We start from the raw sequence: 56314 nt of genomic DNA, 5'->3' as shown, positions 1-56314 counted from the left end.
GACGCCGCGGCGCACGTGCTGGGCGAGGTCGCGCAGGGTGATGTTGCACGGCGAGACGTCGCTCCAGGTGTGGACGACGGCGACCAGCGGTCTGGCGATGGCCGCGTCGTCCAGGCCGGTGGCGCGCAGCATCGCGCGCGCGGGGGCTCGGGCCGGGCCTTGCTTGATGGCGTTGCTTCTCACGAACGGCGTTCCTTGGGGGCGAATCCGTCGCCGTGTCCGCACGTCCGCGTGCGGTATTGCAAGGAACCCAGGGCCGCATAACGAAAAACCCCGCGCCTTTTCGGGCGCGGGGTTCGAGGTTCTTCGACCTTGGGTTGTGTGGTTTTGCTACACGAACCCGACTCCCGCGCTGGTAAGCGAGGTAATAAGTACGAGCGCAAGAATAATGCTGGCGATGGCCGGAGCGGCCTTGAGCAGGGTGTTGCGGAGCTGCGCGGCGCGCGCGGACTCGACCGAGGCCGCGATGGCCTTCGAAGTCGTCTGGCGGTGGTTGCTGCGCTGCGTCATGGGTCGAGAAGAACATGGCCGTTTGGGGCTTGTCAATAGTTTCCGCGGCAATCATCGCGAGCCGCTTAAACCGTCACAGGCCGGGCTTGCCGCAGGCCCGGCCCCTGTCGGCGAAGGGCTGGGCCGCGTTCATGCGAGTCCCGATCGCCGGCATGGCGGCGACGATAGAACGCGCGTTCCTTAGAGTGCGGCGACCGTGGCCCCGGCCAGCAAGCGCTCGCGCAACGCCGCATAGTCCGCCGCCATCGGCTCGGCCGAGGCCGGCCGCGCCAGCGATTCGGCCAGCGCCGGCGGCGGCGGCACCGCGTGCCCGACCAGCGGCTCGACGATGCTGTCGAACTTGGACGGATGCGCCGTCGCGACCACCGCCCACGGCCGTTCGTCGCCTTGCGCGCGCAGGGTCTCCAGCACGCGCAGGCCGGTCGCGGTGTGCGGGCAGGGGACGACGCCATGGCGCTGCGGCGCGGCGCGGATGGTCTGTTCGATGGTGGCGTCGTCCACGCCGTCGGCATGGATCGCCGCGCGCAGTTCGGCGTCGTCGCGGTGCCAGTGGCGCAGGCGTTCGAAGTTGCTCGGCGCGCCCACGTCCATGGCGTTGGCCAGGGTCGCGCGGGTCGGCTGGGCGGAATAGTCGGCGCCGGCGAAGTAGCGCGGCAGGGTGTCGTTGGCGTTGGTCGACAGGCGCAGTTCGCCGACCGGCGCGCCCATGCGCTTGGCCACCAGCGCGGCGCAGGCGTTGCCGAGGTTGCCGGTGGGGACGATGAAGTTCAGCGGCTCGCCGTGGTCGGCGTAGTAGCGCGCGGCGGTGTGGGCGTAGTACGCCGCCTGCGGCAGCAGCCGGCCCAGGCTGATGCTGTTCGCCGAGCTCAGCGGCAGTTGCGCGCGCAGGGCTTCGTCGCTGAGCGCTTGCTTGGCCAGGCGCTGGCAGGCGTCGAAGTCGCCGTCCACGCGCAGCGCCTGGACGTTGTCGCCCCAGCAGCCCAGGCCGTGGGCCTGGCGCGGCGAGACCCGGCCGTCGGGGTACAGGATCAGCACGCGGAAGCCGGGCCGGCGATGGAACGCCGCGGCGACCGCGGCGCCGGTGTCGCCGGAGGTGGCGACCACGATGGTGGTGTCGGGCGCGTCGGGCGTGCGCAGCGCCGACAGCGCGCCGCCGAGGAAGCGCGCGGCGTAGTCCTTGAACGCGGCGGTGGGGCCGTGGAACAGCTCCAGCAGCCAGCTGTCGGGCTGGGCCAGCGGCCGCAGCGGCGCGTCGAACGAGAACGCCTGCGCGCAGATCGCGCCGAGCCGGTCGCGCAGCGCGGAATCCACGAAATAAGGCGCGAGCACGGCGTGCGCGGTTTCGTGCAGGGCTCGCGCCGGCAGCGGCCGGTCGAGGGTCGGGATGGTTTCGGGAACGTAGAGGCCGCCGTCCGGCGCCAGGCCCGCGGCGAGCGCGGCGTCGAGGGCGGTGGGCGCGGTCTGGCCGCGGGTGCTGAGGAAGTTCATGCGCAATCCGGTTGAAGGCGCCGCGCCGTCGTCGCGTTCGCGAACGCGGGGCCGGCGCAGGGCAGGGGACGAGGGCGGAGCGTTGCGGCGCGGCGGCGCCGGCTCAGTCGAGCACCTCCGCGCGCGGCCCGGCCACCGGCGTGACATAGGCGCGCGAATCGAATCCGGCTTGGGCGAAGGCCTGGCGCATCGCGATCGCCGCGGCGGCCGCGTCGGCGCGCGAAGCGAACCAGGCGAAGCAGCTCGGCCCGGCGCCGGAAATGCTGGCGCCGAGCGCGGCGTGGTCGAGCGCGGCCGCCTTGACTTCGGCGAAGCCGGGAATCAGCGGCGCGCGCCGCGGTTCCACCAGCAGGTCGACCAGCCCTTCGCGCAGCAGGCCGGCGTCGCCGCGTTGCAGGCCGGTCAGGAACAGCGCCAGGTGCGCGCTCTGCTTGACCACCTGCGCCAGCGGATACGGCTCGGCCAGCACCGCGCGCGCGCGCCGGGTTTCCAGCACCTGGTCGGGGTGCACCACCACCGCGTACAGCCAGTCCGGCGCCGCCAGCGGAATCATCCGGGTCGCGGTCGCCATGACCACGCCGCCGAGCAGCATCGGCGCGACGTTGTCGCCGTGGCGGCTGCCGCTGGACACCGATTCGCCGTCCAGCGCGAACTCGTACAGCGCCTCGCGCGGCAACGGCTTGGCCAGCACCGCGTTGGCCGCGACCAGGGCGGCGACGCACGATGCCGCCGAGCCGCCGAGGCCGGAGCCGAGCGGAATGCCCTTGTCCAGTTCCAGTTCGAAACCGTGGGCGAGGCCGAGTTTTTCCCGCAGCGAAATCAGCGCCTGCCCGGCGGTGTTGCGCGCGGCTTCCAGTGGCAGCGCGTCCGCGCCGGGCACCGCGCCGCGGATCGCGCGGATGCGCACGCTGGGCTCGTCGATGCGCCGCACCGTGGCGACGTCGCGCACGCCGTCGATGGAATGGCCGAGCACGTCGAAGCCCACGCCGATGTTGCCGACGCTGCCGGGCGCGAACGCGCGCGCCTGCTGTGGCGGAGCGTGCTGCGCGGGCATCGCGTCGGCCTCGTCGGCGGAGGGAAGGGCAGCGCTCATGCGCGGGCTCCGAGGGTCTGGGCGATGGTCAACATATCGCCGAACACGCCCGCGGCGGTAACGTCCGGGCCCGCGCCTGGGCCTTGCACCACCAGCGGGTTGTCGGCGTAGCGACGGGTGCGGAACTGGATCAGGTTGTCGGTCAGCGCGCCGTGCAGCGCGGCGTGGCCCGGCTGCGGGGTGACCACGCCGACGCTGGCGCGACCGTCGCGGTCGAGGCGGGCGAGGTAGCGCAGGCTCAGGCCGGCCGCGCGCGCGGCGTCGAAGCGTTGCTGCAGCGGCGCGTCGAGTTCGTCGAGGCGGGCGAAGAATTCCTCCTTCGACACCGCGCGCAACTGCTCCGGCACCAGGCTCTCGACTTCGATCTGATCGAGCGACAGCGGCCGCCCGGCTTCGCGCGCCAGGATCACGAGCTTGCGCGCCACGTCGGTGCCGGACAGGTCGTCGCGCGGATCGGGCTCGGTGTAGCCCAGTTCGTGCGCCTCGCGCACCAGCGCCGAGAACGGGGTGCGGCCGTCGTAGCGGTTGAACAGCCACGCCAGGGTGCCCGACAGGATGCCTTCGACCTCGGTCAGTTCGTCGCCGGTGTCGAGCAGCGAGCGCAGGGTCTGGATCACCGGCAGGCCGGCGCCGACCGTGGCTTCGTAGCGGAACTGGCCGCCGTGGCGCGCGGCCTCGCGGATGGCGTCGTAACGCGCCAGCGGGCCGGCGCCGGCGTGCTTGCTCGGGGTGACCACGTGGATGCCGGCGGCGAGCCAGTCGGGATAGCGCGCGGCGACCGCGTCGGAGCCGCTGCAATCGACGATCAGCGCGTGCGGGATGTGCTCGGCGCGTACGTGCGCGGCGAAGCGGTCGAGATCCAGCGGCTCGGATTCGTGCTCCAGCGCCTGCGCGTCCTCGAACTCCAGCGCGCGCGGCGCCAGGCGCATGCGCCGGCTGTCGGCCAGCGCGCGCAGGCGCAGGTCCAGGCGGAACTGCGGGCGCGCCTCGCGCTGGAAGCGCGGCTGCGCGGCGGACAGCTGCGCGAGCAGGGCGCGGCCGACCTTGCCCGGGCCGATCACGCCGACCGAAATGCACTGCGGCGACAGCCAGAACGCCGAATGCGCGGCGCGCAAAGCGCGGGTCGCGTCGCGCGCGGCGATCGCCACCGAGATGTTGCGCTCGCCCGCGCCCTGGGCGATCGCGCGCAGGTTGACCCGCGCCTTGGCCAGTCCGTCGAACAACTGCGCGGCGACGCCGGGCAGGCCGACCATGCCGTCGCCGACCGCGGCCAGCACGCAGATGTCCGGCGTCACCAATACGTGCTGGGCCTGGCCGTCGGCCATGGCCTCGGCGAACGCGGCGACGATCGCGTTGCGTCCGCGCTGGGCCTGGTCGGCGCGCACCACGCAACAGATCGAATGTTCGGACGAACCCTGCGAGATCATCGTGACCGACACCCCGGCCGCGCGCAGCGCGCCGAACAGGCGCTCGGCCGCGCCGGGCACGCCGACCATGCCGTTGCCGACCAGTTCCAGCACCGCCAGGTCGTGGACCAGGCTGAGGCCCTTGACCGGCGCGGCGCCGGGCTGCGGGCGCAGGCTGATCAGGGTGCCGGGCGCCTGCGGGTTGCGGGTGTTGCGGATGCGCAGCGGAATGCCGCGCTGCTGCACCGGCGCCATGGTCTGCGGGTGCAGCACCTTGGCGCCGAAATACGCCAGTTCGCAGGCTTCGGCGTACGACATCGAGGGCAGGCAGACCGCGTCGGGCACCAGCCGCGGATCGGCCGAGAGCACGCCGTCGACGTCGGTCCAGATGGTCAGCGCGTCGGCGTCGAACAGGTTGGCGAAGATCGCAGCGGAGTAGTCGCTGCCGTTGCGGCCCAGGGTGGTGTCGCGGCCGTGCGGGTCGCGGGCGACGAAGCCGGTGACCACGACGTTGGCGGCGTCGTTGCGTTTTCGCCATTCGCCCAGGTTCTCGCGGCTGCGCGTCCAGTCCACCGCCACGCCCATCTCGCCCGGATGCACCACCAGCACTTCGCGCGCGTCGAGCCGCGCCCAGCCGGCCGGCGCGCCGCCGAGCGCGGCGTGGATCAGGTACGAGGACCACACCTCGCCGAGGCCCGGCAGCGCCGCGGCGAGCGTTTCGTCGTCGTCGCGGCGCAGGCCTTCGAGGGTGTCGCGCAGACGCTCGAATTCGCCTTCCAGCGCTTCGATGGTGCCGTGGCGGCGGTGCGGGTCCAGCGACAGCGCGGTGTCGAGATGGCGCTTGCGCAGCGCGCTCCACGCCGGCGCCCAGTCCTGGCCGTCGCGGACCGCGGCGACCAGCGCCAGCAGCGCGTCGGTGACGCCCTGCATGGCCGAGACCACGGCGACGCGTTCGCGCGCGCCGTCGTCGAGCAGGCCTACGGCGACGCGGTAGCGGTCGGGATCGGCGAGGCTGCTGCCGCCGAACTTGTGCGCGTGGCGCGCCGGCGACAGGGTCGCCTCGGCGTAGGCGGCGGCCTTGGCCGCGGCGTCGGCGGCAAGGTGGTCATCGGCCGCGGCCGCATCGGGCTGGGTGTCCGAGGCGTGGTGGACCGACGCGGCTTGAGGTGGGGCGGACGACATGGCAAGGCTCCTGGTGGAGCTCCGCGGTCCGTTCGAGTGGGGCCGGCAGCCCGCACCCGGGATCGGGTGCGGAGCGGCGTGGTGGTTCAGCTGGACACGCCCGTCCGCACCCGTTGGCGGGTGGTACCGGTACCGGTAGTGGTAATCGACATCGCCGCGACGGCGCCTACCCGGCCGTGCGGCAGGGTCGAGACGGAGCGGACGAGGGCGAGGGCGGCGTGCATGGGCTTAGCAATACCGTGCCGTTGTGCAGCGCGTCAAGAGGGCCGAAAAAATTTCATCGGCAAACTGTGCGCCGCGCTGGACTCCCCTGTCCGCGCGGGTCGGCGCGCGCTCGCGCGGCGGCGGCCGGCCCTGTCCGAACGGCCAGGGCCGATGGTTTCGGCGGTTACCGATCCCGGCGATGCCCGCTGCGCCGCGGCGTCGCCGCATTCGCTCGATTCACTTTTTGGCCTGGCCGTACTGCACCGTGATCGTGGCGTGGCCGAGCGCGTCGGCGCGGGCCATGGCGCCGGCGATCGCCGCCGGCGCCTTGGCGTCGAGCCGCAGCGCCTCGCTCTTGAGCGCCCACACGGTGAATTCGTAGCGGTGCGGCTTGCCCGGCGGCGGGCAGGGGCCGCTGTAGCCGGTCTTGGCGAAATCGTTGCGCAGTTGCAACGCGGGCTTGGGCGGGGCGGCGCCGCGTTCGAGCGAAGTCGTCGCGACCGGCAGGTTGACCACCGCCCAGTGCCACCAGCCGCCGCGGGTCGGCGCATCGGGATCGAACACGGTGATGGCGAAGCTGCGGGTGCCTTCGGGAACGTTCTTCCACTCCAGCGCCGGCGCTTGATTGCCGCCGCCGCAGGCGATCGACACGTGCGCGGCGGCGATGGTCTCGCCTTCGCGCAGGTCGGCGCTGCGCAGCTCCAGGCCCTGCGCCTGGGCGAGCGCGCTCAGCGGCAGGCCGGCCGCGAGCAGCAACGGCGCGGCGCGGCGGACGATGCGGGCAAGGGACGCGGAAGAACGACGCACGGTCGGGGAACCGGAAGCGGACGAATCAAGCGCGGACGAGTCAGATATGGACGAATCAGAGGCGGACGAAGCAACAGCGGACGAAGCGAAAGCGGGCATGCGCGGCTCTCCTTGGCGTGCAAGACGCCAGTGTCGCAGATGCGCGGGGCGCGCGTCGCCGATGCGGCGCGCGCAGCCAGCGCCGCGCTCGCCCACGCGGCATCGCAGCATTGTCTGCAGCGCGCGTGCGCATTGTGTGCGCCGCGCCCGATTGCGTTCATGCTCGCGGCGCCGCGCCATGGCCGCTTTGGCGACGCGCTCGCGCATCGGGTGTGAAGCGCATTGAGGAATGGCCGTGCGCCGGCGCATGTGCGGCGCCGATTTGAACTGCGTCGCACGACAGCGCCGACCGCTGCGGTCACAGTCCGGCCGCCCGCGATTTTACGGACTGCCGTCGCGGGCGTTCCGCTGGCGACGAACGGTCGTGCGCACTGGCGCGCGCATCGGCCGTCGCCCGGTTCGGCCCGCGCGGCCGCCGCGCCGTCCATTGCACGCTTCGACGTCTTTCTCGGGAGAAGAACATGAAGACGATTTCCACGGCGGGACTGGGGCTGGCGCTGTGCTGCGCGCTGGCGGCGATCGGCGGTACCGCCAATGCGCAGGGCCAGGGCCTGCAGGGCGAGGACCTGGTGTATTCCTACGACGAGATGTTCGACTTCGACATCGACGCCTACCTGGCCAAGCGCGCGCCGCACCTGCGCAAGCATTCGGAGGAGATCTCGCACTGGGCCGGCTACAGCGGCATCAGCCCGAAGGTGCTGATCGCGCTGATGGAGCAGCAGAGCGGCGCGGTCAGCGCCAAGCGCGCGCCGGCGCGTCCGTTCGGCAAGCTCGCCCGCGCCGACGGCTTCGGCGCGCAGACGCGCGAAGTGGCGCTGGCGCTGCGCGAGTCGCTGTACGAGCGCGATCCCGACGGCGCCAAGGGCCCGGTGACGCTGGCCCGCGCCAATCCGCTGCAGGCGCTGTTCGAGCGCTCCGGCGACAACGAGCCGGCCGCGGCGTTGCGCGGCGACGGCGAATTCCAGCTGGTTTACGGCCGTTTGTTCAACGAGGCGCGCCAGGCCAAGGCGCCGTCGGACCGCTTCGCCAAGGCCGGTCCGGACGTGCAACCGCTGTCGCCCAACGGCCTGTTGCAGTTCCCGTTCCCGCGCGGCGCCAGCTGGCATGTCGGCGGTGCGCACACCAACACCGGCTCGGGCAATTACCCGATGTCGTCGCTCGACATGTCGCGCGGCGGCGGCTGGGGCAGCAACCAGAACGGCAACTGGGTGTCGGCGTCGGCGGCGGGCTCGTTCAAGCGCCACTCTTCGTGCTTCGCCGAAATCGTGCATAGCGGCGGCTGGTCGACGACCTACTACCACCTGATGAACATCCAGTACAACACCGGCGCCAACGTGTCGATGAACACCGCCATCGCCAATCCGGCCAACACCCAGGCGCAGGCGCTGTGCAACGGCGGCAGCTCGACCGGCCCGCACGAGCATTGGTCGCTGAAGCAGAACGGCAGCTTCTACCACCTCAACGGCACGTATCTGTCCGGCTATCGGATCACCGCCACCGGCAGCAGCTACGACACCAACTGCAGCCGTTTCTATCTGACCAAGGGCGGGCAGAACTACTGCTACGGCTACTACACCAATCCGGGTCCGAACTGAGGCCCGCGCGGCAGGTCCGCGTGTTCGCGGCGGCGGCGGCGGCTCGCGCCGGCGCCGCTGCGGCAGGTCCGCGCCTCAGCCGCCCCAGGGCGGCGGGGGCGCGGGCACCGGCCGGGTCAGGTCGAACTCGACCCGGAACAGCCGGCCGGGGCGTGCGAGTTCGTAGACGAAGCGCTGCGCGTCGATTTCCACCGCCCACACGTTCGGCACCGAGACTTCGCGGCCGAGCCGGCGGAACAGCGCGCGGCTGTGCGGGTCGGCGGGGAATTCGTAGCGGCCCGGCGCGCCGCCGGGCTTGAGCTCGCCGCCGTACATGGTCAGCTCGTCCTCGCTGCCGTCGCGGTGGCGATGGTCGTGCTTGAGGCTCAGGCCATTGGCCAGGCGCTGGAACACCCAGGTGCGCGAGCGGTCCTCGCCGACCTGGAACGGCACCCGGATCGCGTCGTCCTCGCAGCCGCGCACGTGCATGACCAGGGTCTTGCCGATGAAGGGATCGTCGGCGCTGCGCGGGGTGTCGGCGACGATGCGGCCGGCGAAGGCCTGGCCGCACAGCGGGCGCAGGCGTTCGAGCAACTCGCCGGCGCGGGCGCGTTCGGCGGCGAGTTCGGCCTGCGGCGCGGGCCGTACGGTGTGGCCGAGGAGACAGCCGCCAAGCAATAAGGCGGCAGCGAGGGGCAGCAGGGCGAGCGGGCGCAGTGGGTTCATGCGAGCACGCTAGCGAGCTCGCGTGACGCCGGCAAGGCGGGCCGCGCCGGCTTGCGACGGAGATCGCCGCGGGCGGGATTGGCGTCGGCGCCGGTTTCCGGGTCTAATGCGCACTTGAAGCGGGGGTACCGCGGCGGGCCGGCACGGTCGCGCGGTTGAGACAGTCCCTTCGAACCTGATGCGGTTGAGACCGCCGTAGGGAAGCTTCGCAGGACGCGATCGCTGCGTCCGCGCGCCCGCTTTGCGCGAGCCTTCCGGCTCGCAGCGCCGCACCGTCAGGTGTGCGGCCGGCTTTTCCTCACAAGCCCCTCCAAAGCGGACGAATTTCCATGAACGCGGTTCCCTCCGAGCTGATCCAGCAAGCCGAGAAGTTGTCGGCCGACGTCACCCGCCCGATCCCCGGCTCGCGCAAGATCCATGTGCAAGGCTCGCGCCCGGACCTGAACGTGCCGATGCGCGAGATCGCGCTGGATCGCACGCCGACCATCTTCGGCGGCGAGGACAACGCGCCGCTGGCGGTGTACGACACCTCCGGCGCCTACACCGACCCGGACGCGAACATCGACCTGGCCGCCGGCCTGGCGCCGCTGCGCGCGAACTGGATCGCCGAGCGCGGCGACACCGAACTGCTCAAGGGCCTGTCCTCGGAATTCGGCCGCCAGCGCGAGCACGACCCCAAGCTCGCCCACGTGCGCTTCGGCAACCGTCCGCTGCCGCGCCGCGCGATCGCCGGCGCCAACGTCACCCAGATGCACTACGCGCGCCGCGGCATCGTCACGCCGGAGATGGAATACATCGCCATCCGCGAGAACCAGCGGCTGGAGTCGATCCGCGAGGCGCACCTGCTGCGCCAGCATCCGGGCCAGAGCTTCGGCGCCGACATCCAGAAGATCATCACCCCCGAGTTCGTGCGCGACGAAGTCGCGCGCGGCCGCGCGATCATCCCCAACAACATCAACCATCCCGAAAGCGAGCCGATGATCATCGGCCGCAACTTCCTGACCAAGGTCAACGCGAACATCGGCAATTCGGCGGTGTCGTCGGGCATCGCCGAGGAAGTGGAGAAGCTGGTGTGGTCGATGCGCTGGGGCGCGGACACGGTCATGGACCTGTCCACCGGCAAGCACATCCACGAAACCCGCGAGTGGATCATCCGCAATTCGCCGGTGCCGATCGGCACGGTGCCGATCTATCAGGCGCTGGAGAAGGTCGACGGCCGCGCCGAGGAGCTCAACTGGGAGATCTTCCGCGACACCCTGATCGAACAGGCCGAGCAGGGCGTCGACTACTTCACCATCCACGCCGGCGTGTTGCTGCGTTACGTGCCGCTGACCGCACGCCGCGTCACCGGCATCGTTTCGCGCGGCGGCTCGATCCTGGCCAAGTGGTGCCTGGCGCACCACAAGGAAAACTTCCTCTACACCCATTTCGAAGACATCTGCGAAATCATGAAGGCCTACGACGTGGCCTTCTCGCTCGGCGACGGCCTGCGTCCGGGCTCGATCGCCGACGCCAACGACGCGGCCCAGTTCGGCGAGCTGGAAACGCTCGGCGAGCTGACCCAGATCGCCTGGAAGCACGACGTGCAGACGATGATCGAGGGCCCCGGCCACGTGCCGATGCAGCTCATCAAGGAAAACATGGACAAGCAGCTGGAGGTGTGCGGCGAAGCGCCGTTCTACACCCTCGGCCCGCTGACCACCGACATCGCGCCGGGCTACGACCACATCACCTCGGCGATCGGCGCGGCGATGATCGGTTGGTACGGCACCGCGATGCTGTGCTACGTGACGCCGAAGGAGCACCTGGGCCTGCCCAACAAGCACGACGTGCGCGAAGGGCTGATGGCGTACAAGATCGCCGCGCACGCGGCCGACCTGGCCAAGGGCCACCCGGGCGCGCAGGCGCGCGACAACGCGATGAGCAAGGCGCGTTTCGAGTTCCGCTGGGAGGACCAGTTCAACCTCGGCCTCGACCCGGAGCGCGCACGCGAGTACCACGACGAGACCCTGCCCAAGCAGGCGCACAAGGTCGCCCACTTCTGCTCGATGTGCGGCCCGCACTTCTGCTCGATGAAGATCACCCAGGACGTGCGCGACTACGCCAAGGAGCACGGCCTGGACGAGAGCGCGGCGGTGAACGAGGGCATGGCCGAGAAGTCGGCGGAGTTCCGCGCGCAGGGGGCGGAGGTCTACCACCGCGCCTGACGGCGCGGCAGGAGTGAGCGGGGAGGAGTGAGCGAAAGCGGGGCTCCTCGCTGCTTGCGGCTCATCGCTCGTCTTCGCCGAGCGCGCCGGGTCGTGGGAGCAGCGGATGGGGCGTGAGGAACGAGCAAAAGCAGGGCATGCTGTCGCCTGCTTCTTCTCGTTCCTCACTCCTCTCCGCTCACTCCTCGCCCTAGCCCCATGCCCAGCTACGCCTCCCTCAAATGGCGCGCTCTCGCCCGCCGCCACCCCTCGGCGTTCCTGCTGGCGGCGCAGTTGCTGAGCCTGGCGGTGTATCCGCTGTTCGAACCCGCCGGCGGCGGGCGGGTGGTGTTCGGCGCGTTCGGGGTGCTGGTGTTGGCGCTGGCGGTGTGGGTGGTCAACCGCAGTCCGGCGATCAAGTGGATCGCATGGATCATCGCGATCCCCGCGTTCGCGCTGTCGGTGCTGTCGGTGCTGTTCGCCAGCCCCGGGTTGCTGGTGCTGTCCTCGGCGCTGGAGGCGGCGCTGTATTTCTATGCGGCGGGCGCGTTGATCGCTTACATGATGAGCGACCACAAGGTCACCGCCGACGAGCTGTTCGCGGCCGGGGCCACGTTCACTCTCTTGGCCTGGGGCTTCGCTTACGCCTTTCTGGTCTGCCAGGCGTGGTATCCGGACAGCTTCGTCGGCGCGCAGCGGCCGGGCGAGCCGCGCACCTGGCTGGAACTGCTGTTCCTGAGCTTCACCAACCTTTCCGCGGTCGGCCTCGGCGACATCCTGCCGATGTCGCCGGCGGCGCGCGTGCTGACCATGTTCGAGCAGTTCGCCGGGGTCGGCTACATCGCGGCGGTGGTGTCGCGGCTGATCGGGCTGACCATGCTGCGGCAGCCGCGGCCGTAGGCGCGGATCGTGCGCCTGACGGGCGCCGCGGAGCTGAACGCCTGAACGGGGGCGAAACGCTGTCACAAAGGCACGCGATTCGCAGCGTGATGACGTAATCGGTGTAGCTGCGGTGCGTTACACATGAACACGTGCCGGCGCGCGCGTTTTGGAACGATACGTTTCGGCGTTTCCGGCCCCAAAGCCGCCCCTGCGACGTTGCGGACCGGGGCGGCGCGGCTTGGCGGGGGCTAGAATAGGCGGCTAGAACAAGCAGTGTCGGCGCGCCTTTCCGATCGCGCCACCGCGCCATGCCGGATATGTCGGTTGGTCGGTCTTGTGCCTAGGCGTTCAGGCACATGACCCACCGCGGGCAAGTGCGCACCATCAGCAGGATTCATGCCGCGAACCCACGAGCCATCCACGCCGTCCTTGCCCGCCGAGCACCTGCGGGTAGGCGATTGCGTGGTCGACATCCCCTTGCGCGAGATCCGCGCGCCGGGGGCGCGTCGGCCGCGCCGGATCACGCCCAAGGCGATGGGCGTGCTGCTGGTGCTGGTCGATCACGCCGACCGGGTGGTCAGCCGCGACGCGCTGCTGGCCGAGGTCTGGCCCGACACCCTGCCGACCGACGACGTGGTCACCCAGGCGGTGACCCAGCTGCGCAAGGCCTTCGATGAGGACCGCGGCAACCCGCGCTACATCGAGACCATCGCCAAGAACGGTTACCGGCTGCTGGCCAAGGTGCGCTGGCTGGTGCCGGAGCAGGCGGCCGCGGCCGGCGAGGCCGAGCCGGCGGGCGAGGGCGCGAGCGTCGCGACGGCGGGTGCCGACGGCGCTGCGGCCGCGGTGGCCACGCCCGCCGCCGCGCGCGCCGAGCGGATCGAACCGGTCCCGCTGCCGAACCAGCCGCGTCCGCGCGGCACCTGGCGCTCGCTGGTCGCCACGGTGGCGGTGGTGCTGGCCCTGGTCGTGCTGCTGGTGTGGTGGTCGCTGGCCCGGCAGGCGCACGCGCCCGGCGCGGTGCCGGCCGCGCTCGACCCGGCCCGGGTCGCCAATGCCGCGCGCCCGTACCGGCTGATCACCTCGATGCCGGGCTTCGAAGTCCAGCCGACCCTGTCGCCGGACGCGGCCCTGGTCGCCTATGTCGCCATTCCCGACGGCCAGCGCGGTACCGCGATCCTGGTCCAGACCACCGACCAGACCCCGCCGCGCCAGCTGACCCGGCCCAGCGGGCTGGCCGAGGACAGCGCCCCGGCGTGGTCGCCGGACGGACGCTCGATCGCGTTCCTGCGGGTCGACCCGGCGCGCGCGTGCAAGGTCCTGCTGATCGCGGCCAACGGCGGCGCCGAGCGCGAGATCGGCGATTGCGACCCGCGCAACCCGCCGACCTTCGAATGGACCCCGGACGGCCGCGGCCTGATCTTCGGCAGCATGCAGACCGCCCAGGGCATCGTCGGGATGCGCGTGCTCGACCTGGCCAGCGGCGAATGGCGCGCGGTGCCGTACCGCACCGGCGCCGGCAACCTCGACCTGTCGCCGCGGTTCTCGCCCGACGGGCGCTGGATCGTGTTCCTGCGCAACAACCCCCAGGGCGACTTCTGGCGCCTGCCGGCCGAGGGCGGCACGGCCGAGCGCCTGAGCCAGCTCAGCGCCGACGTGCGCGGCTGGGACTGGCTGCCGGACAGCCGCAGCATCCTGTTCGGACGCATGATCGACGGCGACACCCGCCTGTATCGGCTGGACCTGGAAACCGGCCAGGCCCGCGACTTGGGCATCGAGTCGGCGCAGTTCCCGGCGGTGGCGGCCTCGCGCCCGGCCGCGGCCTTCGTCCAGCGCAAGCCGTACTTCGGCCTGTTCCGGGTGGTGCTGGGCGACACCTCCAAGGGCGCGGTGCACGTGGTCGACCCGCTGTTCCCGTCCTCGGCGCGCGACATGCTGCCGGCGGTGGCCCCGGACGGGCGCCAGATCGTGTTCTTCTCCGACCGCTCCGGCAGCAACCACCTGTGGTGGGCCGACCTGGACCAGCCCGATTCGCTGCGCATGCTGCCGGGGGTGACCCCGGGCACCCGCTACGGCGCCTCGTGGTCGGCCGACAGCGGCCGGGTCAGCGTGGTCGGGCCGGACGCGGACGGGCGCAACGTGATCTTCGAGGTGATCCCCGCGAGCGGCCGGGTCACCCGCCTGCCGGCGCCGGTGGACGAGCCGATCCAGGCCATGCAACTGCCCGATCCGAACCGGATGCTGGTGCTGGCCGGCGCCGGCGACGGCCGCCTGCGCCTGCACCTGTTCGACCGCAGCCGCTCGCCGTGGAAGCTGCTGGCGGCGATCGACGACGTGGTCGAAGCCAAGGCCGACCCGGCCCACAACCGCCTGCTGTTTGCCCGCCAGACCCAGTCCGGGCTGTGGCAGGCCGACCTGGGCCTGGCCGCGGCCAGCATCCGCCAGATCGACGACAGCGAACCGGTCGCCGACCGCTACCGGCTGTGGGACGTCGCGGTCGCCACCGGCGAGCTGCGCTACATGGACCAGCAGCCGACCTGCCTGTCGCTGATGCGGCGGATGGCCACCCCGGAACTGCCGCCCTCGGTGCTGTGCCTGGACCAAAGCCGGCGCTCGGCGATCAATGGATTCAGCCTGAGCCCGCGCGGCGACACCGTCTATCTGGCCCTGGCCAAGTGGGACGGCGCGGATATCGGTTACATGGACCTGCCCGAGGAACCGAAGACCTTCGTTCCCGGCTGGCTCAACTGATTGATCTGGTTGGGAAAAGACCTTTCGGAAGTTCGTCGGATGTGACATCGTTCCGAATTCGCCTAACTCTCCGTCAAATTTCCTGCGCCGGGGTTCGTTGCTCGCGCAAATAAAAACCTCATTCCCCGCAAATGAGGTGGACCAATGGAGCAAGCATTGTGGGCGGATCGCGGACAGCTGCTGCAGCTGGACGCGCAGGATCACTCCGCTCAGGCAAGTTGCGTCGGTGTCTCGCGACTGGGCAGCGCCCAGTTGTCCGGGACTCACTTCTCGATATGGGTCCAGCTGCGCGGCAGCTCGTGGGTCGAAGCCAAAGAGGGCAAGTTCCGCCTCAAGCGCGGCGACTGGATCGCGTTCGAGCGCGACTCCAAGCCGGTGCTGCAGGCCGACCGTTACGGCGTCTGCATCGGCCTGAACCTGACCCCGGACGCGATCAAGGCGATGGCCCGCCTGGCCGACAGCACCCTGTACGCCGGCCGCGGCCGCATGAACCGGCACGACGCGCGCATCGCCCTGCGCCTGTGGCGCCAGGCCCATGCCCGCAACGGCGAGGCCGACACCGGCTTCGATCTGAACGCCCTGCGTCCGATCCTGCTGCACCTGGCCGGCGTCCAGCGCGAGCTGACCGCGCGCATCCAGCGTTGCCCGGGCCGTTCGCGCAGCCGCAAGCGCCAGGTCTTCGGCCGCCTCCAGCGCGCCCGCCTGTACCTGGAAGGCAACTGCGACCGGGTCGTGCGCATCAGCGAACTGGCCGAGCTGACCAGCTTCTCGAGCTGGTACTTCTCCAAGACCTTCCACAGTCTGTACGAGGAGAGCCCCCAGGCCGCCTCCGCGCGCATGCGCCTGGAACATGCCGCGGACTTGTTGAAGAACACCTCGATGATGATCGGCGAGGTCGCCGCCGCCAGCGGCTTCGACAACTGCTGCAGCTTCGCCCGCGCCTTCCGCGCCCGTTTCGGCACCTCGGCCACGCGTTACCGCAGCGCCGCCGCGGCCGCCAAGGCCGAAGCCGCGCGTGCGGCGGTGGTCTCGGCGGTGCCGTTGCGCAAGCTGGCGATGGCGAGCTGACGCCGGCCGGCGCAGGCGACGAAAGCGTTACGAAACACCGAAGCGCGTTCCGAAACGGCCGAAACCTGGCCGGGCAACACGATCCGAAGCGACAGTTCGCAACAAACGCAGCAAACGCAGTCCTCCGAGCCCGCTGTATCCGCCGTGTCACGGCCCGCCCGATGCGAATCCGGCGCCGCCGCCAAGCCGATACCGCCAGCCGCCTCCCCCCGTAGGCCGGACTTCAGCGACACCGCAGCAACGCCCCGAGGTTTCGACTGCGCGCACCGCGCGCAGCCGGACCTCGGCGGCGGCATCGGGCCGGCGCGCTCGCGCCTTCGCGCCTTGCGGGTCGTTTCTTCTCTCTCCTTACTTATCGATCGACACGCTGCGTCGGCGCGGCGGTTTGCATCGCGCGTCGTTTGTGCGCGAATGCGGGCTCGCGGTGCGTTCGTGCTTGCATGCGTGCGTGCGTATGCAAGAGCAGCGCGGGCATGAACGAATCGTTCAGCGTCGCAGCGCGGATGCGCTGAGCATTCGTTGCGTTGCGTTGCGTTGCGTTGCGTTGCGTTCGTTGCGTCGCATCGACGTTGGTGTCCGCATCGCAAGAATGCGATCGCCACGCGTATCTCGATCCCTCCCTGATTTCTCGCCGACTGAACGATTCGTTCAGCTCGAACGCGCGAACTCGCATCCGCGCGCGTCGAGCGCGATGCGCGCAAACGGCGCAAATGCCGAGAAAATCGCTCGAATCCACTGCGTCGCGATTGCATCGACGCGACGCGCTCGCGTCGTGCGCGCATCGATGTCGATACGGATCGCAGCGCATGCGTATGCGCGCGCCGACCAACAATCAGCGGCTTCTCCGCGAGCGGACACGCAGCGCAAAGACGCGATGCAAAGATTCGCGACGGATTCGGCAAGCGATTCGCCAATGCGCGGCAAGCCGCGCCGCTACGCACGCGTCGATCGCGGCGATGCGCCGCGAACGGTCAAAAACACCGGGAATTCATCACGTTTCATGCGTGCGTCGCGTTTTCTCGAATGCGATGACAGTGGCTTCCACGCCTGACTTCGCAAAGTCTCCCGTTGGCACCCGCAAAGCAGTGCGGAGACTTCGAACGTACTTTTGCAAGGCGTTTTAACACGCCCATAACGAGATTACTGGAGAGAGATAGATGAACCATCGTAGTCTGCGCCCCACGGCGCGGTACGGCGTTCTGCCGTCCGCCATCGCCGCGGCGCTTGTGTCGGCACTGGTCCCGGCGATCGCCGGCGCTCAGGAAGCCGATGCCTCCAAGACCCCCACCACTCTCGATCGCATCGAGGTGACCGGTTCGCGCATCCGCCAAGCCAACCTGGAGACGTCGCAGCCGGTCGTCACCATGTCGCGCGCCGAAATCCAGAAGCAGGGTTTCACTTCCGTCGCCGACATCGTCCAGAACATCACCGCCACCGGTTCGCCGGCGATCTCGCGCGCCGACGCGCTCGCCTCGGGCGAGAACGTGGGCGGCCAGTACGTCGACCTGCGCAACCTCGGTCCGGAACGCACCCTGGTGCTGATCGACGGCAAGCGCATGGGCATCAGCTCCAGCGGCTATTCCGACCTGGCTTCGATCCCGACCTCGATCATCGAGCGCATCGAAGTGCTGACCGACGGCGCCTCGGCGCTGTACGGCTCCGACGCGATCGCCGGCGTGGTCAACATCATCACCCGCAAGCGCTTCGACGGCCTGGAAGGCAGCGCCTACCTCGGCCAGTACGGCCAGGGCGACGGCAACAAGGAAACCTACAACTTCGTCATCGGCCAGACCGGTGAGCGCGGTTCGGTGACCTTGGGCGCCGAGTACAGCAAGGAAGATCCGGTCATGGCCAAGGATCGTTCCTTCACCCGCTACCCGAACGGCCGCGGCCATCCCTCGCCGGTCGCCGGCGACGACAACGGCTGGAACGGCATCACCCAGTGGGGCGCGTTGATCGACAACCGCCAGACCCCGCTGAATCCGAAGGACGACATCTCGTACACCGCCAACCGCGGCAGCACGAGCACCGGCTCGCTGGGCAACTTCCACGAGACCGACATCAACGACCTGTCCAATCCGAACGAGCAGATGTATCTCTCGACCGGCCTGGAGCGTCGTTCGGTGTTCGCCAACGCCGAGTTCGACATCACCGACAACCTGCGCGCCAAGGCCGACATCCTCTACACGGATCGCGAAGCCACCCAGCAGATCGCCGGCTATCCGTTCCGCTCGGTCGGCTTCGGCCGCTACGACGGCGACCTGAGCCTGAAGGGCAGCAGCGCGTTCAACCCGCTGGGCTACGACGCCAACGTCATCCGCCGCACCTGGGAAATGCCGCGCCAGACCAAGTCCGAGCTGAGCACCTATCGCTTCAGCGGCGGCCTGGAAGGTTCCTTCGAACTGGCCGGCAAGACCTGGGACTGGGACGCGAGCTACCTCTACAACCAGAACAAGGGCAGCAAGACCGGCACCGGCAACCTGTTCCTGCCGAACGTCGAGAAGGCCCTGGGCCCGTCGTTCGTCGACGCCGGCGGCGTCGCCCGCTGCGGCACTCCGGATGCGCCGATCGCCGGCTGCCTGGCGTGGAACCCGCTGCTGGGTCCGGACTCCAACGGTCCGGGCGCGCTGAGCAATCCGGAACTGCAGAAGTACCTGTTCCTGCCGACCCACGACAGCTACACCAACAAGACCCAGGTCTACAGCCTCAACCTCAGCGGCGTGCTCGCCACGCTGCCGGCGGGCGACCTCGGCCTGGCCGCGGGTTACGAGCACCGCAAGGAAACCGCCAACTACGAGCCGGACGCCCTGCTGCAGTCGGGCCTGAGCTCGGATCTGGCCGGCAGCTCCACCCACGGCGGCTACTCGCTCGACGAGTTCTACGTCGAACTGGCCGTGCCGGTGCTGTCGGATGTGGCCTTCGCGAAGGAGCTGTCGTTCAACATCGCCGGCCGCTACTCCGACTACGACACCTTCGGCGACACCACCAACGGCAAGTTCAGCCTGAAGTGGAAGCCGATCGACGACCTGCTGGTCCGCGGCACCTACGCGACGGGCTTCCGCGCCCCGACCGTGAACGATCTGTACGGCGGCGTCGGCGAGAGTTTCGACAACTACACCGATCCGTGCGACACCCTGTTCGGCGCGGCCGTGCGCAACGGCCAGGTCGCGCAGCGTTGCGCGGGCGTGGTCCCGGCGAACTTCCGCCAGGCCGCCGCGGGCGGCAATCCGGCCACCGGCCCGAATGCCCAGTCCGACAGCGCGTTCCTGTCCGGTTCCAACCCGCTGTTGAAGCCCGAGACCTCCAAGTCGACCAACATCGGCTTCGTCTACAGCCCGAGCTGGTTCAGCGGCTTCGACATCAGCCTGGATTGGTGGAAGATCAAGATCGAGAACGTGATCGCGTCCGAGACCGTCACCTCGATCCTGAACAACTGCTACGTGCTCGGCATCGACTCGGCCTGCGACCGCTTCGTCCGCGACACCGATCCGCTGAACCAGGGCCAGGTCGTCGACGTGACCCGCACGCTGATCAACGCCGGCTACCAGGAGACCGCGGGCTACGACCTGGGCATCTCCTACCGCCTGGCCGACACCGCGTACGGCAACTTCGCCTTCACCTGGAAGACGACCTACGTCGACTACTCCGAGTACAAGCGCGACGGCGAAGCCAATACCCCGGTCGAGCAGCGCACCAGCTGGGTGGCCGACGGCGCGAGCAACTTCCGCGTGCGTTCGAACTTCAACGCCGACTGGAGCCGCGGCGACTTCGGCGCGAGCTGGGGCATCCGTTACTACGGCGGCCTGAAGGAAGAGTGCGCGTACGATCTCGACGGCGGTCCGGAGTGCAACAAGCCGAACTACCAGTCCTCGTACCGCGGCATCGTGCCGGTCCGCGAAGTGGGCGCCAACACCTTCCACGACGTGCAGGTCCGCTACAACACTCCGTGGAACGCCACCGTGGCGCTGGGCGCGAACAACGTGTTCGACCACATCGGCCAGACCATGTACAGCCAGCCGAACAGCAGCTTCGTCTACAACGGCAGCTTCGACATCGGCCGCTTCGTGTACATGAAGTACACCCAGCGCTTCTGATGCAAGCCTGAGCGGTACTTGCGACACGACTACGGCCCCGAAAGGGGCCGTAGTTTTTTTGCGTTGGCGGATCGTGCGACGAACTCGCGCCAAGCTTTTGTGGGAGGGGCTTGAGCCCCGACGCTTTCGCATCCGGTCGCCGCGGCCTGAAAGAACAGCGTCGGGGCTGAAGCCCCTCCCACAAAAGCCCGGCGCGGGCGATGCGAACGACGCGGCCGCGAGGCAACGAAAAAGGCCGCCCGGAGGCGGCCCTTTTCGCGCGTGCGTGGCGTCGCGCGCTCAGAACTTCGGCTTGTCGTCCTCGGCCGCGTAGCGCTCGATCGCCTCGACCAGGATCTTCTTGGCTTCCTCGGCGTTGCCCCAGCCGTCGAGCTTGACCCACTTGCCCTTCTCCAGGTCCTTGTAGTGCTCGAAGAAGTGGCCGATGCGCTCGAGCCAGTGCGGGCTGACCTGGTCGATGTCGTGGATGTGCGAGTAGCCGGCGAAGACCTTGTCGACCGGCACCGCCAGCAGCTTCTCGTCGCTGCCGGCTTCGTCGCTCATGCGCAGCACGCCGACCGGGCGGCAGCGGATCACCGAGCCGGGGATCAGCGGCAGCGGCAGCACCACCAGCACGTCGGCGGGGTCGCCGTCGCCGCAGACGGTGTGCGGGACGTAGCCGTAGTTGCAGGGGTAGCGCATCGGGGTCGAGAGGATGCGGTCGACGAAGATCGCGCCGGAGGCCTTGTCGACCTCGTACTTGACCGGCTCGGCATCCTTCGGGATTTCGATGATGACGTTGATCTCGTGCGGCGGGTTCTTGCCGGTGGGGACGTGGTCCAGACCCATGTGTGCTCCGACTGCTGGGGCCCGCGTCGCGCGGGCCGGATGGAATGGGGCCCGCAGGGGAACGGGCCGGAAAGGGGGCCTATTTTACGCGTCCGGCTGCTGCGATGCAGCACGCGCGGCGCCCGGCCCCTGGGGCGGGCCCGAGGTCGGGCGGCGCCGGCGTAATCGTCGAACGGCGGCGAAGCGGCCGGCTTCGGCGTCGATCGATGCGCCAGCGGCGCCCGGCGCCGGCCCGGGCCGGCGGCGCCGCGCGCCGCGTCCAAAACCCGCCAAGTGCCCGTCCAATGCCCTGCGCGTGCATTTTCCAGCCCGCGCTTGAGACCGGCCCGGCCCCTGGCTATACCGATATAGATCGATCTAAACACCCGCTCGAAGCCGGGGGAGCGCGATGGACTGGGGATCGCAGGCGCTGCACGAACTGGTCGGCTTCTTCGGCCTGGGGGCCTTGCTGGAGCTGCTGGCCGCCGACGGCTACCGCGCCCTGCTCAGCGCCGACGGGGCCAAGGCGCTGCTGTACCCGGTGATCCCGGTCCTGCTGGTGTACGAACTGTTGCGCACGCTGGCGCGGCGGAAGTTCCGGCTCGAGGACTACAAGATCCCGTTCATCACCCTGGTCGCCAACCGGCTGATCGGCGCGGTGCTGAGCTTCGGCATGATCGCGGCGTGCATCGCGTTGTTCCAGCCGTTGGCGCTGTTCCAGGTCGAGCTGAGCGGGTGGGGGCTGCTGTACGGCTACGTGGTCTGGGAGTTCGCCCATTTCGTCTACCACTACCTCGCGCACAAGGTGCGGCTGCTGTGGTGCCTGCACTCGACCCACCACGCGCCGACCGCGATGAACCTGTCGGTCAACTACGCCCACCTGTTCCTGGAAGCGCCGTACGCCGACATCGTGCGCACCATGATCTGCATCCTCGCCGGGGTCAGCCCGCCGCTGTTGCTGCTGATCATGTTCATCGACGGGTTGTGGGGACAGTTCATCCATCTGGGCGAGCACGCGCTCAAGGACGGGCGGCTCGGGCGGCTGCACCGCTGGATCCTCACGCCCGCCCATCACCGCGTGCACCACGCGCGCAATCCGCTGTACATGGACACCAACTTCTGCAATCTGCTCAATGTCTGGGACCGCGTCTTCGGCACCTATCAGGCGCAGCGCGAGGACATCCGCATCGAGTACGGCATCACCCGGCCGATGAAGCCCGGCAGTTTCCTCGATGCGTATCTCGGCGAGTTCCACGCGCTGGCGCGCGACGTCGCCGCCGCGCCGGGGCTGCGCAACAAGCTGCGCTACCTGCTGATGCCGCCGGGCTGGAGCCACGACGGGCGCTACAAGACCGCGCTGCAGAGCAAGCGCGAATGGCTGCAGCGGCAGGAGGCGGCATGAACGACGCGAACCTGGCGATCGCCCGCGCGATCGTGGTGGCGTGCGCGGCGCTGGCGGTCGCCTGGCCGCGGCCGGGCGCAGCCGGCGACGGTGGCAGCCGCGGCGAGAACTACGCGCTGAATCGTCCGGCCACCGCTTCGCCGATCTGCAAGCCCGGCGAAGAAGCGGGCAAAGCCTTCGACGGCCGGCTCAGCAGCAAGACCGAGCACAAGTACTGCACGCTGCAGCGGCCGGCATGGCTGCAGGTCGACCTGCAACAGCGCCGGCGGGTGCGCGAGTTCGTGCTCAAGCATGCCGGCGCCGGCGGCGAACGGGCGGCGATGAACACCCGCGCCTATGCGCTGTCGCTGTCCGAGGACGGCGAGCGCTGGCAACCCGTGGTGCGGGTGCGCGATAACCGCCAATCCGTGCGCCGCCACGCGATCGCGCCGACCTGGGCGCGCTACGTGCGGCTGGAGGTGAGCGAACCGGCGCAGGACCCGGCCGATCCGGCGACGCGGATCTACGAGCTGGAAGTGCGCTGAGCGTTGTGGGAAGACCTTCAGGCCCGATGCTTTTCTTTCCGCGGCGATGAAGCCCCAGGCGACCTGAGCCGAAAGCGTCGGGGCTGAAGCCCCTCCCACATGGGCTCCGTGGGAGGGCCATCAGGCCCGATGCTTTCCTTTCCGTCGCGATGAAGCCCCAGGCGACCTGAGCCGAAAGCGTCGGGGCTGAAGCCCCTCCCACATGGGCTCTTGTGGGAGGGCCTTCAGGCCCGATGCTTTCCTTTCCGTCGCGATGAAGCCCGAGGCGACCTGAGCCGAAAGCATCGGGGCTGAAGCCCCTCCCACCGCGATGCCGCCCGGCCTGGGGCCGACCCTAGCTGGGGTCGGCGCTAGCTTGGACGCAGCCATACCTGTGCGTATCTAGGAAGCCTCGTACTCCTACCGCGCAGGTCCGCCATGTCCGTACAGCTCGACGCCACCCGCCCCGCGCCGCCGCAGGCCGATGCCTACTGGGACAACCCGGCCGCCTCCGACCCGAACCGGCAGGTGACGCCCGAGCCGCTGACGCTGCTGCAGACCGCGACGATCGAACCGACCGCGCGCCTGGCCGCCGACGGCACGGTCGAGATCGACGGCAGCGCGACCAATCCGCAGCAGCGCACCCAATCCAGCACGCCCGACGGCAAGCCGGTGCAGGTCGACCCGCTGCACGACGGCGCCGAGGTCTCGATCGCGCGCGAGCGTACCCTGGCCGACGCCGGCGGCGGCCGCCAGTACGTCAGCGCCGACCAGATCGTGCTGACCACCGGCGCCAAGAACGACAAGGTCAACGTCACCCAGCGCGACGACGGCACCCTCGACGTCGGCGTCAACGGCGAAAACTACGCGCTGCGCCTGACCGAGAACCAGGAGCTGACGATCCGCAGCGGCGACGGCGACGACACCATCACCGTCGCGCCGAACGTCAAGGTCAATATCGTGGTCGATGCCGGCGCCGGAGACGATACGGTGACGACCGGCGCCGGCAACGACCGCGTCGACGGCGGCCTGGGCAACGACCGCATCGGCACCGGCGACGGCCGCGACGACGTGTTCGGCAACAGCGGCGACGACGTCATCGACGCCGGCGCCGGCGACGACGTGGTCTACGGCGGCGACGGCGCCGACCGCCTGCTCGGCGGCGCCGGCACCGACTTCCTCGAAGGCGGCAGCGGCAACGACGAACTCGACGGCGGCGGCGGCCACGACATGCTTTCCGGCGGGCTCGGCGACGACCTGCTGCGCGGCGGCGAAGGCGACGACGCGGTCTACACCGGCGACGGCCGCGACAGCGTCGACAACCAGTCCGGCAACGACACCGTCTACGCCCAGCGCGCGGTCGACCTGATCAACGCCGCCAGCGGCGCGCGCAACACCGTAGTCAACGTCGAGATCGGCGCGGCCAAGGGCGTGACCATCGAAGGCTCCGACGCGTTCAAGCAGCGCGTCGGCGCCGAAATCGAATTCCTGCGCGCCTCGCCCAACGGCCAGCGCATGCTCGCCGAGTTCGACAAGGCCGCCGCGCGCGGCAACACGGTCACCATCAAGGAACTGGCCAACGAAGAGAACGGCTACGCCCAGACCTTCAGCAACGACGCCGACATCGTCAACGGCCGTCCGGGCAAGGGCGGCGACGTGCAGATCAGCTACAACCCCTCGTTCCACATGGACGCGTTCCCGGCGCCGGTGGGCGTGCTCTACCACGAGATGTCGCACGCCTATAACGGCGTCACCGGCACTTTCCAGCCCGGCACCTACGTCGGCAGCGGTCCGGACAGCGGCCGCGTGCCCAACGCCGAGCGCCAGGCGGTGGGCCTGGAAACCAGCGCGCCGGCCTACGACTTCGACGGCGACCCGGCCACGCCCAAGACCACGGCCAACCCCGACCACCTCACCGAGAACGGGATGCGCGCCGAACTGGGCCTGCCGGACCGGCCGAACTACAGCCTGTGACCGGTTCGGGGACGAAGGCCGCCCGCATCCATCGCCGGCGGCCTTCGTATCGATCGCGGCCGGCGCTCGCATCGTGGGAGGGGCTTCAGCCCCGATGTTTTCCGCCCAGCCGCTACGATGCTTCCCGCGCCAGCACGACAGCCGCTACAGGCAGCGAATCGAACCGATGAGTACGCAACCGCCGCCGCTCCCGCGCCGCCCTCGCGCCGCCATCCTGGCGCTTTGCGGCCTGCTCTCCGCCACCGCCGCGCACGCCGCCATGCCCGTCACCGCCGCCGATATCCAGGGACAGGGCGCGACCCTGCACGCCGAGTTCGCCTACGACCCGGGACAGCGCGGGTTGCGCGTGAGCTATCGCCTGCGCAACACCGGCGATGCGCCGCTGGCGGTATTCGACCGCGGCGACCGCCACCGGGCACGGATCGGACGGCAGACGCTCGGCGCGGTCGCATCGCCGGCGCTGGTCGAACGCGACGGCGACGTGGAGCTCGTGCACGCGGCGCGGCCGCTGTCCGTGCCCGCGCCGACCTCGCCGCCGACGCCGCTGGCGATGAAGCTGGCGCCGGGCGCGACCCTGGCCGGCCGGTTCGAGATCCAACTGTGGAGCAAGGCCGAGCCCAAGCGCCTGCGCTGGTGCCTGGGCGTGATGCCGTTCGAGGCGTCGCTTTTCCATGCGCCGGCTGAGACCGCAGACGGCGAAGTGTGGAGCGCATCGTTCTCGGCCGCCGATACGCAACAGATGCTGTGCACGCCTTGGTTCGACGTGGCCAAGGGCGCGTTCGCGGCCTGAGGCTCGACGCCCGCGTCCGATACAGCGACGCGGCCTGAGCGAAAAGCGTCGGGCCTGAAGGCCCTCCCACGGGATCGACGTAGCCCGGCTTTTGTGGGAGGGGCTTCAGCCCCGATGCTTTTGTTTCCGATGCGGTGCGGCGACCTGAGCGAAGGGCATCGGGCCTGAAGGCCCTCCCACCGGCTCGGCGCGGCCCGCCCCGGCTTTTGTGGGAGGAGCTTCAGCCCCGACGCTTTTCGTCCCGCCTCAACGCACCAGGCCTTGCAGTTCGGCCGCGTCGAACGTGATCGTGGTGCGCGGCCCGGTGTCGGCCTGGATCTTGCGCGCGATCAGTTCGTTGGTCGGCGCCAGCACGCTGAAGTGGTTCGCGCGCGGCACCACGTACCAGTGCGCGAGCGGGTTGGCGCTGGCCTTGCGCATCGCCTCCAGGTCCTCGGTGTTGGCGTCGTGGTCGCCTTCGAAGACGAACACCGGGCTGCGGATCGAGGCCAGCCAGTAGCCGGGCGAACGCAAGCGGATTTCCTTGTCGTCGTCCTGCGCCACCGGCACGTAGCGCTCGCCATAGCCGGACACGTCGGCGACCGGGCCGAACGCGAACACCGCGCGGAAGCGCGCATCGCTCTGCGCGACCAGCAGCGCCAGGGTGCCGCCGGTGCTGTGGCCGCCGAGATAGATGCGCTGCGGGTCGACGTAGTCGAGCTTGGCCAGGTAATCGGCGGCGGCGAGCACGTCGTTCACTTCGCCGTAGAAGCCTTCGCGCACGCCGGGGTTGTCGTTGCCGCCGCGCAGCGAGGGGTACATGACCACCAGGCCGGCGTCGCGGAACGCGGCCGCGGTCTGGTCGTTGTCGCGCGGCTGCTCGCTCCACACGTCGCCGAGGGTGTTGCTGTCGCCGCCGGTGATCCAGACGATCGCCGGGCGCTTGCCGGCGGCGTCCGGACGCGGCGTCTGGTAGGCCGACAGTTGGCCGCCTTCGGCGCGGTACTGAACGAGTTGCAGCACCTGCAGCGGCGGCGCGAGCGCCGGGCTGCCGTCGCGCACGCGCTCGCGCAGTTGGGTGGGGTGGGCGGCGCGTGCGGCGGCGAGGTCGTCGCCGGCGTCGGCGAGCGGCGGCCGCGAACAGGCGGCGAGGGCGGCGAACAGCAACAGCGACAACAGCGGCAGCGGGCGCATCGGCGGCGGTCCTTGCACATGAGCGGGCCGCCAGTGTGCGGCAAACCGCGGCGTCGCGCCTGTCTGCGCGAGCGCGGACAGTACCGGGGCAGGGCGTCGCGCACGCGCAGGCGATGAAAGCCGGCAACGAAAACGGCGGCCGCGAGGGCCGCCGTTTTCGTGGATCTACGAGGCTCGCAGCGCGCGCTTACTCGATGCTGACCTCGACCCGCCGCGCTTCCCTGGCGTCGCCGCCGCCCTCGGTCACCGTGGGCTTGTCCAGTTCGATGCGCTCGGCCGCGATGCCCTGTTCCTGCAACCAATGCTGGACCGCCTGCGCGCGCTGCTTGGCCAGTTCGGCGTTGGTCGCGGCGCTGCCGGATTCGTCGTGGAAGCCGGAGATGCGCGCCTTGCTGTCGGCCTTGGCCTGCAGCGCGGAGAGCACGCCGCCGAGGTCGCCCGCGGCGGTGGCCGGCAACTGCGCCGAGCCGAGATCGAAGTACAGCTTGGCGCGATCGGTGGCGGCCATGGCCATGTCGGCGCCCGCAGCGGCACCCCCACCCTCGTTGCCGTCGGCCGTGCGGCTCGATCCGGAGCCGGTTTCGGAGCCGCCGGATGCGGCGCTGTCGCCGTGCGCCGACGCCATCGCCGCGGGCGGCGTGGCCTCGGCCGCCGCGCTGGTCGCATCGCCGACCGGCAACAACGGCACCAGCAACAGCGCGACGATGTTGATGATCTTGATCAGCGGATTGATCGCCGGGCCGGCGGTGTCCTTGTACGGATCGCCGACGGTGTCGCCGGTGACCGCGGCCTTGTGCGCTTCCGAACCCTTGCCGCCGTGGTGGCCGTCCTCGATGTACTTCTTGGCGTTGTCCCAGGCGCCGCCGCCGGTGGTCATCGAGATCGCCACGAAGATGCCGGTGACGATGGTGCCGATCAGCAGACCGCCCAGCGCTTTCGGTCCGAGCAGCAGGCCGACGACCACGGGCACCGCGACCGGCAGCAGCGAGGGCACGATCATTTCCTTGATCGCCGACTTGGTCAGCATGTCCACGGCCTTGTCGTACTGCGGCTTGCCGGTGCCTTCCATGATCCCGGCGATGTCGCGGAACTGCCGCCGCACTTCCTCGACCACCGCGCCGGCGGCGCGGCCGACCGCTTCCATCGCCATCGCGCCGAACAGGTACGGGATCAGGCCGCCGATCAGCAGGCCGATGATGACCATGTGGTCGGACAGGTCGAAGGCGAACACCTTGCCCGGATGCGCGGTCTGCAGGTTGTGGGTGTAGTCGGCGAACAGCACCAGCGCGGCCAGCGCGGCCGAGCCGATGGCGTAGCCCTTGGTCACCGCCTTGGTGGTGTTGCCGACCGCGTCGAGCGGATCGGTGATGTCGCGGATCTCCGACGGCAGCTCGGCCATCTCGGCGATGCCGCCGGCGTTGTCGGTGATCGGGCCGTAAGCGTCGAGCGCTACGATCATGCCGGCCATCGACAGCATTGAGGTCGCGGCGATGGCGATGCCGTATAGCCCGCCCAGCGCATGCGCGCCCCAGATCGCCAGGCACACCGCGATCACCGGCAGCGCGGTCGACTTCATCGACACGCCGAGGCCGGCGATGATGTTGGTGCCGTGGCCGGTGGTGGAGGCCTGCGCGACGTGCTTGACCGGGCTGTATTGGGTGCCGGTGTAGTACTCGGTGATCCACACGATCGCGCCGGTCAGGACTAGGCCGATCAGCGCGCACCAGTACAGGTTCATCGCGCCGACGCTGGAGTCGCGCATCAACTCGGTGGTGATCGGATAGAACGCGATCGCCGCCAGCACCGCCGAGACGATCACGCCCTTGTACAGCGCGCCCATGATCGAGCCGCCGGCCTTCACCTTGACGAAGAACGCGCCGATGATCGAGGCGATGATCGACACGCCGCCGAGCACCAGCGGATACAGCACGCCGTTGCCGCCGACCGTGCTCGCCATCAGCCCGCCGAGCAGCATCGTCGCGATCACCGTGACCGCGTAGGTTTCGAACAGGTCGGCGGCCATGCCGGCGCAGTCGCCGACGTTGTCGCCGACGTTGTCGGCGATCACCGCCGGGTTGCGCGGGTCGTCCTCGGGGATGCCGGCTTCGACCTTGCCGACCAGGTCGGCGCCGACGTCCGCGCCCTTGGTGAAGATGCCGCCGCCCAGGCGCGCGAAGATCGAGATCAGCGACGAGCCGAACGCCAGGCCGACCAGCGCGTGCAGCGCCTTCTCGCCGGCGATGCCGAGCTTGGCCAGCGCCAGCCAGTAGCCGGCCACGCCGAGCAGGCCCAGGCCGACCACCAACATGCCGGTGATCGCGCCGCCGCGGAAGGCGACGTCCATCGCCGGGCCCATGCCCTTGCGCGCGGCCTCGGCGGTGCGCACGTTGGCGCGCACCGACACGTTCATGCCGATGTAGCCGGCCGCGCCGGAGAGCACCGCGCCGAGCAGGAAGCCGATCGCGGTAGGCCAGTTGAGGAACAGTCCGATCAGCACGAACAGCACCGCGCCGGCGATGCCGATGGTGGTGTATTGGCGGTTGAGATAGGCGCGTGCGCCTTCCTGGATCGCGCCGGCGATCTGCTGCATGCGTTCGTTGCCGGCGGGTTGTGCGCTGATCCAGCGCGCGGACACGATTCCATAGAGGATCGCGATGACGGCGCAGCCTAGCGCCAGAATCAAACCGTACTGCTCCAGCATGAAACCCCTCCCCAAGTGGAAAAGTGGACATCACGGGACAACGGATTCGACTTGTGCCGCGTACGGTCGTGGACCGGTGTTCCGCGGATCGCGTTGTGCGCGGCGCGTGTTGCATCGCAGCGATGCCGAGTTGCGGACGCGGCATGCGGCGACTATCGCATAGGGGATGGGCCGGAGGAACCGCCGCGACGGCGCCGGCGGCGCGCATCGCGCGGCGTGCGGCGGGGCTGCGAACGAAGTCACGAAACCCTTGCGCCGGCGGTCCGTCCAGCCGTCACGCGCGCTTGACGGCGACGACTTTGGTGGCATTGCGCGCCGCGATCCAGTGGGCCGGCATGTTGCGCAGCCGCATCGTCTGCGCCGGATGCGGTGGCTGGGGCGGGCCTTGAGGCTCGATGTTGCGGTTTCAAATCGCGGCGACCTGAGCGGAAGGCGTCGGGCCTGAAGGCCCTCCCACAGGGGACGATGCGGTTGTGGGAGGGGCTTCAGCCCCGACGCTTTAGTTTCCGGCGCGACGCTGCGACCTGAGCGGAAGGCGTCGGGCCTGAAGGCCCTCCCACAGGAGCGCGGCGGTTGTGGGAGGGGCTTCAGTCCCGACGCTTTTGTTTCCGACGCGACGAAGCGACCTGAGCGAGAGGCGTCGGGCCTGAAGGCCCTCCCACAGGAGCGCGGCGGTTGTGGGAGGGGCTTCAGCCTCGACGCTTTTGTTTCCGATGCGACGCAGCGACCTGAGCGGAAGGCATCGGGCCTGAAGGCCCTCCCACAGGAGCGCGGCGGTTGTGGGAGGGGCTTCAGCCCCGATGCTTTTGTTTCCAATGCGACGCGGCTACCTGAGCGGAAGGCATCGGGCCTGAAGGCCCTCCCACGACAAGCGGAGCGCCTTCAGCCTCAAGGCTCTTTTGTCCGATGCGGGGTGCCCCCGGGGCTGCATTGGCTCCGCGCGGCCGGCGGGCGAGGGTGAAGTGGCGGTTCAGCCATCGCGTGCGAGGCTGCCCCGGCCCCGCAATCAGGAGCCGCCATGCGCAGACTTCTTCCCGCGTTCGGCGCCGCCATGGCGCTCGCCGCATTCGTATCCCCGGCCGCGTTCGCGGCCGATCCGGTCCCCGAGATCCAGCGTTCCGGCTCGGTGCCGGCGCAGCCGGCCGGCAGCGTCCACACCCTGCGCCAGATTCCCGAGGCCTGCGCGCGCCTGGAAGGCGCCTTCACCGGCCAGGCCGCCGAGCCCTACAAGTTCGCGGTGGTGCGCAGCAGTCCCAACTGCCAGCCGCGCGCGCGCTTCGTTGACGCGGCCAAGGCGCGGCCGTCGGAAGCGGCGGGCTGGAAGTTCAACGATGTGATCCGCGTGCCCAGCGCCGCCTGTCCGCAGCAGCAGGCGGTGGTGCGGGTGTGGCGCAAGCCGGCCGCGGTGGCGCCGCCGGAGCTCGACGCGCAGGGCCGCGCGCGACTGTATCTGCAGGACGAGAAGGCCCGCGCCGAAGCGGCCAAGCTGGCCGCGGTGCCGATGTTCGCCGCGTCGATGACGATCGAAGGCAAGGCTTGCGGCGGCTGAGCGCGTCGCCCCGCCGCAAACGACGAAAGGGCCGCTCGCGCGGCCCTTTCGCTTGTTGCCCGGCGGGCGCGGACGCGCAGGTCCGCGCCGGCCCGAGCCGCGGCTTACTTGACGCCGACGCAGTCGTTGAGTTCGACCACGAAGTCTTCGGCGTTGTACTCGCGGAAGGTGCCGGTGAGCTGGATGCGCTCGTTGGCGCGCAGGGTCAGCGCATACGCCTTCTGGCTGGGCTGCAGTTCGCAGCGCACGCGGGTGTCGAACAGCTTGCTGTCGCTCTCGACCAGGCCCGGCAGCAGCGAGCCGCCGGTCTGGAAGGTCACGTAGTAGCGGCCGCTCTTGCCGTCGCTGACGCCGGCGTTGACGCCCTTGACCGTGTACTGGCGGCCCTTGTAGCGGTCGGCGATGACCGCGGCGTTTTCCTTGGCCTGGGCGTCGATTTCCTGGGCCAGCTGCTGCGCGCTGATCTGGATCGGCAGCGGCTTGGGCGCGGCCGAGCGCGGCGGCGCGGTCTTGCCCGGCTTGAGCGAGCCGATCAGGTCGCACATCGACTTCTTGATCTCGTTGGCGTTGCCGAACGAGCCCTTGCGCAGCTTGAGCGAGATGGTGACGGTGCCGGCGTTGTCGGCGGTGACCTGGACCGGCAGCGGGCGGTGCAGGGTCGAGGACGGCTGCTCCAGCACCAGGGTGCCGGCGCTGAGGTCCTCGTCGAGCACGACCATGTTCTGGCCGATGCCGTTGTTGCGGACCTGGCCGATGGCGCTGGCGGTCGCCAGGCCGTTGACCTGCACCGAGGTGAAGTATTCCTGCCCCGAGAGCGGATTGCCCTTCTTGGTGAAATTGTCTTCGCACTGGCCGGCGACGGCCGAGACGGAAGGGACCAGCAGCATCAACGGAACCAGAAACCTGCCTTTCATGAAGGACTCCCTGTAATGGCCTAAAGCCTGTAAAGCGTTGCGTCCCTGCGCCCCGCATGAACGCTTGCGGCGGCAGATTGCCGCAATCGGGTGGGCGGTTCAACGTTTTTCGGTTGTGCGCCCGGCGCGGCACGGGACATTGGCGACGCCGCGCACAGATAAGCGCGGCGCAGGCCGCGACGCCGAGGGCCGTGGCCCGCGCGGGCGATAGGCGCCGCGGCCCGGCCCGCGGGCGAATCCGGGGCCGCGCGCCGATCCGCGGCAGGCGGGGCGGTTCGATCGGCAACGCGCAGGCGCGAGCCGGCGGGCGGGGCGGCTCAACCGCCGGTCGCGTCGCCGCAGCCGGGGTCGCGGTCGTAGCGGCGCTGCATCTCGTCGGGTTCCAGCGCCTCGATGCTGTGGCCGATGTTCCAGCGATGGCCGAACGGATCGATCACCGTGCCCGAGCGCTCGCCGTAGAAATGATCGCGCGGCGCCATCGCCAGCCGCGCGCCGGCGGCGACCGCGCGGGCGACCACGTCGTCGGCGTCGTCCACGTGCAGGTGCAGGGTGTGGCTGTGGCCGGCGCCGGCGACCGGGCGGCGGATGTCGACCTCGGGGAATTCCTCGCACAGCATCAAGGTGGTGCCGCCCAGGTCGAGCTCGACATGGCCGATGCGGCCGCCGGGTTCGACCAGGCGGAACTTCTCGGTCGCATCGAACACCTTGCAATAGAACGCCACCGCGGCCTGGGCGTCGCCGACGCAGAGATAGGAGAACAGTTCGTGCACGGCCATGGCGGGCTCCTGGAATGGGGTGGGCGCAGCCTGCGCGCGCAAGCGTTGCCGCGTATTGGACGAAATTTACCCGCAGCGCGCGCTGACGGCCTTGCCCCTGTAGGCGCAGCGCGAGCCGCGACCGCGCTGCGGCCGTTCGCGGCGCAGGCGTGGCATCGAGGTCGCTCGTGCCGGAAGGCTGAAATCGTGGTCGCTCGGGCGATCGGTGCGAGTCGCGGCGGCTTGCGCCGTAAGCGCAGTGGCGCGGTCGCGGCTTGCGCCGCTCCTACACGGGCTCCGGGCCGCCTATCGGCAGGTGATGCGGCGAGGCCGCTGCGGCGGCCAGGTAGGCGCGCGGCGACACGCCGGCGAACTCGCGGAACTCGCGGATCAGATGCGATTGGTCGAAATACCCGCCGTCCAGCGCCAGCTGCGCCCAATCCGGTCGCGGCGTCGCCGCCAGCGCGCTCAGCAGGCGCTTGAACCGCAGCACCCGCGCATAGCGTTTCGGACTCAGGCCGGCGGCGTCCCGGAAGCCGGCGATGAAACGGCGGTGGCTGCGGCCGCTGGCCGCGACCCAGCCGGCGACGCGGCGCTCGTCGGCGCCGGCGGCGCAGTCGCCGCCCGGCGCGGCGCCTTGCAGCGAACGCACCGCGCGCACGATCTGCGGATCGAGTCCGCGCACCGGCCGCAGCCGCGCGCGCAGGAACGCTTCGAACAGCCTGCGCCGCGACCGCGGGTCGGCCGCGGCGGCCAGCCGCTCGTACAACCCGTCGGCCGCGCCCGCGCCGCACAGTTCGTCCAGGCCGACGTAACCGCCTTCCAGTTCCGCCGCCGACACGCCGAACAGCGCCAGGGCCGCGCCCGGCCGCAGCATCGCGCCGACCGAGGCGGCCGGGCGCGAGGCGTCCTTGATCACGTAGCCGGCGCGCGCGCCGGCGAGCAGCGCGGGCGGATGCGAGCGGCCGAGGGCGTCGTCGGCGTCGGCGTACGTGCGCAGCGGCGGGCCGTCCAGGCGTATCGCCAGATGCAGGCTGCCGGTCGGCAGCGAATGTTCGCGCGGCCAGGCGGGCGCGCTCGCGGGCCGCGCGCTGGCCCAACTGCGCTCCACCCACGCCGCCAGCGCGGGCGGCAGCGGCGCCCCGCTGTACGGCATCGCGCGGACGGGGCGGGCGCTCATGCCGCGGCCGCTCAGTCCGGTCGACAGCCGGTGAGGATGAACTGGCCGCCTTCGTAGATGCGGAAGGTGCCGGTCAGGGTCATGTAGTCGCCGGATTCCAGCCGGTCGGCATAGCCTTCCTGGCCCCGCGCGAGTTCGCACACGATCTGCGTATGGGTGTGCGCGACCACGCCAACTTCCGCGGCCCTGATCAGGCCGCCCTTCTTGACGATGTCGAAGGTCACCTGGCGGCCGTGGCTGTTCGGGCGCGGGCCGTAGGTGTCGGTTTCCTTGGTGTAGAGCTGGCCGTCGATGCGGTAGCGGCGCCCCTTGTAGCGCTCGTTGATGATCTGCGGCGACGCGCCCGGGCCGCGCAGGCTGTTGCGGATCTGCTTCTCGATCTCGTCGGACAGCTTGCGCGGCGCGATCTGCACCACCTGCGAGGTGCCGGCGCCTTCGGCCTTGCGCACGCTCGCGGCGAGGGCGTCGCCGCGGGCGCCGGACTTGACCTGGGCGAGCAGCCCGCACAGGTGCGCGCGCGATTCGGCGTCCTTGAAATTGGTGCCGCGGCTGGTGCGCGTGTGCACGGAAAGCTCGGCACCGCCGTCGCGGGCGGTCGCGGTGAAGGCTACCGGGAACGCCTCGTAGCCCAGCGCGCGCGGATACTCCATCGTCAGCGTGCCGCTGCGCGCGTCGCCGGTTTCGTTCAAATACTTGTACTTGTTGCCCTGGGCGATCACGCGCAACTGGGCCAGCGCGCTGCCGACGCCGACGCCTTCGACGACGGTCGAGGTGCGGTACTCGGCGCCGTTGCGCGGGTCGCCCTGGCTGGTGAAGTTGTTCTCGCACGTGCCGGCGAGCGCGACGGCGGGGCACAGGGCGAGGGCGGCAAGCAGCGGCAGGGCTTTCATCGGTGACGTCTTCCTTGGACGGCGCCCGCCGGGGCAGCGGGCGCGTGGCCGCCATCTTAGCCGCGTGCCCCGGGCCTTGGTCCGCCGCCGCGGTCGCCGTGCGTCGGGCGACGACGAGCGGCGGTCGGCGTCGTCCTCAGCCCTCGAACGGCGGCAGCTTCGCCTTCACCGCCACGTTCTTGAGCGTCACGTACTGCGGCAGGCCGTCGCGCCCGTACGGCGGTGGCGCCTCGCCGCGGATCAGCGGCTCCAGGTACTTGCGCGCCGCCGCGGTGATGCCGTAACCGTCCTTGCGGATGAAGTTCGCCGGCATCTTTTTCTCGTGATTGGCGACCTTGCTCAGCGGCACCGGTTCGATCTTCCAGCGGTACGGCGTGTCGGAGCCGCGCACGATCGCCGGCATCACCGAGTTCATCCCCTTGAGCGCGTACTCCACCGCCGCCTTGCCGACCGCGCGCGCCTGCTCGACGTCGGTCTTGGAGGCCAGGTGGCGGGCCGAACGCTGCAGGTAATCGGGCAGGGCCCAATGCACCTTGTAGCCGAGCGCGTCCTTGACCCGCCCGGCCAGGTGCGAGGCGACGCCGCCGAGCTGGGTGTGGCCGAACGAGTCCTTGCCGCCGCCGGCGTCGGCGACGAAGCGCCCGTCCGCGGTCTGGATGCCTTCGCTGGCGACCACCACGCAATAGCCCACGCGCTCGACCGTCGCCTTGACCTTGGCGAAGAAGTCGGCTTCCTCGAACGGCCGCTCGGGGAACAGGATCAGGTGCGGCGCCGCGTCGGCGTCGGCGCCGGCCAGCCCGGCCGCGGCGGCCAGCCAGCCGGCGTGGCGGCCCATCGCCTCGTAGACGAACACCTTGGTCGAGGTCTCGGCCATCGCGGCCACGTCCAGCGCGGCCTCGCGCACCGACACCGCGGTGTACTTGGCGGCCGAGCCGAAGCCCGGGCAGCAGTCGGTGACGGCGAGGTCGTTGTCGACGGTCTTGGGCACGCCCACGCAGGTCAGCGGGTAGCCGTACTCGGCCGCCAACTGCGAAACCTTGAGCGCGGTGTCGGCCGAATCGTTGCCGCCGTTGTAGAGGAACCAGCGCACGTCGTGGGCCTGCAGCACCGCCAGCAGGCGCTCGTAGCGGGCGCGGTCGGCGTCCAGGGCCTTGAGCTTGAGCCGGCACGAGCCGAACGCGCCGCCCGGGGTATGGCCGAGCACGCGGATCGCCGCGGCCGACTCCTTGGACGTGTCGATCAGCTCCTCGCGCAGCGCGCCGAGGATGCCGTTGCGGGCGGCCAGGACCCGGACCTTGCGCGCCCGGGCGGCCTCGATGACCCCCGCGGCGGTGGCGTTGATGACGGCGGTCACACCGCCGGATTGCGCGTAAAGCAGGTTTCCGGCGGGTTTGCCGGCGGATTTTCTGGCGGTTTTGGCAGTCGGCATGGGGATTCCAGGATTGGCGCCGGTTTGCGGTAAGCTGGCCGCAATATTCCGCCCGGCGGGTGGCAGGCCGCTTCGAGTGTAGCGCCGCCTCTCGTTCAGGCCAGCCCGCGGCGAGGCCCGGCGGGCGGCCGCAGGGCTCCGGGACCGCCGCGATGCGACGGCCGCCAAGGTTTCATCTGTTCTAGGAGCGATGTAGATGCGATTGGTACTTCTGGGCGCGCCCGGTTCGGGCAAGGGCACGCAAGCCGCACGGCTCAAGGACCACCTGCAGGTGCCGCACATTTCCACCGGCGACCTGCTGCGCGGCGAAGTCGCCGCCGGCACCAAGCTGGGGCTGGAAGCCAAGGCGGTGATGGACGCCGGCAACCTGGTCAGCGACGAAATCCTGCTGGGCATGCTCGAGGACCGCTTCTCGCGTCCGGACACCCGCGGCGGCTTCATCCTCGACGGCTACCCGCGCAATCTCGCCCAGGCCGACGCGCTCGACGCGCTGCTGCAGAAGATCGGCCAGCCGATGGACTTCGCCGTGCAGCTGGAAGTGCCGACCGAACTGCTGGTCCAGCGCATCGCCGGCCGCGCCGCCGAGCAGGGCCGCATCGACGACAGCCCCGAAGCCGTGCGCACCCGCCTGAAGGTCTACGACGACGTCACCGCGCCGGTGATCGAGTACTACCGCCAGCACGGCCGCCTGACCGTGGTCGACGGCGTCGGCTCGCTGGACCAGGTGTTCACCCGCATCGTCGAGGCGCTGGAACCGGCGCCGACGGTGGGCTGAGCCACGGGCGTTCGCGGACGGTCGCGGGTTCTGGGGCGTTCGCTGCTCCTGCTGCTGGCGCTGGCGGGCTGTTCCGCGGCGCCGGAACGGGGCGCGACGCGCGAGTGCCCGCGCGCCGGCGCCGAGGACTACTACTTCGTGCCGGGCAGCTTCGCCACCCCATCGATACCGGACGACGCGCACTCGCGTCGCTGGTACTCCAGACATCTGGCCGCGGCCGCCGAGCCCTCGCTGTCGTGCGGCGGATCCGCGCGCGGCTACCGCTTCACCTGGCTGCGCAGCTTCCATCACCCGGTGATCGTGCGGGTCAGCGCGCAGGCCGGCGTCGAGGCGGTCGAACTCGACGGCGCCGGCGGCTACGAGCCCGGCGCGGTCTTGCGCAGGTCGCGCGCGCCGTTGACCGCCGTGCAGCTGCATGCGCTGCGGGCTGCGTTCGACGCGCTGGACGCGGCGCCGGCCACGCAGGACCGCAATACGCTCGACGGCGCCGAATGGATCCTCGAGCGCCGCGATGCCAGCGACCATCGCGTCTGGGTCCGCACCTCGCCGCGGGACGGCGCCCTGCACGCACTGGGACAGGACATGCTGCGGTTGAGCGGCTGGACCTTTCCCGATCCACAGACCTACTGACACTGAGACGTCGTCCGGGCCCACTCGAAACATGAAACTCCATATCCTCGGCATCGCCGGCACCTTCATGGGCGGCGTCGCCGCGCTCGCGCGCGAACTCGGACACGACGTGGAAGGCAGCGACCAGGCGGTGTATCCGCCGATGTCGACCCAGCTCGAACGCCTCGGCATCGCCCTGCGCCAGGGCTACACGCCCGACAACATCTCCGCCGACTGCGACGAGATCGTGGTCGGCAACGCGCTCTCGCGCGGCAATCCGGCGGTCGAGCAGGTGCTCGACGACGGCCGCCGCTACACCTCCGGCGCGCAGTGGCTCAGCGAGCGCGTGCTGCCGGGCCGCGACACCCTGGCGGTCGCCGGCACCCACGGCAAGACCACCACCACCACCATCCTGACCTGGCTGCTGGAAGCCGCCGGGCGCGCGCCGGGCTTTTTGATCGGCGGCGTGGCCGAGGACTTCGGCGCCTCCGCGCGCATCGGCGCCGGCCGCGAGTTCGTGGTCGAGGCCGACGAGTACGACACCGCGTTCTTCGACAAGCGCAGCAAGTTCGTGCATTACCGGCCGCTGGTGGCGATCCTCAACAACCTCGAATACGACCACGCCGACATCTTCCCCGACGTCGCCGCGATCCAGCGCCAGTTCCACCACCTGGTGCGCACCGTGCCGCGGCGCGGCCGGTTGATCGTCAACGGCGAAGACGCGCGCCTGGCCGAGGTATTGGCGATGGGCTGCTGGACGCCGGTGGAGCGTTTCGGCCTCGACGGCGGCGACTACGAATGGAGCGCGCGCCTGATCGAAGCCGACGGCAGCGCGTTCGCGCTGCTGCATCGCGGCGCGGAGATCGGCGAAGTGCGCTGGCCCTTGCTCGGCCGGCACAACGTGATGAACGCGCTGGCGGCGCTGGCCGCGGCGCACGCGGTCGGCGTGGACGTCGCCGCGGTGCTGCCGGCCCTGGCGAACTTCCGCAGCGTCAAGCGCCGCCTGGAAGTGATCGGCGAGGCGGCCGGCGTCACCGTCTACGACGACTTCGCCCATCACCCGACCGCGATCGAGACCACGCTGGCGGGCTTGCGCGCGCGCATCGGCGCGGCGCGGATCGTGGTGGCGATGGAACCGCGCAGCAACTCCATGCGCCTGGGCGCGCACGCCGACGCCCTGGCGCCGTCGTTGCGCGAGGCCGATACGGTGGTGTTCCTGCACCGCCCGGAACTGGCCTGGGACGCCGGCAAGGTCGTCGCCGGCCTGCGCGGCGAAGGCGTCGCGGTGGCCGACGCCGACGCGCTGATCGCGGCCTTGCGCGAACGCGCGCGCGCGGGCGACCACGTCGTGTTCATGTCCAACGGCGGCTTCGACGGCGCCCCGCGGCGGTTCTTCGCGGCGTTGCAGGGCGGTTGAGGCGCGTCCGCGGGGTACGTTCGGGTGGCGGCGGACAGGCTGCGACTACGGACCACGCTGGGAAGTTCGAGGCGACCGTGCAACAACGCGGTCGCGGCTCGCGCCGCTCCTACAGCGGCTCCGGCTAATGCGTATCCGACGGTAGGAGCGGCGTGAGCCGCGATCGCGACAAGCCAACTGCGGCGAACCACGCCCACCGTCATTCCGGCGAACGCCGGAATCCATTTTGATCTTGCCTGTGCCGTTGCTTGTGCTCGCCCTTGAGCCCGATGCAGTCGTCATTCCGGCGAACGCCGGAATCCATTTTGATCTTGTCTGTGCCGTTGCTCGTGCTCGCCCTTGAGCCCGATGCAGTCGTCCCGCAGCCCCGGAGGGCGTGCGCATGGATGCGCACGCGCGCCATGGGGCAGGATGCCCCTTATGGCGCGGCCCCGCGCCGCTGTGAGCCATAGTGGCTCTTGATCCGAAAAAGATAAGGCCTTTTCTTTGGTTACTTTCTTTGTGGCTTAAGACAAAGAAAGTGACCCGGCCGCTTGCGGACGGAAGCTATTGATCTTCGCTTGTCGTCACGCGTAAACACACGCAAAAGCGGATCCCACCGCAGCACGCCCCCTGTAGGAGCGGCGCAAGCCGCGACCGCGCGATCGCGACGATTACGAAAGTTGCGTCGTAGGTGCGTTGTCGCGGTCGCGGCTCGCGCCGCTCCTACAGTTGGATACGCGACCCCACGGCCGTCATTCCGGCGAAAGCCGGAATCCATTTTGATGTATTGCTTGCGCTCTTATTGATGTTTCATGTGACGACAAGCAGCAATCAAAAGCTTTCGTCCGCAAGCGGCCGAGCTACTTTCTTTTGTCAGCGCGACAAAAGAAAGTAGCCAAAGAAAAACGCTTGTTTAAGGTCAAAAGCCACTAGGTCCAGCACCGGACGCGGGGCTGCGCCATAAGGGACATCCTGTCCCATGGCGCACGCGCGCATCCATGCGCGCGCCCTCCGGGTCCGCCGGGCAGGGGCCTCGCGTGGGGTTGCGTCAAAGCGAAACGGCAACGGCAGTATCAACGGCAACGGCAACGGCAACGGCAACGGCAACGGCAACGGCAGTAAGGTCGAAATGGGATTCCGGCTGGCGCCGGATCGGCGTTGGATCGCAAGGCCACGGCGAATCGGAATTCGGTCACGCCCTCCGCCCCGCAGCCGCCCGACCCGGTTAGATGCTCCAACCTCCGCCGGTTACACTGCCGCCATGCCCACCTCCGACGCCGATTCGCTGGGCCTGTTCCCACTGCACACCGTGCTGCTCCCCGGCGCGAGCCTGGGCCTGCGCGTGTTCGAACGCCGCTACCTCGACTTGGTGCGCGAATGCGGCCGGCTCGGCCGCGGGTTCGGCGTCTGTCTGATCATGCAGGGCGAGGAGGTCGGCGAGCCGGCGTCGGCGGCCGCGTACGGCACCGAGGCGCTGATCGAGGATTTCGGCACCGGCGAGGACGGGCTGCTGACCCTGCGCGTGCGCGGCGCCCGCCGCTTCCGCGCCGAGCGCGCGCGGGTGCGCGACAACGGCTTGCAGGTGGCGCAGGTGCGCTGGTGCGAGCCCGACGGCGAGGAGGTGGTGCGGCCGCAGCACTCGCTGCTGGTGACCTTACTTGAGCGTCTGCTCGAACAGGCCGGCGGCGAGCATGCGCTGGCGCCGCATTCGCGCCTGGACGACGCGGCCTGGGTCGGCTGGCGCCTGGCCGAACTGCTGCCGCTGGCGTTGCAACAGCGGCAGATGCTGCTGCAACTGGACGATCCGCACGAACGCCTGGAACGGCTGCTGACCCTGTTGCCCTGAGCGGCGCGCCTGACGCCGCTTACTGCGCGGCTTGCGGCCCGGAATACTGCGAACGCAGCCGCAGCACTTCCACGCCGTTCTTCGGGTGCGCCTGCTGGACCGTGACGAAACCGACCAGCGCGCGCCGCACCTGCGCGTGCGCGGCGCCGTCGTCGGGCTGCGGCAGCCACAGCGCCGCCGCGCCGAACGGCTTGTTGAGCTTCAGCGTCTGGGTGGTGCCGATCCACAGCGGGGTGCCGTCCGACAGCACCGCCGGCGCCGGCCACAGCCGCAGCGCGTACTGCACGTCCGGGGTCGGGCCGTCGCGCAGCATCAGCAACGATTCGGCCTGCGCGTCCAGCGTCGCCGGCAGCACTACCTGGTCGCGCGGCGGGGTGTCGTCGTCGAGCAGGGCGATGGTGGCCAGCCAGCCGGCCTGCGGTTGCACCCGCCAACCGGCCGCTTCCAGGGTCGCGCGCAGCGGCGGCAGGGGACCTGCGACCTGCAGGTCCAGCGGCCAGCGCCGGCGCGCGTCGCGCTCGTTGCGCTGCGCCGGCAGCGTGGCCCAGTCGCCGCGCCACCAGCGCTGCGCGTCCAGGGTCGCGGTCGGCGTGGCCGAGGCGAACTTGGCCAGCAGCGGGTCGGCCGCGCGCGGCGCATGCCACAGCGCCGCGATCGCGAACACGGTGTAGAACAGCCACGCCAGCGGCCGCATCCAGAACGAGCGGGCGACGTGGCGGCGATACGCGATGCCCAGCGCCAGCAGCCAGAAGATGCCGAACAAGGTGCCGCCGATGAGATCGCTGGGCCAGTGCGCGCCCAGGTACAGGCGGGCGAAGCCGACCAAGGTGGTGACGACGCCGGCCAACAGGTAGGGCCACACCCGCTGCCGCCCCGGCAGCTCGCGCGCGATCAGCACGGCGAAGAAGCCGAACACGATCGTGGTCATGGTCACCGCCACCGACGGGAAGCCGAAGCCGGCCGGCGCGGTCGGCGGGCGCGGCATGTCGATCGCCCATTCCAGTAGCGACGTCAGCGCCAGCCCGAACACGATCGCCGCGACCCAGTGCGCCGCGGCCATCCAGCGCCGCCGCCAGGCCAGGTAGGCCAGCACCGCGATCGAGGCCGGCGCCAGCACCATCGGGTCGCCCAGGCAGGCCAGGGCCGCCATCAGCCGGTCGGCCAGCGGATTGCGCAGGGTCCACATGAACTCGTGCACGGTGTGGTCGATCTGCAGCGGCCCGCCGCTGGCCAGCAGCGTCGCCAGCAGGGTGAACCAGATCCAGCTGATCGCCAGCAGGCAGACCGCCAGCATCACCAGCGAGGCCGATTCGGGCCGGTTGGGGTCGATCAGCGCCGCGGCGTAGCGGCCCAGGCGCGGATGCGCGCGGGTCCAGCGCAGCGCGCGCGCGAGCATCTGGTCGGCGTGGTTGGCGAACCAGCGCCAGGTGTAAAGCACGCCGGCCCAGACCGCCGCCACCGCGATCAGCAGCGCGCCCAGCACCACCGCGAGGCGGTCGGCGACCGCGGCCACCGCGTCGTAGGACGCGCCCAGCACCCAGCCCGGGGCCAGGAACAGCGCCGACCAGGTCACGCAGGCGAACAGGCTCGGCAGCGCATAGCGGCGCATCGGCATGCGCAGCATGCCGGCGATGGCCGGTACGAACGGCCGCACCGCGCCGACGAAGCGCGCGATCACGATGCTCTTGCTGCCGTGGCGGTGGAACAGGTTTTCGCCGCGGTCGATCCATTGCGGATACTTCGAGAACGGCCAGCGCTGGCGCAGTTGCGGGCCCCAGCGATAGCCGACCCAATAGCTCAGCGCGTCGCCGGCGAAGGCGCCCAGGGTCGCGCAGACCAGCGCATAGGGACCGTTGATGTGGCCCAGCCCGACCAAGGTGCCGACCGCGAACAGCAGGGGCAGCGCGGGAACGGCGATGCCGAGGATGATCAACGCGTCGCAGAACGCGATCAGGAAGATCACGACGCCCGCGGCGATGGGGTGGGCCGCGATCCATGCGGTCGCGCTTTCGAGCCAGGCTGAATCCATCGGTCGATTATAGGCAGGGCGGGCTGTGGCGAGGATGAAGCGGCAACGTGACCGCAGGCACTTGGCGTGACCGCGGGTAACGGCCTGTAACCCCGTCGGCGGCCCGTCCGCGGGCCTTGCGGAACCGGGCCGCGCCGGCCCGAAGTACACTGCGCCGCATGTCGGAAGTGATCGAAGTGACCGCGCTGAAGGCCGATAGTTTCGGCCGCATCGCCCTGATGCGCGACAGCCGCGGCTTGTTCGTGCGCCGCGACCTGAGCCACGTGCCGTGGTGGCTGCGGCTGCCGGCATGGTGGCTGGCGCGGCGCGAGGCGCGCGCGCTGGAGCGGATCGACGGCCTGGAGGCGACCCCGCGCTTGCTGGGCTGGGACGGCCGCAAGCTCGATCGCAGCTACATGGAGGGCGCGGCCATGTACCAGCGCCCGCCGCGCGGCGACCTGGCCTATTTCCGCCGCGCCCGGCGCCTGCTGCAGCGCCTGCACCGGCGCGGGCTGGCCCACAACGACCTGGCCAAGGAGGCCAACTGGCTGGTGCTGGCCGACGGCGCCCCGGCGATCATCGATTTCCAGCTGGCCGTGCGCGGCGCCCCGCGCTCGCGCTGGATGCGCCTGCTCGCGCGCGAGGACCTGCGCCACCTGCTCAAGCACAAGCGCACGTACTGCCCGCAACACCTGACGCCGGTCGAGCGGCGCGTGCTCAAGCGCCATTCCTGGGTGCGCGAGCTGTGGTTCGTCACCGGCAAGCCGGTGTACCGCTTCGTGACCCGGCGCATCCTGCATTGGGAAGACAACGAGGGGCAGGGTCCCAAGCCCTGAACGCGCGGCGCGGACGCCGGCAGCGCGGAATTCGCGACGGATGCGCTTCGGACGATGGCGCTTCAGACGATGGCGATTCAAACGATAGCGATTCAAACACCATCGTTTGAAACGTACGGTCGGGGTGGCGCGGCCCTTGTTGCGGATCCGCGGCCAACCGAGCGCAGGCGAGCGCGATGCGGCGCCGATAACGGCGGCGCCCGCGGCTTGGTATTAGGATGAGGGCGACGCCCGCGCCGAGCGCGTTCCCTTCGATCCCATCCCTTTCGATCTCAGGCCGCCCATGTCCACACTCCAAGGCAAAACCCTCTTCATCACCGGCGCCTCGCGCGGCATCGGCCGCGAGATCGCGCTGCGCGCCGCGCGCGACGGCGCCAACATCGCCATCGCGGCCAAGTCGGCGGTGGCCAATCCCAAGCTGCCGGGCACCATCCACAGTGTCGCCGCCGAGGTCGAGGCCGCCGGCGGCCGCGCGCTCGCGCTGAAGTGCGACATCCGCGAGGAAGACGAGGTCAACGCGGCGGTGGCCGCCACCGTCGACGCGTTCGGCGGGCTCGACATCCTGGTCAACAACGCCAGCGCGATCTGGCTGCGCGGCGCGCTCGACACGCCGATGAAGCGCTTCGACCTGATGCAGCAGGTCAACGCGCGCGGCAGCTTCCTGTGCGCGCAGGCCTGCCTACCGTACCTGCGCCAGGCCGCCAACCCGCACATCCTGACCCTGGCGCCGCCGCCGAGCCTGGACCCGAAGTGGTGGGCGCCGCACACCGGCTACACCCTGGCGAAGATGGGCATGAGCTTCGTGACCCTGGGCCTGGCCGGCGAGTTCGGTCCAACCGGAGTAGCGATCAACGCCCTCTGGCCGAAGACCATCATCGCCACCGACGCTCTGAACATGATCCCCGGCGTCCCCCTCGACCGCTGCCGCAAACCGCAAATCGTCGCCGACGCGGTCCGCGAAGTGCTGGTGCGCCCGGCCCAGGACTTCTACGGCCGCTTCCTGATCGACGAAGACGTATTGAAGGAAGCCGGCGTCAGCGACTTCGCGCAATACGCGGTCGAGCCCGGCAAGCCGCTGCTGCCGGACTTGTTCCTCTGAACTGCCCGCGCCGACAAACCGGCGAATAAACCCGCGACCGACAAAAAGCCCCGCGAATGCGGGGCTTTTCGCCGATGCCGAAGCGTTTCGCCGATGCCGCTTCGCTTACGGCGAAGGCTCGGGCAACGCCGCCAGGTTCACGTTCGGCCGCTGGTGCGAACGCTGGCGGACGATGGTCGTCCCGGGCGTTTCCGCGCGGCTGAAAAAGCCGGTATTGCGCAGATAGAACGCCGGCGCGACCGCGCCGCCGGTGATGTCCAGGCGCTGGCGGTTGCTGGCGGTGGCATCGACCGTGAAGCGCGCGGAGGTGATCTCGGTCCAGGCGCCGGTGTTGCTGACCGCCCACTGGTTGCCGTACCACGCCCTGCGGTCCAGATAGCCCAGGTCGGGGTTGAAGCACTCGATGAAGGAATACACGCCCTTCTGATAAGTCGAGGCGCCGTCGTACTTCCAGGTGGCGATGAACTTCCACGGACAATCGCGGCGGCCGTTCGCGCAGGGCAGGCCGAACCACGCCGAATACAGGGTGCTGCCGTGTTCGTCCGGATGCGCGCGGGTGATGAAGCGATAGGTCTGGCCGGACTTCCAGTCGTAGCGCAGGAAGCTCTGGCCGCCGGTGCCTTCGCCGCCGAAGTCCTGCGCGATCACGTCCGCGCCTTTCTTCAGCAAGGTGGTCTTGCCGGTTGGCGAATCCCACACCGAGAACAACACCCGCCGTTCGCTGGCCGAATTGACCTGGATACCGGAATAGCCGCCGTTGAAGCCGTTGGCCATGAAGTACGAACCGATGTGGTCGTGGCCCTTGGGCACGGTGACTTCGCTGTAGAAATACTCAGTGTCGGCCGGCACCGAGAAGCCCAGGTGACCCGACGGCCCACGTCGCGACCAGTAGAAATTGGCGGGATCGTCGGCGAACACCAGGCCCGCGGACGCGGCGTTGCCGCCGACTTCCAATCCGCTGATGTCGCCGTAGTAATCGCCGTCGCTGCGCACGCCGCGCAGGTCGACCTTGACGTAGCCGGGGCGCGACACGCGGAAGCGGCCGACCGGGAACGTGCTCGCGCCGCTGGACAGCAGCGCGAACCGGCGCTGGCCCTCGACGCTGACCTCGACCGTGCTGCGGGTCGCGCCGTTCAAGGCGCCGATCAGGCCCAGGTCGAGTTGGCCGGGCTGCTTGACGTAGAAGTACACGCTGGCGACGGCCCGGTTCGAGCTCCAGTTGTGCAGGCCGGTGTCGTCCACCAGTTCCTCCCGGGCCGGGGCGGGACGGGTGATGAAGGCGTTGCCGCCCAACGGCACCACCGTCTTGGTTTGCGCGAGCGCGGCGCCGGACAGCAACGCGAGGGACAGCAGGAGCCATGAAGCGGGATGTCGCATGGTCGTTCTCCGGGAGCGGGAGTGATCGCCGCGGGGCGGCGTTGCGCGGATCGCCTGGAACCTTGTCGCCGCATCGGCGGCGCGAGCGCGGCGAAGACGGCGGCGGCGATTAATCCGTCGCTTTCTCGGCAGCGTCAATGCGCTCGCGGGCGTGTAAATCCGCGCGCCAATGCCGGCGCGGATTAGCGTCGCAAACAAACGCGCCGTGAAAGTTTCCGGGCGCGTCGGCAACAGGGAAAAAGGCCGGAAACGCGCGGTGCGGAGCTCGCGGTGCCGCGGCAAAGCGAAAGCTGCGAGGCGCGCGGGCTTTCGTTGCGGCGAACGGCGGCGCGGTTTTCGGCGGCGCGTTCGCGATGCGGTGCGTTAAAGCGAAAGCCGAAATGGATTCCGACTTTCGCTGGAATGACGCTCGCCGGCGTGGCGTCCGTCGAGGCGGTGGCGCGGCACTTCTCAGGTGTTTTGCGAAGCGATGCACGCGGACGCGTCCGGCCTTCATGTCGGCCGCCGCCGCCGCGCGCACGGCCGGCGCCTGTCGAGCCGCCGGCCGCCGCGCTTCATCGCGTTACGGCTTCGGCCGCTTCAACGCATCCGACAGCGAATACAGCAGGTCCACGTAGAACCGTTCCACCTGTTCCAGGCTGGCGACCTTCGAGCCCGCGGCCGGCTCCACCACCATGTATTCGTTCGGCGCGTGCGCGCCGCTGCCGTGGCCGAGGCCGCCGGAAATCATCGGCAGGCCCAGGGTCTGGGTGAACACGTAGTACGGCGCGCTGCCGCCGATGCGCGGCGCCACCGGCGGGGTCTGGCCGTACTTGCGGTAGACGCTCAGCGCGGCCTGGGTCAGCGGCGCGGTCACCGAGGTCTGCGCCGGCGGATAGCCCGACAGCTTGCGGATCTCGACATCCTGGAAACCCTTGTCGTCGAGCCGCTTGCGGATCAGCGCCAGCGCCTGGTCCGGGGTCTGGTCGGGCACCAGCCGCGAATCGACCTTGGCCACCGCGCGGTGCGGCAGGATGGTCTTGACCCCTTCGCCGGTGTAACCGGCGACCAGACCGTCGATATTGAGCGTGGTGTCGAACAGTTCCGCCGCGGTCGCGTCGCGGTAGTCGCGGCCGTTCTTCCAGCGCGCCGCGCCCAGCGATTCGAGCTGCTTGGCGGCATCGGCCTCGCGTCCGCGCACGATGCCGTTGAACAACTGCTGTTCTTCGCGGTTGGGCGCGCGGATCGCGTCGCGGTAGCCGGGCACGGCGATCTCGCCGTCGGGCCCGGTCAGCGTCGCCAACGCCTGCACCAGCCGCCAGCTCGGCGAGTCGAGCTTGGCCGCGAGCGAGCCGTGCACTTCCGAGCGCTGTGGGCCGCCGCTGCCGGCGTTGCCCTTGGCTTCCAGCTCCATGTAGACGATGCCCTTGACTCCGAGGAACATCGAGGCCTCGCCGTCGCGGCCCTGGGTGTTCATCGGGAAGAACACGCCGTCGGCCTTGCGCAGGGTGTCGGCGTACTTGGCTACCACTTCGGGATAGTGCGGCGAGCCCAGTTCCTCCTCGCCTTCGGCCAGCACGATCAGGTTCACCGGTGGCTTGCCGCGGGTCTTGATCACCGCCTCCAGCGCGTTGAGGAAGGCGCGTTGCGGGCCTTTCTGGTTGGTCGCGCCGCGCGCCATCAGCACCTTGCCCAGGCCCGGCTCGTCGACCAGCGAACCGGCGAACGCGTCGACCTTCCAGCCGGTCGGCTCGATCGGCTGCACGTCGTACATCATGTAGACCACCAGCGTGTGTTCGGCGCCGGCGTCGAGATAACCGTACACGCCCGGATGGCCCGAGGTCGGCACCAGCGCGGTGTCGCGAAAGCCCAACTGCTGCAGGTCCGCGCGCAGCAGCTCGGCCATCTGCGCGATGCCCTTGTTCTGCGCGCTGATCGAAGGCTGGCGCACCCAGCGCTGCAGCTGGGCGAGGTTGTGCTCGCGCTGCTTGCCCAGGTAGGCGTAGACATCGGCGTAATCGCCGGCGAACGGCGCGACCGAGGCCGCGTCGAACGCGGCGGTCTCGGCGATGGCGATCTTCGGCGGCGCGGCCCGGGCGGGCAGGGCGCACAGCAGCGCGGCGGACAACAGGCTCGCGGACAGCAGACTCGCGTACGGCAGGCTCGCGGACAGCGGTGTGGCGGACGACGGCACAGCGGTACGGCGACGGCGCATGGCGTTTCCCCTCGGCGTGGACGGTGTCGGCCCGGGCCGCCGCGCGCGGCTAGCCCATGGGCGTGGGCAGATGATGCCCGCAATTGCGGCAGAACAGCGCTTCCGGGTCGTGCCCTTCCAGGCCGCACTGCGGGCAGCCGCGGCGGTCGAGGTGGCCGCGTTCGTGGCTGGCTTCGCGCAGGCTGCTGGCCAGTTCGGCGGTGTAGATGCCGGTCGGGACCGCGATCACGCTGTAGCCGATCAGGATCAGCACCGAGGCGATGAAGCGTCCCAGCGGCGTGCCCGGCGCGATGTCGCCGAAGCCGACCGTGGCCATGGTCACGATCGCCCAGTACATGCCGGTGGGAATGCTGGTGAAGCCGTGTTCCGGCCCTTCGACCACGTACATCAGCGCGCCGAAGATCACCACCACGGTCAGCACCGCGCTGATGAACACGAAGATCTTGCGCCGGCTGCGCCACAGCGCGCCGACCAGCATGCCGCCTTCCTCGACGTACTGGGTCAGCTTGAGGATGCGGAACAGCCGCAGCATGCGCAGCACCCGCACCACCAGCAGGCTCTGGCTGCCCGGGATCAGCAGCGACAGGTAGGTCGGCAGGATCGACAGCAGGTCGATCAGGCCCCAACTGCTCAACGCATAGCGCCACGGCCGGCGCACCACCGCCAGGCGCAGGCCGTATTCGATGGTGAACAGCACGGTGAAGATCCACTCCAGCCCGTACAGCCACGACGACCAGCGCGCGTGGAAGCGCGGCACGCTGTCGCCCATGATCACCAGCACGCTGGCCAGGATCAGCGCGATCAGCAGCAGGTCGAAATTGCGCGACGGCGGGGTGTCGTGGCGGTGGATGATGTCGAACCAGCGCCGCCGCCAGCCCGATTCGGCGGCCGGATTGAGTTGCGGGTCCAGCAGAAGTCGCATGCCTGTCCTCTCCTCGCAGGCCGGCCATTGTGCCCGCTGCCGCGCAGCGCGGCGTGATGCCGCCGGCGGGCCTGCACCCGCCGTGGCGACCTGCGACAATGGCGGTTCTCTTCCCCTCCGCATGCCCCGCCGCCCATGGACACCGCCTCGCTGTACGCCCTTTCCGAGCGCTACTACCTGCCCGTCTACCGCCCGCGCCGGATCGTGCTCGACCACGGCAAAGGCTCGCGGGTGTGGGACCTGGACGGCCGCGAATACGTCGATTTCGGCGCCGGCATCGCGGTCAACGCGCTCGGCCACGCCCATCCGGCGTTGGTCGCGGCGCTGACCGAGCAGGCCGGCAAGCTGTGGCACACCAGCAACGTGTTCGTCAGCGAACCGCCGCTGCGGCTGGCCGAACAACTGGTGTCGGCGTCGGGCTTCGCCGAGCGGGTGTTCCTGTGCAACTCCGGCGCCGAGGCCAACGAGGCGGCGATCAAGCTCGCGCGCAAGTGGGCCACCGGCGAGGGCCGCGAACCCGAGCGCCGCGTCGTCCTGAGCTTCCGCGGCAGCTTCCACGGCCGCACCCTGGCCGCGGTCACCGCCACCGCTCAGCCCAAGTACCACGAGGGTTTCGAGCCGCTGCCGCCGGGCTTCCGCTACAGCGAGTTCAACGACCTCGCCGCGGCCGAGGCGGCGATGGCCGACGGCGCGGTGTGCGCGGTGCTGGTCGAGCCGGTGCAGGGCGAGGGCGGGGTGACCCCGGCCAGCGACGCCTTCCTGCGCGGCCTGCGCGAGTTGTGCGACCGCCACGGCGCGCTGCTGATCCTCGATGAGATCCAGTGCGGCATGGGCCGCACCGGCGAGTTGTTCGCCTGCCACGCCTACCAGGTGACGCCCGACGTGGTGACCCTGGCCAAGGCGCTCGGCAGCGGCTTCCCGATCGGCGCGATGCTGGTCGGCCCCAAGCCGGCGCAGTCGATGCAGTTCGGCGCCCACGGCACCACCTTCGGCGGCAACCCGCTGGCGGCGGCGGTGGCCGGCGCGGCGCTGCGAGAGCTGCGTTCGCCCGAGCTGATGGCGAATGTCGCGCGCCAGGCGCAGGCGATCCGCGCCGGCGTCGCCGCGCTCGACGCCGAGCTGGGCCTGTTTTCCGAAGTGCGCGGTCGCGGCCTGATGATCGGCGCGCAACTGCGCGACGAGCACGCCGGCAAGGCCGGCGAGATCCTCGACCGCTGCGTCGAGCAGGGCCTGCTGCTGCTGCAGGCGGGCCCCGATGTGCTGCGCTTCGTGCCGGCGCTGAACATCGGCGATGCCGACATCGCCGACGGCCTGCAGCGCCTGCGCGCGGCGCTGCTGCAGTTCCTCGGCCGCTGAGCCCATGGGTGCGGCGGCGATGCGCTGCGTGTTCTGCGAACTGCTCGCCGGGCGCGCCCCGGCGAGCTTCGTCCATCGCGACGAGCATCTGGCTGCCTTCATCGATTTGCGCCAAGCCGTTCCAGGCCACGTGCTGATCGTGCCGAACCGGCACGTGGAAACCCTGTACGAACTCGACGAAGCCACCGCCGGCCGGATGATGGCGCTGGCGGTGCGGGTGGCGCGCGCGCTCGCCGCCGAATTCGGGCCGCCGGGCCTCAATCTGTGGCAATCCAACGGCGAGGCCGGCGGCCAGGAAGTCCCGCACGTGCATTTGCATGTGCAGCCGCGCCGGGTCGGCGACGGGCTGATGCGCGTGTACCCCAAGGGCATCCCAGCGCCCGGCCCGCGCCCAGTTCTCGACGAGCTCGCCGCGCGTCTCGCCGCGCGTCTGCCCGAAGCCTCCCTGTAGCAGCGGCGCAAGCCGCGACCGCGCCAACGCAACCACGACGAACGCCGCCCGCAGCCGGTACGCCTGCCACGCGCGTTCGGACGTACGCCGTGAACGGATACTCCGCGGTCGCGGCTCGTGCCTGCAGGGTGCTGCGGCCACGGCATCGCGCCCGAAACCCGTGGAAATCCCGCTCTTTACCCCCGGGCACGAATCAAACGATAATAATTCTCGTTTGCCGTAGCCTTCCGGAGCCTCCCCTCATGTCCCGCCGCCGCCTCTCCCTGGCGCCCCTGACCCTGGCCATCGCCTTTTCCCTGAGCCTGCCGGCCGCCGCCGCGGACGAAGCCGACGCCGCCGCGGCCGAGGCCGCACGCGACAAGGCCACCACCCTCGACCATGTCGTCGTGCAGAGCGCCGGCGACGGCTACAAGGCCGCCACCGCCGCCACCGCGACCAAGACCGAAACGCCGACCGGCGAGACCCCGCAGTCGATCACCGTGATCACCCGCGAGCGCATGACCGACCAGGGCGCGACCAACGTGCAGGACGCGCTGAACTACGCCGCCGGCGTGCGTTCGGAAGCCTACGGCCTGGATTCGCGCGGCGACTGGACCCTGATCCGCGGCAGTTCGCCCGACGAATACCTCGACGGCCTGCGCAGCTCGTTCAACTACTACACCAGCTCGGCGCGCACCGATCCCTACATGCTCGAGCGCATCGAAGTGCTGCGCGGCCCGGCCTCGATGCTGTTCGGGCAGGGCAGCACCGCCGGCGTCGTCAACCTGGTCAGCAAGCGCCCGCAGGCGCAGACCCGGCGCGAAGTCGGCGTGCAGCTCGGCAGCTTCGAGCGGCGTCAGGCCAACGCCGATTTCACCGGCGCGCTGACCGACGACGGCACCTGGATGTACCGCCTGATCGGCGTGTACCGCGACAGCGAGACCCAGGTCGACCAGGTCGACGACAACCGCCGCCTGTTCGCCCCCTCGCTGACCTGGAAGCCGAGCGAGAACACCTCGCTGACCCTGCAACTGCGCTGGCAACAAGATCGCACCGGCTCGACCTCGCAGTTCTTCGGCTGGAGCGGCCTGCAGGCGCCGAACCCGAACGGGCGCATCCCGGCCAGCCGCTACATAGGCAACCCCGGCGATCACTACGACACCGACCGCACCACCGCCGGCTGGCTGTTCGAACACCGCTTCAACGAAAACTGGATCGTGCGCCAGTCGTTCCGCGCCGCGCGCAACAAGGTCGACTACGTCAGCGCCTACGGCAATCCGTACGCGAATCCCACCGATCCCTTCATCGATCCGCAGCAGCGCCTGCTGCCGCGCGAGGGCTGGTTCGCCAAGACCAACGTGCGCATGCAGAACATCGACCAGCACGTCGAGGGCCTGTTCAAGACCGGAGCGATCGAGCATCAGATGGTGGCCGGGCTGGACGCGGTGCGCTTCAAGCAGGACGAAGCGCAGATGTTCGACACGGTGCCGCCGATCGACATCTTCAACCCGGTCTACGTACCGTACACGCGGCCGCCGATGCCTACGCCGGTCAAGACCAGCCAGCGCCAGGTCGGTGCGTACCTACAGGACCAGATGAAGCTCGGCGAGCACTGGATCGTGGTCGCCGGCCTGCGCCACGACCGCGTCACCAACGGTCTGGAAGGCGCCGCCGACGAGAAGTCCAGCGCCACCACCAAGCGCCTCGGGGTGATGTTCCACGACTGGGCCGGCTGGTCGCCGTACGTGAGCTACAGCGAATCCTTCACCCCGCTGGCCGGCACCAACGCCCTCACCGGCGCGCGCTACCGGCCGAAGAAGGGCGAGCAGGTCGAGGCCGGCGTCAAGTTCGAGCCGACCGGGCGCGATCTGAGCTTCACCGCGGCGACCTACGAACTGCGCGAGGAAAACCGGCTGGTCGCGGACCCGAGCAATCCGAACGTCAACATTCAGGCCGGCAAGACCAAGGTCAGCGGGCTCGAACTGGAAGTCACCGGCAAGGTGACGTCCTCGTTCGACATCACCGCGCACTACAACTACCTCGACAACGACAAGCAGCTCGAAGCCACCCCGCGCCACCAGGCCGCGGTGTGGGGCAAGCAGCGCTTCAGCCTCGGCGGCTACGACGGTTTCGCTGCCGGTTTGGGCCTGCGCTACATGAGCGCCTTCGACAGCCCGCCGGCGCCGACCACGCCGGCGGTGACCCTGGCCGATGCGATGGTGTCGTACGAAACCGGCGCGTGGCGCTGGGCGCTCAACGTCAACAACCTGACCGACAAGCGCTATTTCAGCATCTGCATGGGCCGCGGCGACTGCTGGTTCGGCGCGCGCCGCAACATCGGGCTGAGCGCGACCTTCACGTTCTGAGCGCGCCGGCGATGCCGGTGCGGATACAAAAAGGGCCGGCGATTCGCCGGCCCTTTCGTTTGCGCGCAAGCGGCGACGCCGCGGGTGTTACAGCGCCGCGAACGCCGCGCGCGCCGCTTCCAGGGTCTGGGCGATTTCCGCTTCGCCGTGCGCGCTGGACACGAACCCGGCCTCGAACGCCGACGGCGCCAGGTACACGCCGCGCTCGAGCATGGCGTGGAAGAAACGGTTGAACTTGGCAGTGTCCGAGGCCTTGGCGTCGTCGAAGGTTTCCACCGGCCCCTCGCGGAAATACAGGCCGAACATGCCCGGCGCGCGGGTGGTGTGGAAGGCCACGCCGGCCTCGCGCGCGGCCGCTTCCAGCCCGTCGCACAGGGTGTGGGTGCGGCGTTCCAGTTCGGCGTGGAAGCCCGGCGCCTGGATCAGTTCCAGCGTCGCCAGCCCCGCCGCCATGGCCACCGGATTGCCGCTGAGCGTACCGGCCTGATAGATCGGCCCGGCCGGCGCGACCTGGCTCATCAGCTCGCGACGGCCGCCGTAAGCGCCCACCGGCATGCCGCCGCCGATGATCTTGCCGAAGGTGCTCAGGTCCGGCTCGATCCCGTACAACTGCTGCGCGCCGCCGAGCGCGACGCGGAAACCGGTCATCACTTCGTCGAAGATCAGCAGCGCGCCGTGCTGCGTGCACAGCGCGCGCAGGTGCTGCAGGTAGCCGTCGCGCGGCAGGATGCAGTTGGCGTTGCCGACGATCGGCTCGATGATCAGGCCGGCGATTTCGCCGCCGACCTCGTCGAACAGTTTCGTCGCGGCGTCGAAGTCGTTGTACGGCAAGGTCAGGGTCAGGTCGGCCAGCGCCGACGGCACGCCCGGCGAATTCGGCAGGCCCAGGGTCATCACGCCGCTGCCGGCCTTGACCAGGAAGCTGTCGCCGTGGCCGTGGTAGCAGCCTTCGAACTTGACGATGCGGTTGCGGCCGGTGGCGCCGCGCGCGACCCGGATCGCCGACAGCGTGGCCTCGGTGCCGGAGTTGACCATGCGCACCATCGCGCAGCTCGGCACGATCTTGACGATCTCCTCGGCCATCGCCACTTCCAGCGCATTGGGCACGCCGAAGCTCAGGCCGTCGCGCATGGTCCGCTCGACCGCGGCCAGCACCTGCGGGTGGGCATGGCCGGCGATCATCGGGCCCCACGAACCGACGTAGTCGACATAGCGGTTGCCGTCGACGTCGATCAGGTACGCGCCTTCGGCGCGCTGGGCGAAGAACGGCTCGCCGCCGACCGATTTGAACGCGCGCACCGGCGAATTGACGCCGCCGGGCAGCAGTTGCGAGGCGCGGGTGAACAGTTCGTGCGAACGGGCGTTATTCATGGATGGGATCTTCGAAGCAGGAAAGGTAGGCGCGCGCGGCGGCGGCCGGATCGGGCGCGTCGAACACGCCGCTGATCACCGCCAGCAGGTCGGCGCCGGCGCGGACGAGACTGCGCGCATTGTCCGGGGTGATGCCGCCGATCGCCACCCGCGGCAGGCCCAGCGCCGCGGCCTGCCGCAGCAGCTCCGGCGCGGCGCGGCGCGCGTTGGGCTTGGTCGGCGAGGGGAAGAACGCGCCGAAGGCGACATAGCTGGCGCCGTGCGCGGCGGCGGCGCGAGCCGGGGCGATGTCGTCGTAGCACGACGCGCCGAGGATCGCGTCCGGCCCGAGCGCGGCGCGCGCGGCGGCCAGTTCGCCGTCGTCCTCGCCCAGGTGGGCGCCGTCGGCGCCGATCCGCGCGGCCAGGCGCCAATCGTCGTTGACGATCAGCGGCACGCCGCGTTCGCGGCACAGCGGCAGCAGCGCGAGAGCCTGTGCTTCGCGTAAGTCGGCGTCGGCGAGTTTGTTGCGGTATTGCAACCAGGCGGCGCCGGCGTCGAGCACCGTCGCCGTGCGCGCCAGCAGGCGCGCGGTGTCGGCCTCGTCGGGCGTGATCGCGTACAGGCCGCGCGCTGGGGCCTGGGACGGACCGGGATGGGGCCTGGAGTGGTGGGGCATTCGGGTCGGCTTCCGTAGAGGAGGGCGGAGTGTGACAATGCGGGTTCCGCAGAACCTTCATTATCCGCCCATGTCCGAGACCGCCGCGACCACCGCCTACCGCACCTGGATGTGCGTCGTCTGCGGCTTCATCTACGACGAGGCGCTGGGCCTGCCGGAAGAGGGCATCGCCGCGGGCACCCGCTGGGAAGACGTCCCCGACACCTGGACCTGCCCCGACTGCGGCGTCACCAAGGACGACTTCGAGATGATGCAGGTCTGAGGCGCTCCCGCCGCAGCCCTTGTAGGAGCGACGCAAGTCGCGACAACGAATCCTCGATAACGGCGCCTGCGCCCTACCGCCGCAACGCCCTCACTCGATCCCCGGCCCGAACTTCATCTCGGCCCCGGTCTCCAGCTTCAACTTCTCCGCCTGCCCGCCGTTGAGCTCCAGCACGTACTTGGCCGGCGCCTCGCTCGGATAAGGCGGGCAGCGGTCGCCGGCCGAACACGGCGGCACGTTGCGTTGCTGCGACACCAGCCGCCGCCGCGCGTCGAAATACAGGATGTCCAGCGGAATCTTGGTGTTCTTCATCCAATAGGCCTGCAGGTCTTCGCTGTCGTGCACGAACACCATGCCGTCGCCGGCCGGCATCCGGTCGCGGAACATCAATCCGCGCGCGCGTTCCTCGCGGGTCTTGGCCACTTCCACCTGGAAGCGCTCGCCGCCGACCTCGACCCAACTGCGGCCCTCGCTGGCGGCGCAGCCCGCCAGCCCCAACAGGCAGCACACCAGCAGTGCGGACGCTTTCGACATGGCCGGTTCCTTGGGCGCGGGACGATGCGGCGAAACATCGTCGAGCGCCCCGGCGGCGTCAAGACGCGCCAGTCCGAAAATACTTTCGTCGCCCCCTTCCCGAACCGGGGTCGCATCTGCATAATGCGCGGCCCG

Annotated in this window: 50 protein-coding genes, 4 pseudogenes and 1 riboswitch (1 of these 55 running past the window's edge); of the genes and pseudogenes, 23 read left to right on the top strand and 31 right to left on the bottom strand. The window is 70.1% G+C overall.

From position 1 onward, the window contains the following. The 6 genes from JHW41_RS20580 to JHW41_RS20555 form a co-directional block, all read right to left on the bottom strand. Positions 1–183, bottom strand: the 5' end (the start) of a protein-coding gene (locus JHW41_RS20580; protein WP_250446057.1) for a dihydroxy-acid dehydratase. Its footprint begins 1560 nt before the window's first position; 183 of the gene's 1743 nt are visible here — the first part of the coding sequence; its start codon is at positions 181–183; its stop codon lies off the left edge, out of view. Between the two features lie 147 nt (positions 184–330). Next, the gene (locus JHW41_RS20575) at positions 331–510 is read right to left on the bottom strand and encodes a hypothetical protein (RefSeq protein ID WP_250446047.1); all 180 of its coding nucleotides are present in this window, start codon (positions 508–510) and stop codon (positions 331–333) included. Positions 511–690: 180 nt separating this feature from the next. After that, on the bottom strand, positions 691–1998 hold the full coding sequence (gene thrC, locus JHW41_RS20570) for a threonine synthase (protein WP_250446045.1): 1308 nt from the start codon (positions 1996–1998) through the stop codon (positions 691–693). A gap of 103 nt (positions 1999–2101) precedes the next feature. Beyond that, positions 2102–3091 carry a homoserine kinase gene (locus tag JHW41_RS20565; RefSeq protein WP_428995410.1) on the bottom strand — a complete coding sequence of 330 codons (990 nt, stop codon included), beginning with the start codon at positions 3089–3091 and terminating at the stop codon, positions 2102–2104. Further along, positions 3088–5679 (bottom strand): bifunctional aspartate kinase/homoserine dehydrogenase I, encoded by a 2592-nt coding sequence (gene thrA / locus JHW41_RS20560; protein ID WP_250446043.1) that lies wholly within the window; start codon positions 5677–5679, stop codon positions 3088–3090. Before thrA ends, JHW41_RS20565 begins: the two co-directional genes overlap by 4 nt. A 441-nt stretch (positions 5680–6120) precedes the next feature. Then, positions 6121–6690, bottom strand: a complete 570-nt coding sequence (locus JHW41_RS20555; RefSeq protein ID WP_250446034.1) for a YbhB/YbcL family Raf kinase inhibitor-like protein — start codon at positions 6688–6690, stop codon at positions 6121–6123. 129 nt (positions 6691–6819) lie between these two features. On the opposite strand from JHW41_RS20555, the gene JHW41_RS20550 reads away from it, so the two are divergent. Beyond that, positions 6820–7005, top strand: a complete 186-nt coding sequence (locus JHW41_RS20550) for a hypothetical protein (protein WP_250446032.1) — start codon at positions 6820–6822, stop codon at positions 7003–7005. Positions 7006–7250: 245 nt separating this feature from the next. Then, a complete protein-coding gene (locus JHW41_RS20545) occupies positions 7251–8384 on the top strand; it encodes a M23 family metallopeptidase (protein ID WP_250446030.1) in 1134 nt (377 codons plus the stop codon). Between the two features lie 75 nt (positions 8385–8459). Here JHW41_RS20545 and JHW41_RS20540 read toward each other — a convergent pair whose 3' ends face one another. Continuing rightward, positions 8460–9089: a hypothetical protein gene (locus JHW41_RS20540; protein WP_428995409.1), complete on the bottom strand. Its 630-nt coding sequence runs from the start codon at positions 9087–9089 to the stop codon at positions 8460–8462. 111 nt (positions 9090–9200) lie between these two features. Beyond that, positions 9201–9309: riboswitch (TPP riboswitch) on the top strand. A gap of 109 nt (positions 9310–9418) precedes the next feature. Between JHW41_RS20540 and thiC the strand changes: the two genes are divergently transcribed. The 6 genes from thiC to JHW41_RS20510 all read left to right on the top strand — a co-directional run bounded on the left by thiC (position 9419) and on the right by JHW41_RS20510 (position 20070). Beyond that, positions 9419–11296 carry a phosphomethylpyrimidine synthase ThiC gene (thiC, locus tag JHW41_RS20535; protein ID WP_250446029.1) on the top strand — a complete coding sequence of 626 codons (1878 nt, stop codon included), beginning with the start codon at positions 9419–9421 and terminating at the stop codon, positions 11294–11296. A 198-nt stretch (positions 11297–11494) separates the two neighbouring features. Next, complete coding sequence (locus JHW41_RS20530; RefSeq protein WP_057946333.1) at positions 11495–12175, top strand: ion channel; 681 nt, start codon at positions 11495–11497, stop codon at positions 12173–12175. Between the two features lie 378 nt (positions 12176–12553). Next, positions 12554–14908: a winged helix-turn-helix domain-containing protein gene (locus JHW41_RS20525; protein WP_250446026.1), complete on the top strand. Its 2355-nt coding sequence runs from the start codon at positions 12554–12556 to the stop codon at positions 14906–14908. Between the two features lie 144 nt (positions 14909–15052). Next, positions 15053–15976 carry a helix-turn-helix domain-containing protein gene (locus JHW41_RS20520; RefSeq protein WP_057946335.1) on the top strand — a complete coding sequence of 308 codons (924 nt, stop codon included), beginning with the start codon at positions 15053–15055 and terminating at the stop codon, positions 15974–15976. A 454-nt stretch (positions 15977–16430) separates the two neighbouring features. Continuing rightward, positions 16431–17027, top strand: coding sequence for a hypothetical protein (locus JHW41_RS20515; RefSeq protein WP_250446016.1), 597 nt, complete (start codon positions 16431–16433; stop codon positions 17025–17027). A gap of 106 nt (positions 17028–17133) precedes the next feature. Further along, positions 17134–20070 (top strand): TonB-dependent receptor plug domain-containing protein, encoded by a 2937-nt coding sequence (locus tag JHW41_RS20510; protein ID WP_057946336.1) that lies wholly within the window; start codon positions 17134–17136, stop codon positions 20068–20070. A 29-nt stretch (positions 20071–20099) separates the two neighbouring features. Here JHW41_RS20510 and JHW41_RS27585 read toward each other — a convergent pair whose 3' ends face one another. After that, positions 20100–20252, bottom strand: coding sequence for a DUF6053 domain-containing protein (locus tag JHW41_RS27585; protein WP_428995408.1), 153 nt, complete (start codon positions 20250–20252; stop codon positions 20100–20102). A 97-nt stretch (positions 20253–20349) separates the two neighbouring features. Next, positions 20350–20898 carry an inorganic diphosphatase gene (gene ppa, locus JHW41_RS20505; protein WP_057946337.1) on the bottom strand — a complete coding sequence of 183 codons (549 nt, stop codon included), beginning with the start codon at positions 20896–20898 and terminating at the stop codon, positions 20350–20352. Between the two features lie 388 nt (positions 20899–21286). On the opposite strand from ppa, the gene JHW41_RS20500 reads away from it, so the two are divergent. The 4 genes from JHW41_RS20500 (at position 21287) to JHW41_RS20485 (ending at position 25546) form a co-directional block, all read left to right on the top strand. Then, on the top strand, positions 21287–22279 hold the full coding sequence (locus JHW41_RS20500) for a sterol desaturase family protein (protein ID WP_250446013.1): 993 nt from the start codon (positions 21287–21289) through the stop codon (positions 22277–22279). Then, complete coding sequence (locus JHW41_RS20495; protein WP_250446002.1) at positions 22276–22803, top strand: discoidin domain-containing protein; 528 nt, start codon at positions 22276–22278, stop codon at positions 22801–22803. Before JHW41_RS20500 ends, JHW41_RS20495 begins: the two co-directional genes overlap by 4 nt. 417 nt (positions 22804–23220) lie before the next feature. Continuing rightward, positions 23221–24756 (top strand): M91 family zinc metallopeptidase, encoded by a 1536-nt coding sequence (locus JHW41_RS20490; protein WP_250445991.1) that lies wholly within the window; start codon positions 23221–23223, stop codon positions 24754–24756. A gap of 94 nt (positions 24757–24850) precedes the next feature. Continuing rightward, a complete protein-coding gene (locus JHW41_RS20485; protein WP_250445982.1) occupies positions 24851–25546 on the top strand; it encodes a hypothetical protein in 696 nt (231 codons plus the stop codon). Between the two features lie 105 nt (positions 25547–25651). Here the strand turns inward: JHW41_RS20485 and JHW41_RS27580 are convergent, their stop codons facing one another. From JHW41_RS27580 to JHW41_RS27550, 10 genes and pseudogenes are all read right to left on the bottom strand, one after another. Further along, the gene (locus tag JHW41_RS27580; protein WP_428995588.1) at positions 25652–25726 is read right to left on the bottom strand and encodes a DUF6053 domain-containing protein; all 75 of its coding nucleotides are present in this window, start codon (positions 25724–25726) and stop codon (positions 25652–25654) included. A gap of 66 nt (positions 25727–25792) precedes the next feature. Next, the gene (locus JHW41_RS20480; protein ID WP_250445980.1) at positions 25793–26719 is read right to left on the bottom strand and encodes an alpha/beta hydrolase family protein; all 927 of its coding nucleotides are present in this window, start codon (positions 26717–26719) and stop codon (positions 25793–25795) included. Between the two features lie 187 nt (positions 26720–26906). Further along, complete coding sequence (locus tag JHW41_RS20475) at positions 26907–27227, bottom strand: OmpA family protein (protein ID WP_250451142.1); 321 nt, start codon at positions 27225–27227, stop codon at positions 26907–26909. A gap of 168 nt (positions 27228–27395) precedes the next feature. Beyond that, positions 27396–29420 (bottom strand): annotated as a pseudogene (locus JHW41_RS20470) (sodium-translocating pyrophosphatase); the annotation flags it as partial. A gap of 406 nt (positions 29421–29826) precedes the next feature. Next, positions 29827–29877: a DUF6053 domain-containing protein gene (locus JHW41_RS27575; protein WP_425606452.1), complete on the bottom strand. Its 51-nt coding sequence runs from the start codon at positions 29875–29877 to the stop codon at positions 29827–29829. 28 nt (positions 29878–29905) lie between these two features. Further along, a complete protein-coding gene (locus JHW41_RS27570) occupies positions 29906–29980 on the bottom strand; it encodes a DUF6053 domain-containing protein (protein WP_428995587.1) in 75 nt (24 codons plus the stop codon). 5 nt (positions 29981–29985) lie between these two features. Beyond that, a pseudogene (locus JHW41_RS27565) lies at positions 29986–30030 on the bottom strand (DUF6053 domain-containing protein); the annotation flags it as partial. Positions 30031–30109: 79 nt separating this feature from the next. Further along, the gene (locus JHW41_RS27560; RefSeq protein WP_428995586.1) at positions 30110–30163 is read right to left on the bottom strand and encodes a hypothetical protein; all 54 of its coding nucleotides are present in this window, start codon (positions 30161–30163) and stop codon (positions 30110–30112) included. Between the two features lie 26 nt (positions 30164–30189). After that, positions 30190–30237, bottom strand: a pseudogene (locus tag JHW41_RS27555) (DUF6053 domain-containing protein); the annotation flags it as partial. Between the two features lie 22 nt (positions 30238–30259). Further along, positions 30260–30487: pseudogene (locus JHW41_RS27550) on the bottom strand (hypothetical protein); the annotation flags it as partial. Between JHW41_RS27550 and JHW41_RS20465 the strand changes: the two are divergent. Continuing rightward, the gene (locus tag JHW41_RS20465) at positions 30439–30969 is read left to right on the top strand and encodes a hypothetical protein (RefSeq protein ID WP_198944591.1); all 531 of its coding nucleotides are present in this window, start codon (positions 30439–30441) and stop codon (positions 30967–30969) included. The pseudogene JHW41_RS27550 and the gene JHW41_RS20465 overlap by 49 nt on opposite strands. Before the next feature lie 104 nt (positions 30970–31073). Here the strand turns inward: JHW41_RS20465 and JHW41_RS20460 are convergent, their stop codons facing one another. The 5 genes from JHW41_RS20460 to JHW41_RS20440 all read right to left on the bottom strand — a co-directional run bounded on the left by JHW41_RS20460 (position 31074) and on the right by JHW41_RS20440 (position 36137). After that, positions 31074–31883, bottom strand: a complete 810-nt coding sequence (locus JHW41_RS20460) for a hypothetical protein (protein WP_078996799.1) — start codon at positions 31881–31883, stop codon at positions 31074–31076. Positions 31884–32200: 317 nt separating this feature from the next. Then, entirely contained in the window at positions 32201–32659 is a 459-nt protein-coding gene (locus JHW41_RS20455) for a VOC family protein (protein WP_078996800.1), read from the bottom strand. A 265-nt stretch (positions 32660–32924) separates the two neighbouring features. Then, positions 32925–33818 (bottom strand): AraC family transcriptional regulator, encoded by an 894-nt coding sequence (locus JHW41_RS20450; protein ID WP_250445978.1) that lies wholly within the window; start codon positions 33816–33818, stop codon positions 32925–32927. An 11-nt stretch (positions 33819–33829) separates the two neighbouring features. Beyond that, entirely contained in the window at positions 33830–34708 is an 879-nt protein-coding gene (locus tag JHW41_RS20445) for a hypothetical protein (protein ID WP_250445976.1), read from the bottom strand. A gap of 136 nt (positions 34709–34844) precedes the next feature. Next, a complete protein-coding gene (locus tag JHW41_RS20440) occupies positions 34845–36137 on the bottom strand; it encodes a 6-phosphofructokinase (protein ID WP_250445966.1) in 1293 nt (430 codons plus the stop codon). A gap of 196 nt (positions 36138–36333) precedes the next feature. On the opposite strand from JHW41_RS20440, the gene JHW41_RS20435 reads away from it, so the two are divergent. The 4 genes from JHW41_RS20435 to JHW41_RS20420 all read left to right on the top strand — a co-directional run bounded on the left by JHW41_RS20435 (position 36334) and on the right by JHW41_RS20420 (position 40766). Then, a complete protein-coding gene (locus tag JHW41_RS20435) occupies positions 36334–36912 on the top strand; it encodes an adenylate kinase (RefSeq protein ID WP_057946349.1) in 579 nt (192 codons plus the stop codon). A 138-nt stretch (positions 36913–37050) separates the two neighbouring features. Further along, on the top strand, positions 37051–37542 hold the full coding sequence (locus JHW41_RS20430) for a hypothetical protein (RefSeq protein ID WP_250445964.1): 492 nt from the start codon (positions 37051–37053) through the stop codon (positions 37540–37542). A gap of 31 nt (positions 37543–37573) precedes the next feature. Continuing rightward, on the top strand, positions 37574–38938 hold the full coding sequence (gene mpl / locus JHW41_RS20425; RefSeq protein ID WP_250445961.1) for a UDP-N-acetylmuramate:L-alanyl-gamma-D-glutamyl-meso-diaminopimelate ligase: 1365 nt from the start codon (positions 37574–37576) through the stop codon (positions 38936–38938). A 1243-nt stretch (positions 38939–40181) separates the two neighbouring features. After that, complete coding sequence (locus JHW41_RS20420; protein ID WP_250445959.1) at positions 40182–40766, top strand: LON peptidase substrate-binding domain-containing protein; 585 nt, start codon at positions 40182–40184, stop codon at positions 40764–40766. Positions 40767–40785: 19 nt separating this feature from the next. Here JHW41_RS20420 and JHW41_RS20415 read toward each other — a convergent pair whose 3' ends face one another. Continuing rightward, positions 40786–42795, bottom strand: a complete 2010-nt coding sequence (locus JHW41_RS20415) for a bifunctional DedA family/phosphatase PAP2 family protein (RefSeq protein ID WP_250445950.1) — start codon at positions 42793–42795, stop codon at positions 40786–40788. 158 nt (positions 42796–42953) lie between these two features. Here JHW41_RS20415 and JHW41_RS20410 point away from each other — a divergent pair, with 158 nt between their 5' ends. Together JHW41_RS20410 and JHW41_RS20405 are read left to right on the top strand one after the other, a co-directional pair. Next, positions 42954–43610 (top strand): serine/threonine protein kinase, encoded by a 657-nt coding sequence (locus JHW41_RS20410; protein ID WP_250445948.1) that lies wholly within the window; start codon positions 42954–42956, stop codon positions 43608–43610. A gap of 283 nt (positions 43611–43893) precedes the next feature. Further along, a complete protein-coding gene (locus tag JHW41_RS20405; RefSeq protein WP_057946355.1) occupies positions 43894–44709 on the top strand; it encodes an SDR family oxidoreductase in 816 nt (271 codons plus the stop codon). 105 nt (positions 44710–44814) lie between these two features. On the opposite strand, the gene JHW41_RS20400 is transcribed toward JHW41_RS20405, so the two are convergent. The 3 genes from JHW41_RS20400 to JHW41_RS20390 form a co-directional block, all read right to left on the bottom strand. Beyond that, the gene (locus JHW41_RS20400) at positions 44815–46086 is read right to left on the bottom strand and encodes a DUF3472 domain-containing protein (RefSeq protein WP_250445194.1); all 1272 of its coding nucleotides are present in this window, start codon (positions 46084–46086) and stop codon (positions 44815–44817) included. Positions 46087–46648: 562 nt separating this feature from the next. Then, positions 46649–48280, bottom strand: coding sequence for a M20/M25/M40 family metallo-hydrolase (locus tag JHW41_RS20395; protein ID WP_250445192.1), 1632 nt, complete (start codon positions 48278–48280; stop codon positions 46649–46651). Positions 48281–48329: 49 nt separating this feature from the next. Continuing rightward, positions 48330–49202 (bottom strand): ion transporter, encoded by an 873-nt coding sequence (locus JHW41_RS20390; protein WP_057946357.1) that lies wholly within the window; start codon positions 49200–49202, stop codon positions 48330–48332. Between the two features lie 135 nt (positions 49203–49337). On the opposite strand from JHW41_RS20390, the gene JHW41_RS20385 reads away from it, so the two are divergent. The 3 genes from JHW41_RS20385 to JHW41_RS20375 all read left to right on the top strand — a co-directional run bounded on the left by JHW41_RS20385 (position 49338) and on the right by JHW41_RS20375 (position 53354). Next, the gene (locus JHW41_RS20385) at positions 49338–50558 is read left to right on the top strand and encodes an acetylornithine/succinyldiaminopimelate transaminase (protein WP_057946358.1); all 1221 of its coding nucleotides are present in this window, start codon (positions 49338–49340) and stop codon (positions 50556–50558) included. A gap of 4 nt (positions 50559–50562) precedes the next feature. Beyond that, the gene (locus JHW41_RS20380; protein ID WP_250445190.1) at positions 50563–51009 is read left to right on the top strand and encodes an HIT family protein; all 447 of its coding nucleotides are present in this window, start codon (positions 50563–50565) and stop codon (positions 51007–51009) included. Between the two features lie 242 nt (positions 51010–51251). Next, the gene (locus tag JHW41_RS20375) at positions 51252–53354 is read left to right on the top strand and encodes a TonB-dependent siderophore receptor (protein ID WP_250445181.1); all 2103 of its coding nucleotides are present in this window, start codon (positions 51252–51254) and stop codon (positions 53352–53354) included. Between the two features lie 87 nt (positions 53355–53441). Here the strand turns inward: JHW41_RS20375 and hemL are convergent, their stop codons facing one another. Together hemL and thiE are read right to left on the bottom strand one after the other, a co-directional pair. After that, positions 53442–54725: a glutamate-1-semialdehyde 2,1-aminomutase gene (hemL, locus tag JHW41_RS20370; RefSeq protein WP_250445179.1), complete on the bottom strand. Its 1284-nt coding sequence runs from the start codon at positions 54723–54725 to the stop codon at positions 53442–53444. Continuing rightward, entirely contained in the window at positions 54718–55383 is a 666-nt protein-coding gene (gene thiE, locus JHW41_RS20365; RefSeq protein WP_250445177.1) for a thiamine phosphate synthase, read from the bottom strand. Before thiE ends, hemL begins: the two co-directional genes overlap by 8 nt. A 37-nt stretch (positions 55384–55420) precedes the next feature. On the opposite strand from thiE, the gene JHW41_RS20360 reads away from it, so the two are divergent. Beyond that, complete coding sequence (locus JHW41_RS20360) at positions 55421–55645, top strand: rubredoxin (protein WP_231784013.1); 225 nt, start codon at positions 55421–55423, stop codon at positions 55643–55645. Positions 55646–55735: 90 nt separating this feature from the next. Here the strand turns inward: JHW41_RS20360 and JHW41_RS20355 are convergent, their stop codons facing one another. Then, complete coding sequence (locus JHW41_RS20355) at positions 55736–56179, bottom strand: DUF192 domain-containing protein (RefSeq protein WP_057946363.1); 444 nt, start codon at positions 56177–56179, stop codon at positions 55736–55738. Positions 56180–56314: the final 135 nt, after the last annotated feature.

It is taken from the genome of Lysobacter enzymogenes (assembly GCF_023617245.1).
Taxonomy (GTDB): Bacteria; Pseudomonadota; Gammaproteobacteria; order Xanthomonadales; family Xanthomonadaceae; genus Lysobacter; species Lysobacter yananisis.
Note: the sequence above shows the minus strand (reverse complement) of the source record. Positions and strands in the feature narration are given on the sequence as shown.

Bases quoted from the DNA above. Each gene is read 5' to 3' on its own strand.
- JHW41_RS20575 (WP_250446047.1), bottom strand. From the start codon at position 510: ATGACGCAGCGCAGCAACCACCGCCAGACGACTTCGAAGGCCATCGCG.
- thrC (WP_250446045.1), bottom strand. From the start codon at position 1,998: ATGAACTTCCTCAGCACCCGCGGCCAGACCGCGCCCACCGCCCTCGAC.
- JHW41_RS20565 (WP_428995410.1), bottom strand. From the start codon at position 3,091: ATGAGCGCTGCCCTTCCCTCCGCCGACGAGGCCGACGCGATGCCCGCG.
- thrA (WP_250446043.1), bottom strand. From the start codon at position 5,679: ATGTCGTCCGCCCCACCTCAAGCCGCGTCGGTCCACCACGCCTCGGAC.
- JHW41_RS20545 (WP_250446030.1), top strand. From the start codon at position 7,251: ATGAAGACGATTTCCACGGCGGGACTGGGGCTGGCGCTGTGCTGCGCG.
- JHW41_RS20540 (WP_428995409.1), bottom strand. From the start codon at position 9,089: ATGAACCCACTGCGCCCGCTCGCCCTGCTGCCCCTCGCTGCCGCCTTA.
- thiC (WP_250446029.1), top strand. From the start codon at position 9,419: ATGAACGCGGTTCCCTCCGAGCTGATCCAGCAAGCCGAGAAGTTGTCG.
- JHW41_RS20530 (WP_057946333.1), top strand. From the start codon at position 11,495: ATGCCCAGCTACGCCTCCCTCAAATGGCGCGCTCTCGCCCGCCGCCAC.
- JHW41_RS20525 (WP_250446026.1), top strand. From the start codon at position 12,554: ATGCCGCGAACCCACGAGCCATCCACGCCGTCCTTGCCCGCCGAGCAC.
- JHW41_RS20520 (WP_057946335.1), top strand. From the start codon at position 15,053: ATGGAGCAAGCATTGTGGGCGGATCGCGGACAGCTGCTGCAGCTGGAC.
- JHW41_RS20515 (WP_250446016.1), top strand. From the start codon at position 16,431: ATGCAAGAGCAGCGCGGGCATGAACGAATCGTTCAGCGTCGCAGCGCG.
- JHW41_RS20510 (WP_057946336.1), top strand. From the start codon at position 17,134: ATGAACCATCGTAGTCTGCGCCCCACGGCGCGGTACGGCGTTCTGCCG.
- ppa (WP_057946337.1), bottom strand. From the start codon at position 20,898: ATGGGTCTGGACCACGTCCCCACCGGCAAGAACCCGCCGCACGAGATC.
- JHW41_RS20500 (WP_250446013.1), top strand. From the start codon at position 21,287: ATGGACTGGGGATCGCAGGCGCTGCACGAACTGGTCGGCTTCTTCGGC.
- JHW41_RS20495 (WP_250446002.1), top strand. From the start codon at position 22,276: ATGAACGACGCGAACCTGGCGATCGCCCGCGCGATCGTGGTGGCGTGC.
- JHW41_RS20490 (WP_250445991.1), top strand. From the start codon at position 23,221: ATGTCCGTACAGCTCGACGCCACCCGCCCCGCGCCGCCGCAGGCCGAT.
- JHW41_RS20485 (WP_250445982.1), top strand. From the start codon at position 24,851: ATGTTTTCCGCCCAGCCGCTACGATGCTTCCCGCGCCAGCACGACAGC.
- JHW41_RS20480 (WP_250445980.1), bottom strand. From the start codon at position 26,719: ATGCGCCCGCTGCCGCTGTTGTCGCTGTTGCTGTTCGCCGCCCTCGCC.
- JHW41_RS20475 (WP_250451142.1), bottom strand. From the start codon at position 27,227: ATGGCCGCCACCGATCGCGCCAAGCTGTACTTCGATCTCGGCTCGGCG.
- JHW41_RS20465 (WP_198944591.1), top strand. From the start codon at position 30,439: ATGCGCAGACTTCTTCCCGCGTTCGGCGCCGCCATGGCGCTCGCCGCA.
- JHW41_RS20460 (WP_078996799.1), bottom strand. From the start codon at position 31,883: ATGAAAGGCAGGTTTCTGGTTCCGTTGATGCTGCTGGTCCCTTCCGTC.
- JHW41_RS20455 (WP_078996800.1), bottom strand. From the start codon at position 32,659: ATGGCCGTGCACGAACTGTTCTCCTATCTCTGCGTCGGCGACGCCCAG.
- JHW41_RS20450 (WP_250445978.1), bottom strand. From the start codon at position 33,818: ATGAGCGCCCGCCCCGTCCGCGCGATGCCGTACAGCGGGGCGCCGCTG.
- JHW41_RS20445 (WP_250445976.1), bottom strand. From the start codon at position 34,708: ATGAAAGCCCTGCCGCTGCTTGCCGCCCTCGCCCTGTGCCCCGCCGTC.
- JHW41_RS20440 (WP_250445966.1), bottom strand. From the start codon at position 36,137: ATGCCGACTGCCAAAACCGCCAGAAAATCCGCCGGCAAACCCGCCGGA.
- JHW41_RS20435 (WP_057946349.1), top strand. From the start codon at position 36,334: ATGCGATTGGTACTTCTGGGCGCGCCCGGTTCGGGCAAGGGCACGCAA.
- mpl (WP_250445961.1), top strand. From the start codon at position 37,574: ATGAAACTCCATATCCTCGGCATCGCCGGCACCTTCATGGGCGGCGTC.
- JHW41_RS20420 (WP_250445959.1), top strand. From the start codon at position 40,182: ATGCCCACCTCCGACGCCGATTCGCTGGGCCTGTTCCCACTGCACACC.
- JHW41_RS20415 (WP_250445950.1), bottom strand. From the start codon at position 42,795: ATGGATTCAGCCTGGCTCGAAAGCGCGACCGCATGGATCGCGGCCCAC.
- JHW41_RS20410 (WP_250445948.1), top strand. From the start codon at position 42,954: ATGTCGGAAGTGATCGAAGTGACCGCGCTGAAGGCCGATAGTTTCGGC.
- JHW41_RS20405 (WP_057946355.1), top strand. From the start codon at position 43,894: ATGTCCACACTCCAAGGCAAAACCCTCTTCATCACCGGCGCCTCGCGC.
- JHW41_RS20400 (WP_250445194.1), bottom strand. From the start codon at position 46,086: ATGCGACATCCCGCTTCATGGCTCCTGCTGTCCCTCGCGTTGCTGTCC.
- JHW41_RS20395 (WP_250445192.1), bottom strand. From the start codon at position 48,280: ATGCGCCGTCGCCGTACCGCTGTGCCGTCGTCCGCCACACCGCTGTCC.
- JHW41_RS20390 (WP_057946357.1), bottom strand. From the start codon at position 49,202: ATGCGACTTCTGCTGGACCCGCAACTCAATCCGGCCGCCGAATCGGGC.
- JHW41_RS20385 (WP_057946358.1), top strand. From the start codon at position 49,338: ATGGACACCGCCTCGCTGTACGCCCTTTCCGAGCGCTACTACCTGCCC.
- JHW41_RS20380 (WP_250445190.1), top strand. From the start codon at position 50,563: ATGGGTGCGGCGGCGATGCGCTGCGTGTTCTGCGAACTGCTCGCCGGG.
- JHW41_RS20375 (WP_250445181.1), top strand. From the start codon at position 51,252: ATGTCCCGCCGCCGCCTCTCCCTGGCGCCCCTGACCCTGGCCATCGCC.
- hemL (WP_250445179.1), bottom strand. From the start codon at position 54,725: ATGAATAACGCCCGTTCGCACGAACTGTTCACCCGCGCCTCGCAACTG.
- thiE (WP_250445177.1), bottom strand. From the start codon at position 55,383: ATGCCCCACCACTCCAGGCCCCATCCCGGTCCGTCCCAGGCCCCAGCG.
- JHW41_RS20360 (WP_231784013.1), top strand. From the start codon at position 55,421: ATGCGGGTTCCGCAGAACCTTCATTATCCGCCCATGTCCGAGACCGCC.
- JHW41_RS20355 (WP_057946363.1), bottom strand. From the start codon at position 56,179: ATGTCGAAAGCGTCCGCACTGCTGGTGTGCTGCCTGTTGGGGCTGGCG.